Origin of the sequence: Oscillatoria nigro-viridis PCC 7112 (assembly GCF_000317475.1) — a bacterium.
Lineage (GTDB): Bacteria > Cyanobacteriota > Cyanobacteriia > Cyanobacteriales > Microcoleaceae > Microcoleus > Microcoleus nigroviridis.
This window is the reverse complement of record NC_019729.1, coordinates 6,857,943-6,915,613: the sequence shown is the minus strand read 5'-3', so window position 1 is coordinate 6,915,613 and position 57,671 is coordinate 6,857,943. Positions and strand designations below refer to the sequence as shown.

General features: G+C 47.4%; 36 protein-coding genes (2 of these 36 cut by a window edge). 17 read left to right on the top strand and 19 right to left on the bottom strand.

Features of this window, described 5'->3' with window-relative positions:
- The 3 genes from OSC7112_RS28665 to OSC7112_RS28655 form a co-directional block, all read left to right on the top strand.
- On the top strand, nucleotides 1-1,645 hold the 3' portion of the coding sequence (locus OSC7112_RS28665) for a phosphoketolase family protein (protein WP_015179181.1). The gene continues 569 nt to the left of window position 1, outside the view; the window shows 1,645 of its 2,214 coding nt (coding positions 570-2,214); its start codon lies off the left edge, out of view; it ends in the stop codon at nucleotides 1,643-1,645.
- A gap of 79 nt (nucleotides 1,646-1,724) precedes the next feature.
- Nucleotides 1,725-2,321 carry a Uma2 family endonuclease gene (locus tag OSC7112_RS28660; protein WP_041623605.1) on the top strand — a complete coding sequence of 199 codons (597 nt, stop codon included), beginning with the start codon at nucleotides 1,725-1,727 and terminating at the stop codon, nucleotides 2,319-2,321.
- A 101-nt stretch (nucleotides 2,322-2,422) separates the two neighbouring features.
- Nucleotides 2,423-3,025, top strand: a complete 603-nt coding sequence (locus tag OSC7112_RS28655) for a Uma2 family endonuclease (RefSeq protein ID WP_015179179.1) — start codon at nucleotides 2,423-2,425, stop codon at nucleotides 3,023-3,025.
- Between the two features lie 593 nt (nucleotides 3,026-3,618).
- On the opposite strand, the gene OSC7112_RS28645 is transcribed toward OSC7112_RS28655, so the two are convergent.
- The 3 genes from OSC7112_RS28645 to OSC7112_RS28635 all read right to left on the bottom strand — a co-directional run bounded on the left by OSC7112_RS28645 (nucleotide 3,619) and on the right by OSC7112_RS28635 (nucleotide 8,425).
- Nucleotides 3,619-4,440 carry a class I SAM-dependent methyltransferase gene (locus OSC7112_RS28645; protein ID WP_015179178.1) on the bottom strand — a complete coding sequence of 274 codons (822 nt, stop codon included), beginning with the start codon at nucleotides 4,438-4,440 and terminating at the stop codon, nucleotides 3,619-3,621.
- A gap of 13 nt (nucleotides 4,441-4,453) precedes the next feature.
- Complete coding sequence (locus OSC7112_RS28640) at nucleotides 4,454-6,412, bottom strand: cation:proton antiporter (protein WP_015179177.1); 1,959 nt, start codon at nucleotides 6,410-6,412, stop codon at nucleotides 4,454-4,456.
- 732 nt (nucleotides 6,413-7,144) lie between these two features.
- Entirely contained in the window at nucleotides 7,145-8,425 is a 1,281-nt protein-coding gene (locus tag OSC7112_RS28635; RefSeq protein ID WP_015179176.1) for a GH25 family lysozyme, read from the bottom strand.
- 114 nt (nucleotides 8,426-8,539) lie between these two features.
- Between OSC7112_RS28635 and OSC7112_RS28630 the strand changes: the two genes are divergently transcribed.
- The 3 genes from OSC7112_RS28630 to OSC7112_RS34830 all read left to right on the top strand — a co-directional run bounded on the left by OSC7112_RS28630 (nucleotide 8,540) and on the right by OSC7112_RS34830 (nucleotide 11,692).
- Entirely contained in the window at nucleotides 8,540-9,034 is a 495-nt protein-coding gene (locus tag OSC7112_RS28630; protein WP_015179175.1) for a DUF427 domain-containing protein, read from the top strand.
- 490 nt (nucleotides 9,035-9,524) lie between these two features.
- Nucleotides 9,525-10,694, top strand: a complete 1,170-nt coding sequence (locus OSC7112_RS28625; RefSeq protein ID WP_015179174.1) for a GGDEF domain-containing protein — start codon at nucleotides 9,525-9,527, stop codon at nucleotides 10,692-10,694.
- Between the two features lie 29 nt (nucleotides 10,695-10,723).
- Nucleotides 10,724-11,692: a hypothetical protein gene (locus tag OSC7112_RS34830; protein ID WP_015179173.1), complete on the top strand. Its 969-nt coding sequence runs from the start codon at nucleotides 10,724-10,726 to the stop codon at nucleotides 11,690-11,692.
- A 201-nt stretch (nucleotides 11,693-11,893) separates the two neighbouring features.
- On the opposite strand, the gene OSC7112_RS28615 is transcribed toward OSC7112_RS34830, so the two are convergent.
- Complete coding sequence (locus tag OSC7112_RS28615) at nucleotides 11,894-12,910, bottom strand: methyltransferase domain-containing protein (protein ID WP_015179172.1); 1,017 nt, start codon at nucleotides 12,908-12,910, stop codon at nucleotides 11,894-11,896.
- Nucleotides 12,911-13,804: 894 nt separating this feature from the next.
- Here OSC7112_RS28615 and trxB point away from each other — a divergent pair.
- The 4 genes from trxB to OSC7112_RS41345 all read left to right on the top strand — a co-directional run bounded on the left by trxB (nucleotide 13,805) and on the right by OSC7112_RS41345 (nucleotide 17,494).
- On the top strand, nucleotides 13,805-15,175 hold the full coding sequence (trxB, locus tag OSC7112_RS28610) for a thioredoxin-disulfide reductase (RefSeq protein WP_015179170.1): 1,371 nt from the start codon (nucleotides 13,805-13,807) through the stop codon (nucleotides 15,173-15,175).
- Between the two features lie 264 nt (nucleotides 15,176-15,439).
- Entirely contained in the window at nucleotides 15,440-16,327 is an 888-nt protein-coding gene (locus tag OSC7112_RS28605) for an ABC transporter permease (protein WP_015179169.1), read from the top strand.
- Between the two features lie 542 nt (nucleotides 16,328-16,869).
- A complete protein-coding gene (locus OSC7112_RS41985; protein WP_263053563.1) occupies nucleotides 16,870-17,001 on the top strand; it encodes a hypothetical protein in 132 nt (43 codons plus the stop codon).
- Nucleotides 17,002-17,329: 328 nt separating this feature from the next.
- Nucleotides 17,330-17,494: a hypothetical protein gene (locus OSC7112_RS41345; RefSeq protein ID WP_223300711.1), complete on the top strand. Its 165-nt coding sequence runs from the start codon at nucleotides 17,330-17,332 to the stop codon at nucleotides 17,492-17,494.
- A gap of 500 nt (nucleotides 17,495-17,994) precedes the next feature.
- Here the strand turns inward: OSC7112_RS41345 and OSC7112_RS40295 are convergent, their stop codons facing one another.
- The gene (locus OSC7112_RS40295; RefSeq protein ID WP_190274288.1) at nucleotides 17,995-18,132 is read right to left on the bottom strand and encodes a hypothetical protein; all 138 of its coding nucleotides are present in this window, start codon (nucleotides 18,130-18,132) and stop codon (nucleotides 17,995-17,997) included.
- A 48-nt stretch (nucleotides 18,133-18,180) separates the two neighbouring features.
- Here OSC7112_RS40295 and rpoD point away from each other — a divergent pair, with 48 nt between their 5' ends.
- Complete coding sequence (gene rpoD, locus OSC7112_RS28595; protein WP_015179167.1) at nucleotides 18,181-19,347, top strand: RNA polymerase sigma factor RpoD; 1,167 nt, start codon at nucleotides 18,181-18,183, stop codon at nucleotides 19,345-19,347.
- 214 nt (nucleotides 19,348-19,561) lie between these two features.
- On the opposite strand, the gene OSC7112_RS28590 is transcribed toward rpoD, so the two are convergent.
- From OSC7112_RS28590 to OSC7112_RS28580, 3 genes are all read right to left on the bottom strand, one after another.
- The gene (locus tag OSC7112_RS28590) at nucleotides 19,562-19,714 is read right to left on the bottom strand and encodes a CAB/ELIP/HLIP family chlorophyll-binding protein (protein ID WP_015179166.1); all 153 of its coding nucleotides are present in this window, start codon (nucleotides 19,712-19,714) and stop codon (nucleotides 19,562-19,564) included.
- Nucleotides 19,715-19,840: 126 nt separating this feature from the next.
- Nucleotides 19,841-21,106, bottom strand: coding sequence for an ABC transporter ATP-binding protein (locus OSC7112_RS28585; protein WP_397319613.1), 1,266 nt, complete (start codon nucleotides 21,104-21,106; stop codon nucleotides 19,841-19,843).
- Nucleotides 21,107-21,559: 453 nt separating this feature from the next.
- On the bottom strand, nucleotides 21,560-24,112 hold the full coding sequence (locus OSC7112_RS28580; protein ID WP_015179164.1) for a DNA gyrase/topoisomerase IV subunit A: 2,553 nt from the start codon (nucleotides 24,110-24,112) through the stop codon (nucleotides 21,560-21,562).
- Nucleotides 24,113-25,601: 1,489 nt separating this feature from the next.
- On the opposite strand from OSC7112_RS28580, the gene OSC7112_RS28575 reads away from it, so the two are divergent.
- Nucleotides 25,602-25,997: a response regulator gene (locus tag OSC7112_RS28575; RefSeq protein ID WP_006632892.1), complete on the top strand. Its 396-nt coding sequence runs from the start codon at nucleotides 25,602-25,604 to the stop codon at nucleotides 25,995-25,997.
- Between the two features lie 323 nt (nucleotides 25,998-26,320).
- Here the strand turns inward: OSC7112_RS28575 and OSC7112_RS28570 are convergent, their stop codons facing one another.
- The 7 genes from OSC7112_RS28570 to rpsT all read right to left on the bottom strand — a co-directional run bounded on the left by OSC7112_RS28570 (nucleotide 26,321) and on the right by rpsT (nucleotide 39,533).
- Nucleotides 26,321-30,448 (bottom strand): DNA-directed RNA polymerase subunit beta'', encoded by a 4,128-nt coding sequence (locus tag OSC7112_RS28570; RefSeq protein ID WP_015179161.1) that lies wholly within the window; start codon nucleotides 30,446-30,448, stop codon nucleotides 26,321-26,323.
- Nucleotides 30,449-30,908: 460 nt separating this feature from the next.
- Nucleotides 30,909-32,783, bottom strand: a complete 1,875-nt coding sequence (locus OSC7112_RS28565) for a DNA-directed RNA polymerase subunit gamma (protein ID WP_015179160.1) — start codon at nucleotides 32,781-32,783, stop codon at nucleotides 30,909-30,911.
- Nucleotides 32,784-32,860: 77 nt separating this feature from the next.
- Entirely contained in the window at nucleotides 32,861-33,958 is a 1,098-nt protein-coding gene (locus OSC7112_RS28560; RefSeq protein ID WP_015179159.1) for an HNH endonuclease, read from the bottom strand.
- A gap of 148 nt (nucleotides 33,959-34,106) precedes the next feature.
- Nucleotides 34,107-37,493, bottom strand: coding sequence for a DNA-directed RNA polymerase subunit beta (rpoB, locus tag OSC7112_RS28555; RefSeq protein ID WP_015179158.1), 3,387 nt, complete (start codon nucleotides 37,491-37,493; stop codon nucleotides 34,107-34,109).
- A 226-nt stretch (nucleotides 37,494-37,719) separates the two neighbouring features.
- Nucleotides 37,720-37,968 carry a hypothetical protein gene (locus tag OSC7112_RS38720; RefSeq protein WP_150111621.1) on the bottom strand — a complete coding sequence of 83 codons (249 nt, stop codon included), beginning with the start codon at nucleotides 37,966-37,968 and terminating at the stop codon, nucleotides 37,720-37,722.
- Nucleotides 37,969-38,081: 113 nt separating this feature from the next.
- Entirely contained in the window at nucleotides 38,082-38,861 is a 780-nt protein-coding gene (locus OSC7112_RS28545) for a TatD family hydrolase (RefSeq protein WP_015179156.1), read from the bottom strand.
- Nucleotides 38,862-39,233: 372 nt separating this feature from the next.
- A complete protein-coding gene (rpsT, locus tag OSC7112_RS28540; protein WP_015179155.1) occupies nucleotides 39,234-39,533 on the bottom strand; it encodes a 30S ribosomal protein S20 in 300 nt (99 codons plus the stop codon).
- A gap of 887 nt (nucleotides 39,534-40,420) precedes the next feature.
- Here rpsT and hisD point away from each other — a divergent pair.
- The 3 genes from hisD (at nucleotide 40,421) to OSC7112_RS28525 (ending at nucleotide 46,000) form a co-directional block, all read left to right on the top strand.
- Complete coding sequence (hisD, locus tag OSC7112_RS28535; protein ID WP_015179154.1) at nucleotides 40,421-41,734, top strand: histidinol dehydrogenase; 1,314 nt, start codon at nucleotides 40,421-40,423, stop codon at nucleotides 41,732-41,734.
- Nucleotides 41,735-42,058: 324 nt separating this feature from the next.
- On the top strand, nucleotides 42,059-42,487 hold the full coding sequence (locus tag OSC7112_RS28530) for a universal stress protein (protein WP_015179152.1): 429 nt from the start codon (nucleotides 42,059-42,061) through the stop codon (nucleotides 42,485-42,487).
- A gap of 477 nt (nucleotides 42,488-42,964) precedes the next feature.
- Nucleotides 42,965-46,000 carry a tetratricopeptide repeat protein gene (locus OSC7112_RS28525; protein ID WP_015179151.1) on the top strand — a complete coding sequence of 1,012 codons (3,036 nt, stop codon included), beginning with the start codon at nucleotides 42,965-42,967 and terminating at the stop codon, nucleotides 45,998-46,000.
- A 110-nt stretch (nucleotides 46,001-46,110) separates the two neighbouring features.
- Here the strand turns inward: OSC7112_RS28525 and OSC7112_RS28520 are convergent, their stop codons facing one another.
- From OSC7112_RS28520 to OSC7112_RS28510, 3 genes are all read right to left on the bottom strand, one after another.
- Nucleotides 46,111-47,385, bottom strand: coding sequence for an ATP-grasp domain-containing protein (locus tag OSC7112_RS28520; protein ID WP_041623596.1), 1,275 nt, complete (start codon nucleotides 47,383-47,385; stop codon nucleotides 46,111-46,113).
- Nucleotides 47,386-47,410: 25 nt separating this feature from the next.
- Entirely contained in the window at nucleotides 47,411-47,785 is a 375-nt protein-coding gene (locus tag OSC7112_RS28515; protein WP_015179149.1) for an isoaspartyl peptidase/L-asparaginase, read from the bottom strand.
- A 609-nt stretch (nucleotides 47,786-48,394) separates the two neighbouring features.
- Nucleotides 48,395-49,027, bottom strand: a complete 633-nt coding sequence (locus OSC7112_RS28510; RefSeq protein WP_015179148.1) for an alpha-ketoglutarate-dependent dioxygenase AlkB family protein — start codon at nucleotides 49,025-49,027, stop codon at nucleotides 48,395-48,397.
- Nucleotides 49,028-49,345: 318 nt separating this feature from the next.
- Here OSC7112_RS28510 and OSC7112_RS28505 point away from each other — a divergent pair, with 318 nt between their 5' ends.
- Nucleotides 49,346-49,618, top strand: coding sequence for a hypothetical protein (locus tag OSC7112_RS28505; RefSeq protein WP_015179147.1), 273 nt, complete (start codon nucleotides 49,346-49,348; stop codon nucleotides 49,616-49,618).
- Here OSC7112_RS28505 and OSC7112_RS28500 read toward each other — a convergent pair.
- Nucleotides 49,590-55,382, bottom strand: coding sequence for an AAA family ATPase (locus OSC7112_RS28500; RefSeq protein ID WP_015179146.1), 5,793 nt, complete (start codon nucleotides 55,380-55,382; stop codon nucleotides 49,590-49,592). The two genes, OSC7112_RS28505 and OSC7112_RS28500, sit on opposite strands and share 29 nt — an antisense overlap.
- Nucleotides 55,383-55,947: 565 nt before the next feature.
- Here OSC7112_RS28500 and OSC7112_RS34825 point away from each other — a divergent pair.
- Nucleotides 55,948-57,671, top strand: the start of a protein-coding gene (locus OSC7112_RS34825; RefSeq protein ID WP_015179145.1) for a CHAT domain-containing protein. It continues 2,113 nt past the right edge of the window; the window shows 1,724 of its 3,837 coding nt (coding positions 1-1,724); its start codon is at nucleotides 55,948-55,950; the stop codon falls past the right edge of the window.

Genomic DNA, 57,671 nt, shown 5'->3' with positions numbered 1-57,671 from the left:
CGAACCCTATCCGATGAGCAGCATGGCGCATTTCCACACAGCTTATCCAAGCGTTACTAACTTTTTGCCTGTGTTGGTTTGGAACGGATATTCTCAGGAACATCACAGCATGGTTTCGACTAAAACTAATGCTGAAATGATTGCTTATTGGCAAGGCAACGGTTTTGAAGAAGTTATCTTAGTTGATGCTAAGGAATTTGACGATAAAAATCAACCGGAAGATTATGTTGACAGCACTGCTTTTTCGCTCGAACAGCGCATGGCATTTACCAAAGCTGTTTTACAAGGAGTTGACAAAGCGGCAAAATCTGCTCTCGGCGGCAAATTAACTGCGTTTATTATCAAACAGTTGAAAGGTGCCGGCGTCCACGCGCGCGGTGCAAAATCTCACAATCTTTATCCGAAAGATACGCTGGATGCTCCGCACATTATCAGTGCTTTAAAAGAGCGCGCTTTGACTGCTGCTGCTTGGGAGTTGGTGCGGACAAATGCTGAACGTGCGGGCGGCGGGCCGGCGGCGAAAACAGTTGTTACTGAGTTTACCTTGCCGCTGGCAGATTTAGGCGAATTGCCTTTAGAAGAATTTGCAGTTGGGGGAGAAGCGAAGATTTCGACAACAGCAATGGGGCGTTTGGTAGGGAAAGTCGGCGAGCGCGATCGTACTTTTATTGTCACTAATGCTGACGGCAATGAAGCATCGGCAATTGCCAATATCAACCAAGCTCTCAAGATTATTCACCCGACGAAAGATGACCTGTACAATCAATCGCCAAACGGTCAAGTTTACGAACCTTTGAGCGAAGATGCTTGCGCCGGTTTAGCTGTAGGTTTATCGCTATTTGGAGCGCGGAGTTTGTGGTGTTCCTACGAATCTTTTGCCATCAACGGTTTACCAATTTGGCAAACTGTAACCCAAGCAATGGCAGAATTGCGCCGTCCAACTCCGGCAACTGTCACCTTATTTACAGCGGGTGCATTGGAACAAGGCCGCAACGGTTGGACGCACCAACGGCCGGAAATCGAGGCTTATTTTGCGGCGATGATGCGGAACGGAAATGTGTTTCCTTTGTTTCCACCGGATGCTAACAGCATTCAAGCTTGTTACGAGTGGGCTTTGACTGCTAAAAATAAGGGAGTTGTGATTACTGCAAGCAAGTCGCCGCTGCCAATTCGCACTACTTTTGAACAGACTCGCCAAGCTTTGCAAGACGGTGCAACAGTGCTGCACGAAATAGCAGGAGATAAGACAGTTGTGTTTGCAGTTGTCGGCGACATGACGTTAATGCCAGTGTTTGAAGCGGCGGCATTTTTGGAAACAGAAGGGATTGGAGTGCGGATTGTTTCTGTTGTGAATCCCCGGCGTTTGTATCGTGCTAGCGATGTTGCTTGGGATACTTGTTCCGAAGCTGACGGCGGCTTTTTGAGCGATGAGAAATTTGCCGAATTGTTTGGCTCAGATGCCTTGATTGGCGTGACAGGCGGTGCTTCTGGGATGTTGGAACCTGTGATGCTCCGCAGCAATTGCAAGCGGGATACTTTCGCTTGGAAGCGGGGGGAAACTACTGCTAGTGCTGGTCAGTTGATGGCGTTTAATGGGTTGACTGCTGAGGCGTTGACGAAAAGGGCGATCGAGCTAGTTCATTAAGTTAGAATGTGAGTGAATGCCCCTGCCTGGTTGGTGCTGGGTAGGGGCTAGTAATATTTAAAATAGGATGGTGATACCTGTGACTGCACAACTTTTAGAAGAAATAGGTACGCTTGCAGAACAGCGATTGATTCTCCCCGGTTATTATACTTGGGAGCAATTTGAGGCGATCGCATCTTTGATGGCCGACTCTCCCGGTTTGCGGATAACTTATCTTGATGGGTGGATCGAGTTTATGACAGTGGGCGAAGAACACGAAAGCTTTAAAAAAGCGATCGCTATATTACTGGAAGCATACTTTTTTGAACTCGGAATTGAATTTTTTCCTGTAGGGAGTGCAACTCGCAGAGACCGGGCAAGAGATGTATCATTTGAACCAGACGAGTCTTATTATATAGGTTCCAGAAAAGAGCATCCCGATTTAGCCGTGGAAGTAACGATTACTAGCGGTAGCACAAATAAACTAGCTAAATATCTGCGACTTCGCATTGCTGAAGTTTGGTTTTGGGAAAATAATCAGTTGGCTGTCTATCGGCTGCGCGAGGATGATTACGAGCAAGTTTCCAGAAGTGAGTTTTTGCCGGAGTTGGATTTAGCATTGTTGGTACGCTGCGTTTTAATGCCTTCAATAATTGAGGCAAGGACGGAGTTTATTCAGGGAATTCGGTCGCAATAATATCGACTTTGTTCGCTAAGTTTTGAATGCGATTTCATGCTGTCCTTACCAGGGTTATACCAGATAAGGGCTAGCAATATTAAAATAAAATGGCTATACCTATGACAGCACAAGTTTTAGAAGAAACAGTTACGCTTCTTGCCGAACAGCGATTGATTCTCCCCGGTTATTATAGTTGGGAGCAATTTGAGGCGATCGCATCTTTGATGGCAGACTCTCCGGGTTTGCGGATAACTTATCTTGATGGGTGGATCGAGTTTATGACACTGGGCGAAGAACATGAGACCATCAGTTGTCTTCTTAACTTTTTGCTACAACTCTACTTTTGTGAAATGGGAATTGAATATATTCCTGTAGGGAGTGCAACTCGCAGAGACCGGGCAAGAGATGTATCATTTGAACCAGACGAGTCTTATTATATAGGTTCCAGAAAAGAGCATCCCGATTTAGCCGTGGAAGTAACGATTACTAGCGGTAGCACAAATAAACTAGCTAAATATCTGCGACTTGGCATTCCTGAAGTTTGGTTTTGGGAAAATAATCAGTTGGCTGTCTATCGGCTGCGCCAGGATGATTACGAGCAAGTTTCAAGAAGTGAGTTTTTGCCGGAGTTGGATTTAGCATTGTTGGTACGCTGCGTTTTAATGCCTTCAAGGATTGAGGCAAGGACGGAGTTTCTTAATGGGGTTCGGCAAGTGGGTTGAATGCTGAGGAGTTGGTAAAAAGTGCGATCGTCTATGAGGGCTTAGCTAAAGGCTTGATTGGTTAAGCTAAAATGTGACAGACAATCATTGGCTCTCACAAACAACCTTTGCGCGATCGGCCCCAACGATTTGTTAGAATTGTAGGTGTAAAGTTACTAAGCTCAGAAATCTGAAAATTTATAGCTTTGATATTAAATCTGTTAGGATATGAATTATTGTTATCTCTCCGATCTTCATCTCCGTGAATCAGCGTCAATACTTTGTCATCTGCGATTAATAAATTCTCTTTTTTTAACCGCAGATGATGGCAGATAAACACAGATTAACGCAGATGAATTATCTCAATTCCCGTTGCACCGTCCGTGAGTGTTGACTGTGGACTAGATTTGACGCCCGACGATGCTACCGGATTTGATATGATACGATTCTAGAGCTATTCGTGCAGCTTTAAACTAAAGCTGAGTGGATAATTTATTCTGAAGTTTTTCCTGGTTGGCTGTTAAATAATTTTGCTTTGTTAGCTGGCAATTTAGCGAGAGTGCTAGAGGTTTTGCGGCGGAACATCAAAGTTTTGTGATAAATTTGTCTGAATTTTATTCATTTTTTTCCCCGCAAGCCATTAGCCAAAAACTCATCATCAATCGTCTATCGCCCGCAGCTACAAACTCATCCCGCGAAACCAGATAGCTGGCTATTTCCGACTCTGAAATCAACCCCTGTTTGACCATCTGCAAAATGGGCCCGGAGTCAAGTAAAGGTTGGAACGCTTCAATTCCTCTTATATCGCTGTGGCTGACAACGGCTTCTAAATCAACGCTAACAAACCCAGCTTCTTTGAGAATGCGGCAGAGATTTCGCCCGACGGATAAATTACCGCCCCGCGATGCCATTACCTGCTTGAATTTCTCCCTGACAATCTCGACTGACAAAGGTGGATTTGTCAGCCAAAACAGATCCGCATCGCTATCGATAATCACCAGTTTGCCGCCCGGTTTCAAGATGCGGAATATTTCTCTAGCTGCTGCGACGGGCTCTGGGAGGTGAACGAACAGCAAACGGGCGATCGCAAAATCGAAAGTGTTAGCCGCCAAACCAGTATCCGCAACCGATGCTTGGATGCGATTTACTCGATCGCCCCCTTTGTCCTGCAAATACGCTACTGCTTTTTCGTGCAGTACCGGGTCAATTTCTAACGCTGTTACCGAACTGTTTGGCAGCACTTCTAACAGTTTTTCGGTAAAAAATCCCGGCCCGCTACCCGCTTCCAAAACATTCATCCCGTCGGCTAAACCGAACCACTTTAAAGTGCGCGCTTCCTTTTCCCAACTGAGGAGAACTTGAGCTTTTAACCGCTGGATTTCTGCTTCAAGTTCCAGATTGTACGTGTTTGCTTGATACGATCCTTCTGCGGTCATAAAATCATTCCTCTTACCGCGAAACTGGTGGCTGCAAAACTTTAGCATCCTTTGCTATTTCCATTTCCTCCACAACCGGCTCTAAAACCGGAGGAGGAATCGGCACTTCTTCAACTACCTGATGTTTTTCCAAAGTCAAACGAGACTGAGACGAACCCGACAATCTTTTCAACAATTTCGGTGTCGGATCGTACAGCAAATAAATAATTCGATCGCCTGCTTGCCAAATCTGAGTCGCCGACACTACTTGCAAGTACCCTTGCCTTTCCAGCAGCAGCGGCGCTAACTCCCCGGCTTGAACCAAAGCTTGCAAGTGAGCAATTTGAAACTGCAATCCCTGAGTTTTTAACTCAGTTTCCCCCAATTTTACTTCGCCGTCGCTCAAATATTCGTTCCAATCCTTCAGCGACAAATCGGAGACAAAAGCTTGATTGATTTTACTCTGATTTGCAGGCGTATTTGCTTGCGGATCTTTGGGAAATATTGCCAAAACTCTCGGCGGTGCAAACTCCTCGGCTGCTCGCTGAGCTAACACTAAGTTTACCTCGCCGTTGTTAGTCATTGCCAAAAAAGTTCCCATTGACTCTAGTCCGGCTTCTTCTAAAACGCTGTGGTCGAGAGCACTGCTCAAAAACACCCGCAAACCCTCTCGTTCTGCTTGTTCGCAAGCTTCGGGATTTGTGTCGATAATTGCCACAGATTCTCCGCGTTCTTGAAACAAGCGAGCAATTAATCTGCTCAAAGGATTTGACCCGACAATTGCAGCACCGGTTGCCGATTTTGAGGTGATGCCCAACAGTTGAGCGATCCGTCCGGCCGTCAGTCCCTGGACGAAAACTGTCATAATAATTGTTAGGAAAACTAAGGCTTTAATCGAGTCGCCGCCGTTGATTCCCCGCTGGGTGAGCAAAATTGCAAATAAAGATGCGATCGACGCTGAGACAATTCCCCTCGGCGCTACCCAACACACAAATAATTTCTGCTGCCAATTCAGTCCGCTGTTCCAAGTACACAACCAAACATTGATCGGCCGGACTATCCACATTAAAGCTAAAACTGTAAACAAACTTCCCCAACCGAGGGCGACCACACTAGCGAGGGATAAATCGGCCGCCAGCAGCACGAACAGCACGGAAATAGCCAGGACTGTGAGTTGACCTTTAAACCTTCTCAGCAGCCTTTCTTCCGGGACAGCAGCGGCTCTGAGGACGATGCCGGATACCACAGTTGCCATCAGTCCCGATTCGCTGCGGATTTCTTCTGCTAAGCCGAAAAATCCCCACAAACTGGCTAAAACTACTAAGTTTTTGAGGTCTTCTGAGAGAAATTGCGATCGCTTGAGAATGAATCCCAGCAGCCAACCTCCCGCAACCCCGATGACTGCGCCAACGAAGAGTCGCACGATTAAATCTCGGAACAAAACCAGCAAATCAGTATTGCCGTTCAAAATAATATTCAGCACCAATACTGCCAGAATTGCCCCGACTGGATCGATTAAAACGCCTTCTGCTTCTAGCAAGGCGGCAACTTTTTTGTCAACGGATACTTGTTTTAGCAAAGGGCCGATTACTGTCGGGCCCGTGACGACTACTAGAGAAGCATACAGAAATGCGATCGACCAGGGAAATTCCCCCAACCAGTGTGCGGCCATTCCGCCCCCTATTAGGGTAATTAAAGTGCCTACGGTAACTAAATTGCGGATGCTGCCGGAAAGTTTGCCCAAATCTCGCAATTCCAAATTCAAGCCGCCTTCAAACAGAATTAAAGCTACGCAAAGGGATACCATAACTTCCAAACCGCTGCCCAGCAGATTGGGGTGCAGCACTCCGAAGCAGTCTGGGCCGGCTAAAATGCCAAACAACAGCAAAAAGACGATCGCCGGAACTTTCAGATAGGCGGCGAGAACTTGAGCGCTGATGCCACAGATGACGGTCATGACCATCAACAGGGTGATGTTAAAGGGGATTTCCATAGATATAATTGTTACAGGCTGCCCGCTGAGTTTTAAATGTTCGATCGCGGGTAATTGGAGTGCAGGCGCTATTTTGGGCTCAGCTTACCAACTCGGCACGGCCCTGGATTTTTCCCAATAAGATTCAAAAACTTTGATAGTCGCTATAACTTTATCAGATAATTCTCTTGGCGTCAAAGATGGGAGTAAGCTGTAGCTCAGCGATAAATTATCTGTTATGTTCGAGAGTCCGATGGGGATGCGGGCACAGAGGGAGAGGGTTTGACGAATTTCGATCGGGAGTCAATCTCACATCTCAAATAGCAAGATTTGCCAGCTTTCCCATTATAGAGCCTTTCAACTTCCAGATTCATCTGTAGAGTCAATCGATTGCGCGATTTTAGATTTGAGATTTGAGATTTGAGAATTGAAGCATTGACTTGCGCGAGATAAATTCGGCGGCTCCTTTATCGGATACAGGTTTTTTATTTATGGACGGATGAATCCGGGAGCTTGTATCCTGGATGCTTTATTGTCAATCTCCAATCAAAAAGCTCGCATCTCAAATCGATCGCCCCCAGACTCATCTTTAGAGTAGAGTTTCCATCTAAAAAGCTCTAAAATCCCAAGATTCATCTGTAGAGTCAATCTCAAATCTCAAATCTAATCGATCGCCCCCAGACTCATCTTGAGAGTCGAGTTCCCATCTCAAATCTCAAATCGCAAGATTCATCTTTAGACTCCATCTATAATCTATAATCGAGTGGCATTCTGCCACCTGCGAAAAAACTCCGATAGAATGGCCGGGGAAATTCGCCCTTCCAGCCAATCTAAAGCCTGGTTTTGCTGGGGTGCGGCCCGATAAAATTTGCACGCATCTATCAGCCGAATCGGAGAATTAGTGACAGTAGATTGAGAGCGCCATTTTTGTGCAAACTCGGTAATAATAGCCGGAGAAATTTGTTTTTGCAGCCAATCTAAAGCTTGGTCTTGTTGTGCTAAACCGCGATAAAATTTGCCCACATCTATTAATCGCAAATTACTGTCTTGAGGTAAGGAAGTTGCCCGCCATTTTTGAGCAAAGTCCGCTAAAACAGAGGTAGGAACCTGACTTTGCAGCCAAATTAAGGCAGTATCTTGGCTAGCCTTAGCTTGATAAGACGAGAATACCTGAGTCAGCCGCACGTCTGATATGGGAGGGGGAGTTGGAGTGGGAGTCGGCTGCGGGGTGGGTGTCGGCGCTGGAGGGGGGACAACTACTTTGGGAGATTTTCGCATCAAAGCGGTCCAGGTTTTGAGGCTAGCAGTGCCGTCTGGATTGAGACCTTGAGATTTCTGAAACGAGATGAGCGCCGCTGTGGTGGTGGCTCCAAATTTACCATCCATCGCGCCTTGATAGAAACCTTTAATTCTTAATTCCTTCTGGATGTCTGCAACTTTATAACTTACGGCGCCTTCTCGGACGCTTTCATAAATATTGGTGTCTACATTGCCCGATACGCCGGACACGCTGCCGGTATCGCTGTACTGCCAAAAAGTCCAAGTTTTCCAGCCGCCGGGAACCCAGGGTTCCTCAGCAGTGGTATAGTGAGCAATCCACAGTGGGTAATCGGCAAACCGTGTTGTCCCCAGGTTGTCCCAGAAACCGGGGTAAGTGTAGATAATCGGCCGCATCAAGGTAGCTTTTTCGACTGCTTCTAACCAAATTGCGGCTCGATCGCAAAATTGATCCGCACTCAAACCGCCTGTAGTTTCTAAATCCAAGACTGGCGGCAAATCCCCCGCTTCGAGTTTTACAGTTTTCAAGAACAAATCTATTTGTCCTTGAATGCTGCTTGCAGGTTGAAAAAAGTGGTAAGCACCGCGTTGAATCCCGGCCGCTTTCATTGCCGCCCAATTGCGGGCGAAAGTTTGGGCAACGAAGGTTGCACCCTCGGTCGATTTGACAAAACTGAAGGTAATACCTTCCCGGGCAACGGCTTGCCAATTGACATTGGGCTGGTAGTCGGAAACGTCTATACCGCGAATACTCATATTACCAAGAGTTGAGAAAAGCTGGTTTGCTCTGAAGCAGCGACTCGATTAAGGGTACATTAAATTGTAATGCTAAGTCGCTAAGTGTTTTTTTTTTCAGTGGAGACTGTGCAAATGAACTTCGATCGAATAGAGCCCGGCCCAGGTCAAGAGTCTGTTTGGGATTACCCGCGTCCCCCTCGGCTTGAGGAATCGACCAAACACGTACAGATAATTTTTAATGGAGTGACGATCGCCGACACGCGCCGTCCTCAGCGGGTATTGGAGACCAGTCACCCTCCTGCCTACTATATCTGCCCCGAGGACATCAAAATGGAATATTTGCACAAAACTTTACGGGGTTCTTGGTGCGAGTGGAAGGGACAAGCCGGTTACTACACTGTGACGGTAGAGTCGAAAGAAGTAGTAAATGCTGCTTGGTTTTATCCCAATCCCAATCAGGTTTTTGCAGCTATTAAAGATTATGTGGCTTTTTATCCGAGCAAGATGGATGCCTGTTATGTGGACGGGGAATTAGTGCAATCTCAACCAGGGGATTTTTACGGCGGCTGGATTACCAAAGATATTGTCGGCCCGTTTAAGGGAGGGCCAGGAACTTGGGGCTGGTGAGGGAATGTTGAGTGGTGAGTTTTGAGTTGAAAACAGCGGCAGAGACTATGTTTTTTTACGCAAAACCTCGTTACAACCTCGACCCCGGTTTAAAAACCAGGTTTCTTGAGTTTGTGTGCACCGTCAATCGATTTTAGATTTTAGATTTTAGATTTTAGATTGAAGCATTCACCCCAGGGATAAATTCGGGGGCTGGTTTATCGGATACACGTTTTTTATTTTTCCACGGATGACTAAGGGGGATTGTATCCTGGATGCTTTCAGTCAATGAGTTGAGCAATGGCTCCGAAATCTGTTTTTTTACGCCGTCAAAAGCCCGCAGTAAAAAATGGAGTAAAAAATCGAGAATAATTCAATAAATCTGTAATTTAGTGAGCATGAATCAATGCAATGCAGCTACGGCAAAAAACGCAGCAGCTTCTTCCATTATTTAAAAATAGTGTAGTAAAGAATACAACCAATGGTAACAAATAAATACTAATATAAGTTAATGGTTGACACTAGCTTTGTTGCTGCTTTATTATTTATTCGGATCTGCGCTGTGTCTGTTGAATTTATTGAGCCGTCTAACTCGCCAGAAAACTCAATCAAAAATTTATCTTTAGAGTCTACTCTTAAGGATCTGGATCTATTCAATTTTCAGGTTGACTCCTCATATCTTGCCAAAGAAGTAGCCCGGTTTTTTCAAGCTCACCCGCTGCTTCCGGGAGTTATCTTGACCCTAAATGGGGAATTTTTAGGGATGATATCGCGTCGGCGATTTATGGAACGCATGAGCCGCCCTTACGGAGTAGATATATTTGCTTGCAGACCGATTATAGCCTTGTATCAAATAGCTCAAACCGATATTTTGATTTTACCAGGAGTAGCCTTAATTGTCATGGCAGCTCAGCGCTCCGTGCAGCGACCGCCGGAACTGCTTTACGAGCCCATTGTCGTGCAGTTAGAACCTCAAGTTTACCGACTTTTAGACGTGCATCAACTCTGGGTAGCTTTATCCCAAATTCACCAACAAGCTACTTGGTCTATGAGCGAACTTTATTACAACTTATCGCTCACGCAATCCGAGTTAGAAGCAGCTAATTCTCAATTAAAAGCAGCTAATTCCGAATTGTATCGCCTTGCCAACTTAGATGGCTTAACTCAGATTGCCAACCGCCACTGTTTTAACGAATACTTAGAGAAAAAATGGCAAGAATTGGGAGAAGCAGCAGCAGAACTATCTTTGATTTTATGCGATGTTGACTTTTTTAAGAAATACAACGATACTTACGGACATCAGGCGGGAGATGCTTGCTTGCAACAGGTAGCCCAAGCTATTTTGGCAGCCGTAAATTACTCAACAGGCGAAGTTTCGGGCGAGACTCTGGTAGCCCGTTACGGAGGCGAAGAATTTGCAGTAATTTTGCCTCGGACTTCGCCTGAAATAGCTGTCTGGATTGCAGAGAAAATTCGAGTGTGGATCAAAGAACTAGAAATGGAACACATTAATTCGGAGGTGTGTTCTCTCGTGACGCTGAGTTTGGGGGTAGCGAGTACGTTTCCTCAATCGTCCGCAGCACAAAAAAACTTGATTGCAGCGGCAGACCGCGCGCTTTATCAAGCTAAAGACAAAGGGCGCGATCGAGTAATTTTAGATGCTATAAAATTAGATAAGTAGAAAAGGTTAAGTTCAGGAACTTTTGGCTTATGGAATTGCAGGAATGGCAAAAATTGAGCGAAGAACAAAAAAATCGCTACTCACAGGAATTAGCAGCACATCTGCCACAGTCAGTAATTTTTAAAGGTTTGCGATTTTACCCTGATGGCGGCCCCGAACTCTCTATTGCCATTTTTGAGTATGAAGGAGCTTTATTTTCTCTGATGCCAGGGGGTGAGGTTCAAATTGGATGCGAAGCCGGCAACTTTCGCCCGACAGACGAGCAAATCGAATCATTTCAACGTAGTGCTGAAGAATTCGGGTTCGATCGAGATATCTACTCTTACGTACAAAGCGTCACTACACCGCCTCGCAAGGTGATTGTCCCCCCGCTGATGGTAGAAACTAAACCGACAATAATTGGTCTTGAACTCATCAGTTTGGAAGAACTTAAAATTCAGAATTTATTAAAAAACAACCCAGACTGTCGGGCTGCTAGAATTGTGAATTGCTCTGACTTGAAACCAGATAGTAGCTATGGATTTAAAAGATGTCAAGATGGCTCGATCGAGGCTTGGCAAATTCTGCGCAAGACTTACGAAGACATCCAAGCTGAGTTAGCCTCCGAAGGACTGCGTTTGTTAACTTTCGACGAATGGGAGTATGCCTGCGGTGCGGGAAGCACAACTCTATTTCGCTGGGGAGACTTCTGTCCGGACGATTGCTATCCGGGCGATTGCTATCCAGACGATATATCTGACTGGAAACTCCACTTGCAGCCCAATCTTTTCGGACTTCATATCGCGCAAGATCCCTACGATAGGGAGATAATTAGCAAAAAACTATATTTTCGAGGCGGAGACGGTGGGTGTACGATTTGCGGTGGCTCTGGATTTTTTCTTGGCTGGTTAACTTTAGCAACTGCTTACGGGGAGGCTGATGCACTTAGGTATTTCGATGAAGACCTTAAAAACATTAGTGGCAATATCATGCGTCGCGTAATTCCATTGCCCTACTGAAAAAACCAACTCGATCTCGTTTCTGTTACAATTTTTTCAGGTACAGCGGTATACTGCGTCGCTACCGAATAATATCATGTCCGGTCAAGGAACTGCAATCAAATTAGTTCGTAGTGCAGGCGAGATTTCTCTGAATGTGCGGACTAAAGTCCTCACTACAAACCGTTTTTACAATCTTCCCACCCAGCAGATTCTCTCTTTCTACACAGTCTCGCACCAAGCACGTTCTGCCGTCCAATGTCTGTCTGAAGATTCGTAAATCCTCAACCCATCCAACCCGGCATTTTGGATCATCTCCTCAACTTCATCCAGCGTAAATGCTGCTTGCAACGAATCGCTGAATAACTGTTTCTGATGCGGGTTGCAATCTCCCGCATACAGGTTGACTAAATTATCCCTGATTTCCGTTTTTTCCGGCCGGAGCAAATCCCGCAAAAAAATTGCTCCCTGCGGCTTCAACACCCGCTTGACTTCCTGCAAAAACGGCAGCGGATCGGGCAAATGGTGGATAATGCTGTTGGAAATCACCATGTCAAAATAACTGTCTGGATACGGCATGGCCTTAGCATCGATTAATTCGAGATTGATTTGCGATCGCGCGCCCGCCTTTTCCACATTTTGGGCCCCGACTTTCAGCATATTTGGCGACAAATCGATGCAAGTCAATTTCCACTCAGGCCGCAATTCACAAAGGACGATCGGAATTCTCGCCGTACCCGTCCCCGCATCCAAAACGTTTCCAAAAACCGGCCCCAACGCCGCAGCACTCTGAGCAAAAGCAGCATTAACCTCAGTAAAGTCCATCGAATCGTATTCGATCGCCTCTTCCAAGGAATCCATCACTTCCGGTTCCAAAACTCGCTGCATAAAATTTATCTCGTTCTCTGGCATTTCCATATAGGGGTTCAGTTTCGCCTGCAAAAGCTCGACTAACTCGGGTTCCATGTATTCGTAATTGTCCGGGATTTGCAGGCAAATAACTTTCTTGCCTTCGAGACTTTCGGGAAATTTGCTGCGAAGTCGATCGCCGTGCTTCTTCTCCATCACAAATATCAAATCCGCCCAGCCGACAAGACCCTCAGTTACTCTAATTCTTGCACCTTTTTCCGTTCCAGCCGATCGCACGCTGTAGCCGCTAACCTTCTGGCATATTTTCTCGGCAGTCAAACTCCTCCACTTATTCTGACTGCACACAAACAATATCTTGATTTTATCCATTCAGACACAATTACAAAATTCTATGTTTATCGTGGCACGGGCGTCCCGCCTGTGCTTCCGAAGCGGTTAAAAATTTCCTTAATTCTATGTTTATCGTGGCACGGGCGTCCCGTATGTTTATCGTGGCACGGGCGTCCCGCCTGTGCTTCCAAAGCGGTTAAAAATTTCCTTAATTCTATGTTGATCGTGGCACGGGCGTACCGTATGTTTATCGTGGCACGGGCGTCCCGCCTGTGCTTCCAAAGCGGTTAAAAATTTCCTTAATTCTATGTTTATCGTGGCACGGGCGTCCCGCCTGTGCTTCCGAAGCGGTTAAAAATTTCCTTAATTCTATGTTTATCGTGGCACGGGCGTCCCGCCTGTGCTTCCGAAGCGGTTAAAAATTTCCTTCTAAATTTCCCCCGATCGCACTTCTATACCACAACTACTGTATTTTGTCAAATTCGCCAAAATCTCCTTTACAATTCTTAAACCATAAAATGCGGATTTTGCATAAACAATTGTACTTATTACATTTGAAGAGTTTGCTAATTTGATGAATTAAGTAGGTTTCAGCGTCCAAAAGTCAAATTAGTCATAATGCCCCTGGATTGTGAAAATCCTACCACAAGCCTCAAAGCAAGTAAATAGGTAAAATAATTGAGAATGAAGTCAATAATTTTGCTCGTCTTTAGATTGTCTTAAGATTTGAGGGGTCAAAATAGATCGAACATTTAAAACTAAATCGACTTTTAGATTGTTTTTGCTTATTAAAGTAACTGGAATTGCCCCGAAGACTGATCGACCCTCAAAAATAGATACAGATGCTCGATCGCACAATGGCATCAAACCAAACTCGATCGAACTCTGCTAGAATTAATAAAACGAAGTCGTTATGAGTTTAAGTAAATAGCTATGACCGAACAAACCGTAGAAAACCTAGTAATTATCGGCTCAGGCCCAGCAGGCTACACAGCAGCAATCTACGCCGGGAGAGCAAACCTGAAACCCATAGTCTTTGAAGGCTACCAAACGGGAGGCATCCCCGGCGGTCAACTGATGACCACCACAGAAGTCGAAAACTTCCCCGGCTTTCCCGAAGGCATCACCGGGCCGGAACTCATGGATCGGATGAAAGCTCAAGCAGTGCGCTGGGGTGCCGAACTATACACAGAAGATGTAATTTCGGTGGATTTGACCCAGCGTCCGTTTACAGTGCGATCGGAAGACCGAGAAATCAAAACCCACACCATAGTAATCGCTACAGGCGCGACGGCGAAAAGGCTGGGGCTGCCTAGCGAACACGTATTTTGGAGTCACGGCATTTCTGCCTGTGCGATTTGCGACGGCGCTACCCCACTTTTTAAAGGAGTAGATTTAGCTGTAATCGGCGCGGGCGACACCGCAGCGGAAGAATCTATTTATTTAACAAAATACGGCTCTCACGTACATATGCTGGTGCGGCGCGATCGGATGCGCGCCAGCAAAGCCATGCAAGACCGAGTGCTGAGCAACCCCAAAATTACCGTGCACTGGAACACCGAAGCAGTGGATGTCTTGGGCGAACCGGGGGGCAAAATGGACGGGGTGAGAATTAGAAATATCCAGACCGGCGCCGAAAGCGATTTGCCGGTGAAAGGATTGTTTTACGCGATCGGTCACACTCCCAACACTCAACTGTTCCAAGGTCAGCTAGAACTCGACGAAGTAGGCTATATCGCCACCAAACACGGTTCGGTAGAAACCAGCGTCGAGGGAGTTTACGCCGTCGGCGACGTGCAAGACCACGAGTTTCGCCAAGCCGTCACTGCGGCCGGCAGCGGCTGTATGGGGGCGATGCTGGCAGAACGTTGGCTGTCGTCGAACGATTTAACGCAGGAATTCCATCAAACTGAGGAATCCGAGCAACCCGCAGCAGCGCCGGAAGCTCAAAAAGTACGCAAAACCAGCGAGAACTTTGATATCAAAGACACGCGCCACGAAGGAGGTTATGCTTTGCGGAAGTTGTTCCACGATAGCGATCGACTGATTGTGGTCAAATATGCCTCTCCGAGTTGCGGGCCTTGCCACAGCCTCAAGCCGATTTTGAGCAAAGTAGTAGATGAGTTCGAGGGCAAAATCCACTACGTGGAAATTGACATCGAAGAAGATCCAGAAATTGCTGAAAATGCTGGCGTGATCGGTACGCCGACGATTCAGTATTTCAAAGACAAAGATTTGGTGGCTGAGCTCAAAGGAGTTAAGCCGAAAAGCCAGTATCGCGAGTTAATTGCCAGTAATTTGTAGGACAATCGATCGATTTTAGATTTGAGGTTCGCCAAGGGAGATTTAATCTAAACTCGACTTGCCTCCCGCCTGCCAAAAACACGGTTTCTCCCCTGTACGAAATTAACGCGCAGGGAAGAAATCGTTTTTTTTAGCCGCATCCCTCGAAAAAACCTGGTTTCTCGCGAGTGTTTGGCGGATAAGGGAAAGAATTTTTGATTGTTCCCGGTTTTTTAGCCTGAGTCCTACTAAAATCGAAAAGTCTCATATTGGTCGATCGTCATTATGGCTCAAAGCCGCCTCCGACTGCCGCGATTTCTCAACAACATTGCCTCACCGTCAAGCCTGTCAATGAAAATGATGTGGGCAGGTTTGACAATAACTGCCGTGTTTGTATTGGTAGCCACCTTGTCTCCAGCTATGCAAGCTTGGGGATGGCTGCAAAATCCTACCGATGCTTTGATTAACCCCATTCACGAACCGCCGTCGGCGAATTATTGGTTCGGTACTACCCGCAGCGGCTACGATGTGTTTTCCCGCACGCTGTTTGCTTCTCGGGCGGCTTGGCAAGTGGTAATTTTAGCCACTGCTTTGAGTTTGTTTATCGGTGTGCCGCTGGGTTTGGTTAGCGGTTATTTGGGCGGCAAGCTCGATCGAGTGCTGTTATTTTTAATGGATACAATTTATACTTTGCCGGGGCTGCTACTTTCTTTGACGCTAGCGTTTGTAGTGGGAAAAGGAGTTTTGAATGCTGCGATCGCCCTGAGCATTTCCTACATCCCTCAATACTACCGCGTAGTCAGGAATCACACCGTCAGCGTCAAAACCGAATTATTTGTCGAAGCTGCGCGAGCAATGGGTGCTGACACTTGGACAGTGCTTTCGCGCTACCTGTTTCTGAATGTGATTCAGAGCGTACCGGTGCTGTTTGCGCTCAACGCTGCCGATGCAATTTTAACATTAGGAGGTTTGGGATTTCTCGGATTAGGACTTCCCGAAGCAACTCCCGAATGGGGACACGACTTGCGTTTAGCTTTAGATGCGCTACCTACTGGCATTTGGTGGACGGCTTTGTTTCCCGGTTTGGCTATGACTTTAATGGTGGTGGGACTGTCTTTGGTAGGGGAAGGATTAAACGAGTTTGTCAACCCTCGCCTGCGGAATCAGCAGTAATTTGTCTCGCGGTTAAATTAAGTTCGCAGTCAGGACTTTAGTGCTGATTCAGCAATATCAAAAAAAGTGAAGTCCTGACTGCAAACACGCGCTATAAAGAGATGATTGTATTGACCCGATTAATTACTCAATCTTTCTCTCAAGAAGGTTAATTCTTTCTAGTAAACCTTCGTTGGGTTGTCAATATAGACACGTCGCGGAAATTTTTCTGGATAGCTTGATCTCCTAAAGGTCAAGCCACATAATTTAAACCAGAGTAGAAGATAAAGTGATGCTCTGTGCTTTCTGATGACACGCTGTAAATAATAACAACATTTTGAGCATCGCACCAGGCTCCTACCGTTCTATTTCTTGAAGCGCATCCTGCAGCTTATGCCTTCTCTAACCATAGCAAGCACATCGCTAACTGGGTAAATTTTTATTCCCTGGCAGAGTTATCATCTGCAGGAAGTTGCAGCAGCGCCCGCTGTGGCTTTTTTTTCGTCTGCTTGAAATTATCCAGACAATTCGGGAATGCTACCTAAAATTAATTAAAGGGCTTTATGGAATCTTTACGCTGTCACGAGATATTTAAAGGAATCGTGAAGTTATACTTCTGGGAGATGGCGAATTGTGCTGTTTGTGAGAAAAACGTGCGATCGCGCAAGTGGGAACCGAAAGCCAAAAAATTTTAGAGAAGTCCGCAGCCGACAGTTGCGCGACGGGTTAACTCTCAGTAGAATTTATCCTAGTGGTTTTTGCCACTGACGCGACAAACTCGTGTCGAACTGCTTAAATAAGAATGTGACGTTAAGAACTTAATGTGATTTAACGTTAAAATTAAAGCCAATTTCTGAGATTTGAGCTAACTTAACAATGAAAGCCCCTGTTGCACTACTCAACCCGCAACGCTTCATTTGGGGTCAGAGTCGGTCTCTAATCCAGAGTTGCCGGCTTAAAACTAAAGCTACGAGCTTTATTCAATCGCAGATTGCGTATGATTCAATTCAGGGAAACAGGGTAATGATGGGTGTATCTACACGGATTGTATTGGTTCCAATTTGGGCAACTCAAAAATTGTCTGCTAACTGTCTGGCCAACTACGCCGCAGCCGTTCACCCAGATATACGCAGAAAACAGCGCCGTTCGATCGTGCCAAAGTTTTTGCGGGCAGTTCTCAGGATTTAGCAGAGCCGGACTTGAGTTAGTATTGTCAAGCTAAGCTGACAGAGTTTTCCTAGTTCTTTGCCAACAATGGAAAACAACTTCCATTTTTTGTGAGAAAGGCTACAATCGGAAAGGTCTTTGCAAGATCCGATTCTCCCCGTTTGGTGCTTCAACCCTCTGCTGTTGCATTTGAGACAGCAGACGTACATCCAAGGTGGCGAAAATTGGCCGTGCAACTGTCATGTCTGACAACCAGAGTGAAAGCAAGGCGAATCAAAAGTTCGACACCTCGAATACAAAAGTTAGACGGTTCCGTGCAGGAAAACTTGTACGGGTAAAAGCTCGAAGTACCGAGTAAAAAAGCCAGTATTTTTGGAAGTGCGATCGATCGCACTTCATGGTTTGCTTCTGTGGGCCAGGTATTGCAGATGATGTGGTAACTCGCTCAGAAAGAAAAAGCCGCCAGCTTAATTTAAGGTCGCGATGTTAAAATCTGCGATCGATTGAATGCGCTGCCTGCTTCAAGCCGGAACTCGAACTTTGACTCGTAAAACAGGTGCAGTTTCGGCAACAGATTCAGCTAGCAGACCGAAAATCCCACTATTTTTTCCTGCGGGAATGTCAATACTGGCTAACTTGTCTAAACTACAAACAGACACTATTCCACTGTTATTTATTCTTTAATTCAGGAGCATGAGGAAGACGGCATGATCCAGGCTAACACCGTACTCAAAACCACAATTACACCGGAAATGGAAACAATCGAGTTGCTTCGCGGCGCCGAAAGCGTTCTACCTGAGAGTGAGTTGGAACTCTTTATCGACGAAGAAGACGATCGAGAAGAATTCTTAGACTCTCAATCTGAGGACGACCCTAAATCTGGCAAAGGCGCAAAAGCCCGCCGTCGGGCTCAGGCAAAGAAAAAGCATTATACTGAAGACTCTATTCGTCTTTACCTGCAAGAAATCGGTCGGATTCGACTGCTGCGAGCTGACGAAGAGATTGAACTAGCGCGCAAGATAGCAGATTTGCTGGAATTAGAGCGAGTTCGAGAACAACTGCTCGAAGAGTATAACCGCGAACCCAAAGACAGCGAATGGGCGAATGCTGTAGAGATGGCACTTCCTGCATTCCGTCACCGACTCCACGTCGGCCGTCGGGCCAAGGAAAAAATGGTGCAATCAAACCTGCGTTTGGTGGTGTCGATCGCCAAAAAATACATGAATCGCGGTTTGTCTTTCCAAGATTTGATTCAGGAAGGCTCTTTGGGTCTGATCCGGGCCGCTGAAAAATTCGATCACGAAAAAGGCTACAAGTTTTCTACCTACGCAACTTGGTGGATACGTCAAGCCATCACCCGGGCAATCGCCGACCAATCCCGGACTATCCGCCTGCCGGTTCACCTTTACGAAACCATCTCGCGGATCAAAAAAACTACCAAACTCCTGTCTCAGGAAATGGGTCGCAAGCCTACGGAAGAAGAAATTGCTACGCGCATGGAGATGACGATCGAGAAGTTGCGATTCATTGCTAAGTCCGCACAGTTGCCCATCTCTTTAGAAACTCCGATCGGCAAAGAAGAAGACTCGCGTCTGGGAGACTTTATTGAATCTGACGGGGAAACGCCAGAAGATCAAGTCTCGAAAAACTTGCTCAGGGAAGACTTGGAAAGCGTTTTGGATACTCTCAGCCCCCGAGAACGGGATGTACTGCGGCTGCGCTACGGCTTAGATGACGGACGGATGAAGACCTTGGAGGAAATTGGTCAAATCTTTAACGTCACCCGCGAGCGGATTCGCCAAATCGAGGCTAAAGCCCTGCGGAAGTTGCGCCATCCCAACCGCAACAGCATCTTAAAAGAATATATCCGCTAGAGTAATTTGCTAGCATCACCCAAAAGAGTGATTAGCACTCTTTTTTTTGGGGGGGAGACCCCCCGCCTCAGTTTGAGCTATAGCTGTTACAGTTTATGCTCCTAACTGCACGGAGCAAGTGGTTATTTGCTGCTCAAATTGCGCTGCCAAGATTTAGGGAGTCCGTTACGGAACTCCCAAGCTTTGCAGTGTCACAAAAGTCTTAACTAGAAAATTACATCACGCCCCAAAAGTGAAGCAGCCCTTGACCGGAGACCAATTCGATGATGACAGCGGCAGAAAAACCAATCATCGCCAAACGACCGTTCCAATTTTCGGCTCCCTCGCTGAAGCCCCAGTTCCAAGCGTTGCGTTTTTGTTCTTGCATAGTGCGAACTCCTTTCGTTAACTTTTGTAAGGCTTATATAAATTAATATAACAATGACTTGAAAAAAGTGCAAAGTTGTGACACTAGGGATAGGTGACAGCGGTCGATCGACCTTGATGATTTTGCCTAACGAGGAAAAATAGCCAACTCGGTATCGGGGTCGAACAAGTGAATCTTGTCATGGGCAATGGCCAGCCAAAGCTCCTCGCCAACTCGGATCGATCGCTCAGGAGGAACCCGCACTTGCATCCGCACCGCCGGAGCATCCGTCAAACAAACCCCCAAATAAGTTTCGTGTCCCAAAGCCTCTACAATTTCCACTTGTACCGAAAGATTTTTGGTAGCAGGAGGGTTAATGCTCAGATGTTCCGGCCGAATGCCCAAAATTAGCCCTCGCCCGTCATATTGTTGTAGACTTTTTGCCCAAATATCGGGTAAAGTAAAGCGAAATTGCGGGTGAGAAATCAACAGCGGGGCACTAAACTCAACCGACAAAAAATTCATCGGCGGAGAACCGATAAACTCAGCAACAAACAAATTAGCCGGCTTGTTGTAAAGCTCTAGAGGTTGAGCTACTTGCTGAATCTGGCCGACCTTCATAATAGCAATCCGATCGCCCATAGTCATCGCCTCAGTTTGGTCGTGAGTTACATAAATAGTTGTAGTTCCCAACTGTCGCTGCAACTGCACAATTTGCGATCGAGTTTCCGCCCTCAATTTCGCATCCAGATTCGATAGCGGTTCGTCCATCAAAAAAACTTCAGGATTCCTAGCCATCGCCCTACCCAAAGCTACCCGCTGCTTTTGCCCTCCCGAAAGTTGTTTCGGCAAGCGATTTAAAAGAGATTCTATTTGCAATAATTCAGCTACCTCTCGGACTCGTTTGCCTACAGCCTTTTCCCGTTCTGACAAATAGCGCAAACCGGGAGGTAACTTGCGAGTCGCTCCTCCTAAAAAGTCCTCAAACAAAGGATAAAGTAGAGGATTTTTTAAATAATTAGAAGCTAAATAATTAATAACCTCTTCTACCTTATTTCTAATTTTTTCTATCTTCTGGATGCTTCCTTCTTCTCCTTGTATCTTCCCCCTTCTCCCTTCTCCTTTCTTCCCTCTTCCTTCTTCCTGCTGCCTTCTTTCTGCTTCCTGCTTCCTTCTTCCTTCTTCTTTCTCCCTTTCCGAGCGGCGCAATCCAAAGGCGAGATTATCGTAAACTGTTAAGTGAGGATAGAGAGCATAATTTTGAAATACCATAGCGATATCTCGGTCTTTAGGAGGCAAATCGTTAAGGAGCCGATCGCCAACCCAAATATTGCCGGCCGTCAAAACTTCCAAACCGGCGATCGATCGCAGCAAAGTGCTTTTTCCGCAGCCAGAAGGCCCCACCAGCACCATGAATTCCCCGTCTTCGACCGTCAGGTTAATGCGCCGCAAAACGCTGTTAGACGCAGGGCGATCGGCCACAGGCGAGACATTTTCTGCGACGGTGTTTGCTTCTTTTTCCTGTTCTCCTTGGCGGAGCGGAAAACTTTTGTAGATATTTTCTAATACAACTTGCGCCATCAAACAATTTTAGATTTTAGATTTTAGATTTTAGATTGGGGAATTGGCCCGCGCAGGGCATGGGGCATGGGGCATGGGTAATTTAGATATTCAAGGAAGGAGGAAGTTCGGGAACGAGCAGTGTACAGGATTTAAATGATTTAACGGAGGGATGTTGAAGTCAGAAGTCAGAGGTCACAAATCAGATTAATGCCCTCTTTGGCCGATGCCCTCTTTGGCCGATGCCCTCTTTGGCCGATGCCCTCTTTGGCCGATGCCCCATGCCCCATGCCCCATGCCCAATGACTATTGACTGCTGATAACTTTGATGATTTTTTCACCCGGACTGAGGTCAAAAACTCGATCGCCCGCAGCATCTTTCCCCCAAAAAGCTATAGCATCAATAGCCGATCGCAGCAAGCGCCCAGAATTAGTAAAAAGTTTAACATCCGTACCCGGAACAGCCGGCAGCAAGCCAACCAAAGCATCTTTAGGCTCTGAGAAACGAAAAGCTTGAGTGCCAATTTCGCCACGGTTAGTAAGTCTCACAGAACCCGCAGGCATTCGTTTTGCCCAACCCAACTCAGAAATTAGCACCAGACTGTCTTCCGGGTCGAGAGTGATACAACCCACCAACTGTTCCTGCTTCCGCAACCTGGTTACTTGAGATCCCTGGGCGCTGCGGCCCATTGGCGGCAGTTGTTCGTCATCAATCTCAAACCGGAGGACTCGGCCTCCTGAAGTTGCGATCGCCACTTGCTCGCCGACTTTACCCAGACTCGCACAGCGCAGCCGATCGTCCTCCTTGAGTTTAACAACAGTAACGCCGCGATTAGTCAAATCAGCAAATTCCTGCATCGGCAAGCGCTTAATTTTCCCTTGCTGAGTCAGAGTTACTAAATCTGCCGCTTCCGAATTTTCCGGCAAAATAAAGTGTGCGACTGTGATTTCCGACAAAGCGCGACCGGCACTTTCTTTAGTAGCACTCGGCGACAACAAACTAACGATCGGCGTTCCCCGGTCTTTGGCGCTACTACTAGGAATATCGGCCACTTTCAGCGGGTAAGCTTTGCCGTTAGGAGTTAAGACCACCAAAGTGCGATCGGTTTTCGTGAGATCGGCCGTCACAATAAAATCTTCATTTTTTTCTAAAGCTGAAACCGATTTTTCGCGACTTTTCGAGCGTGGCTTTTCCCCAGCCGGCAAGCGCCGCACGTACTGCTTGTGCGAAAATTCAACAATAGTTTCCTCGGCCTCTAGAACGGGCAATAAGTTAGGCTGAATCGTTGCCGGCGACAACTGCTTCACCGCAGAATTTTTCTTACCAGAAAATTGTGGTTCGGCGTTGGCTGCGCGTCCGGTTCCATTGGCGAATTTAGTGCGGCGGGGGTCAGCGTACTTGCGTTTGAGCCCTCGAAATTCCTTCTTTAAAGCCTTCAAAAGTTCGCGCCTGTCGCTCAACAACCGCTGCAATTCTTGAATATTAGCCGTCAACTCATCAAACTCAGACTGCAAATTTTGCCTTTCCAAACCAGTCAGCCTACGCATAGGCATCGCCAAAATCGCATCAGCTTGACTTTCGCTCAAATTGAGGCGAACTTGTAAAGTTTGCTTAGCAGTAGAGCCGTCAGGAGAATTTCTGAGAATGTCGATCGCTGTATCGAGATTTGTCAAAGCCAACATTAAGCCTTGGACAATATGACAGCGGCGTTCTGCAGCTTGCAACTCGTAATTGTAGCGGCGGGTAAGAGTCACTTCCCGGAAATCCAGAAATTCCTGCAACAATTGTCTGAGCGTCAACTGTCGCGGTTGACCGTTGACAATTGCCAGCAAAATCGCGCCAAAATTTGTTTGCAGGTCAGTTTGTTGATAAAGACGAGCCAGAACCGCTTCTGGGGTAAATTCCCGCTTGAGTTCAACCACAACTCGAATGCCTTCGCGATCGCTCTCGTCACGCAAATCAGAAATACCGTCGAGGCGGCCAGCATTAACCAACTCCGCCACCTTTTCAATCCAAGCCGCCTTATTTACCTGAAACGGAAACTCCGTCACCACGATCGCCGTTTTAGTGCGTACCTTGCGATTACCTGGCACCTCTTCCACCCCGGCCACACCCCTGACCGCAATGCTGCCTCGACCCTTAGTGTAGGCGTCAACAATGCCCTCTGTAGCGACGATTTCCCCTCCGGTTGGAAAATCCGGGCCCGGAATCAGTTCTATCAACTTCTCGTCCGATAGTTCCGGGTTTTCAATCAAAGCAATTAAACCGTCTACCACCTCCCCCAAATTGTGCGGCGGGATATTAGTTGCCATCCCCACAGCAATGCCAGCACAGCCGTTGAGTAACAAAAACGGCAACTGAGCAGGCAGCGCCGTCGGTTCCTGCTGCGAACTGTCAAAGTTACCAGTAAAATCAACAGTTGCCTCGCCGACTTGGGTGAGCATAGCTTCGTGGGCGATCGGTGCTAGCCTCGTTTCCGTATAGCGCATCGCAGCCGCCGGATCGTTGTCCACCGAACCGAAATTGCCGTGACCCGCCAGTAAAGGATAGCGGCTCGAAAACTCCTGAACCATGCGTACCAGAGCGTCGTAAACCGATTGGTCGCCGTGGGGGTGATATTTTCCCAAAACATCTCCCACTACCCGGGCGCACTTACGGTAAGGTCGGTCTGGCGTCAGACCTAGTTCGTGCATCGCATATAAAATTCGACGGTGAACTGGTTTTAAACCGTCGCGGACATCAGGCAAAGCTCGCCCGACGATCACACTCATGGCATATTCGAGGTACGATTGCTGCATCTCGGCGTGCAGAGGCGTAGAAATTACTTGCCCGGAAAGTAGGTTGAGTTGTTTAGCCATGAGTCCTTGTGTCCGTTAATTCCTGAGTGAAAACAGCCTCTGTCAAGAATGCCGAGGTTGCCTGTCTCGATTGAAAAGCCTTTGCCGCAGGCGAACCGAAAGTTCGACCCAACCGCCCAGTAGAAGAATAAAAATAAACTTAACTTGTGAAAGCAGAATCAGAGTCCCGAAGACGGGCAACACTTGCCTCTTACTCTCCACTCTTACCCTAACCTCTATGTTGCCGACCTTTGCGCCTACCTGTCTATTTACCTTCTGCCGTGAGAAGGTTGATTCACAGGAGAACACGGAATGCCAGAAACTCAAAACGCAGTGAGGCTGTAGCTCTTCCTAGAAAAGCGTCACGAGGGACTTGAGTCCCCGTCAATCTATGATAGAATTTAATTGCAATTAGGAATAACCATCTACACGAAGAAATATTTTATTCAGGAGAAACCCCCGATCGATCTCGTCTCAGCACAGCCGTAGCGTCGATCGAGCAGCAATGGTTGAAGATCGAGCTTACCGTATTTTGGCAAGCGTGATGGACTCCGAAAGTATTAAAAAAGAAAAGTAAGCGGAATTGGAATATCTCTGGTACTGGTACTTGTTCTAATCGTGTAGAGGCGACTGGACTATGAGCGAACTCCCAGTTTTGGGCTTATTCAACCATAGAGCGTTGCCGTGGCTCGCTGAGAGTCTCAAAAATGCCGATATTGATAATTCATCAGTCAAAAGCTCTCCTGGCCATATCTCCTAGTCTGACATCCCCTTGATGAACGGAAGCGTCGATATTTTCAGCCGTTTTGATGGGTTAAAACTGAGAATTAGGCATCTCCAACAATCCCCGCTAGATTCGCTACTCCCAATGCGTTGGCGACGGGAGTATGTGAATAAACATGGCTTGATTCTAATGAGGAAGAAGGAAAATAACGATCGCACATTCCCGAATCTAATACCAGTTCAAAAAATAATGCAACTGTAGGCCCGTGTTCCAAACTGATATCCAGTCAATCAGTTCCCATCTAAAATCTAAAATCTAAAATCTAAAATCTAAAATCTAAAATGGTAGAAGCCGGAGGCTTGACCGAAAGAGAGGATACTATAAGTCCTGGGCGCACGGGTAGTCAGAAACCGGGTTTTTTCATAGCAATAGTTTGTTATAGCCCGCTGAAACGAGCAAAAACCGCGTTGCGAGGCGTCGTCCATCCGTCCAGGATTGTACTAGAAACCTGCTACCTGAGAATCTTGAGACTCTCACCAGTGCCAGGTCTAGTTATAAAAAACAACTAAACTGTCTGTGTGTAGTAGTCTAAATGATGGTACTGGATGCTTCTAGGCATCTGTAAACCCTCTCACAGCTAGTGGCTCAAGGATATACATACGGGTTTTGCAGGGTTCCCGGCTGATGGCGCTAAAAACTCTGCATTTTTGACGGGGAATTTAGTCCCCGTGTCGTGTTCCTCTTTGGACTAAAGTCACAAAGTTTCTATAATTCCCATATTTATTTATGAAAACCGTTCTGATTGTAGAGGACGATTTGGTTAATGCTCGGGTTTTTTCCAAAATTCTGACTAAGCGGGGCGGCTTAGCCGTGAAACACACGGAAAATGTTGAAGAGGTGATGCAGATTGCTGCCAACGGCGAAGCTGATTTGATTTTAATGGATGTGTCTCTTTCGCGCAGCGTGTACCAGGGCAAATCAGTTGACGGCATCAAGATTACTCAACTGCTCAAAGCTGACCCGCAAACGGCATCGCTGCCGATTATTTTGGTGACTGCTCACGCGATGGCCGGTGATAAAGAAACATTTCTGGATCAAAGCGGTGCCGACGGTTACATCTCTAAACCTGTGGTAGACCATCAAGAGTTTGTTAATCAAATCAAGGCTTTGCTGCCTGATTGAGTGAACTATAAATGCAGAAGGAATAAGAAGGAAGAAGGAAGAAGGAAGAAGGAAGAAGGAAGAAATAATTGTTTGTTTGAACCAACAAACAATTAAGACTCTCTTATTTACAAAGTTTTTTTGAACTCTGAATCTTCCTTCTTCCTTCTTCATTTCGATGTCCCATCGCATCAGGCTATGAGGAAAGGACTTGTAATTTGTGAGAAAAAATTTGAGATTTTTATGACGAGTGAAATCGGAGCGTGCGTTGCGGCGAGGAAGCAATTTCTCCGAGCGCGATCGCAACGCTGTTCGCTCATTCATGCAATCTCAAAACACTCTTATTAGTCTTCGTCCTCATCGAAGTCGAAACCGATATCATCATCGTCCACATCCGGTCCCAAGGCATCATCCTCAGTCTCGGCGACAAAATCGTCCTCATCAACCTCCACTTCCTCAAAATCCTCATCAGGCTCGAGATCGGACCCGCGCCCGATCTCAAAACCGCTCTCGATCGTATAAGCGCGGCGAGCCGATCGGTCATCGAGCACCACATCTTCTTGTAAATCGTGGATGTCGTCATCAAACACGGCACCGTCAAAACCGGCATCCTGAACCCCAGCATCCTCATAGGCATTGAACCCAGTACCCGCAGGAATCAGGCGGCCGATGATGACATTTTCCTTGAGTCCCCGCAGCCAGTCAGACTTGCCTTCGATCGCGGCCTCAGTCAACACCCGCGTAGTCTCCTGGAAGGAAGCAGCGGAAATAAAGCTGTCGGTATTCAGCGAAGCCTTAGTAATCCCCAGCAGCACCGGAGTATAATCCGCCGGCGCTCCGCCAGTAATCGACATCGCCTCGTTCACCTGCTCCACCTGCCGCAGTTCTACCAACTCGCCGGGGAGCATGGTAGTATCGCCGCCGTCTTCCATCCTGACTTTGTTGGTCATCTGGCGGACGATTACCTCGATGTGCTTGTCGGAAATATCGACGCCCTGGGACTGGTAAACCGACTGCACCTCGTTCACCAAAAACGTCTGCACCTGTTGGAAACTCTCCAAGGCGGCCTCAAAAGTAGACTGCCGCTCCTTGAGCACGTGGAAGAACACTTCCAGAATTTCGTGGGGGTTGGCGGGCCCGTCGGTCAAAGCTTCGGCGACGCCTACGCGCTGTCCGTCGGAAACGATCGGGTTTTGACCGGGCAACAAAGGATATTCCTCAATTCGGCCGTCATCCTCAATCACTGCAAGTTCGACAACATCGTCATCCGCAACCACGCGAGCCGTCCCCGGGCGCTTGGCTAAAATACAAGCTTCCTTCGGCTTGCGCCCTTCGAGAAGTTCCTCAATCCGGGGCAAACCCTGAATGATATCTCCGGTTTTTGCCCGCTCAAACACCAGAATCACCAAGTTGTCGCCCCGCTGCACCAAGTCGCCGTCGTCTACGTGCAGCACCGCACCGGCGGAAACCCGGTAAGGACGGGCCACTCTGAGCAAGAGTTTCGCGGGTTCTGTCTCGGAGGCGGGTACAACCTTCACAACTTGGCCGGATTCTTCGAGAACAACTCCCGGAGCTATTTGGGTACCGGCCACCAGCAGTTGACCCGGACTGACATCGGGCGTAACCGCCACGCTTATCGAAATAGAATCGGCATCTCGCATCACCAACAGCCGGCGCACCGGTTCGCCGTGTCCCTCGCGGATGCCGCGAACGATACCCGCTTCTTTGCAGAGAATCTCGGTGCGGGCGACTACTGCTCCGGGCGCGATCGACTGCCCGTCTTCGACCAACAGCCGCGTGTGAGTGCTGCCCTGAGTGGGGTCGGCAGATACGTCCCGCCGAATCACCAGCGATTCCAAAATCACTAACTGCAAGCGGAAAGTCTTGGAAGTTCGATCGGTCCCATCGGCCAGGGGCACCGCCAACTCTTGCGACGCACTAACGTCTTCAGGCGAACCCCAAGCCGGGCCAGAGCCGTCGGCCCCAAAAGCCGCAGCATCCTCCTCGTCCGGCAGCAGCTCGATATCCGCCGCCAGTTGCGGAGCTCCCGAACCGATTTCCAAAATAAGCTGAGTCCGCAGCAGTTCCAATCCCTCGACGGATTTGACGCGCTCCCCATCTTTATAAGGGAGTCGCTGCACCGCTTTCAAAGAGATCGACTCGTTGAGCGCCGTCTGAGAAGGTACGGGCGGCTTGTCCGGAACTGGGAATTCCACCACAGGCCGCAGCAGCAAAGCGGGGCCTTCGGGAGTTTCGATATACTCGGCATAGCCCAACTCTTCGGCAATCAAGCCGGGGGAAATTTCTTGACCGGGGTTGACGATTTGACCTTCCCCGAAGGTGAGCGGGGGGCGGTCAACTACGTGGAGGGTGCCGGGTTTGATGACAATTTCCCGGAGGATGTCGTTTTTCTGAGTGATTTCGACTGCTCCGCTGGTTTGGCAGAAAATATCTTTAACGACTTCTGTACCGGCCTCGACGTACTGGCCGTCTTCGACCAGCAGCAGGGAAATATCTTTGTTCACTTCGTGGCACTCTTCGGGTATCCAGAGCAGAGTGCCGCCTTTGACGACTTCGTAGCCGAGTTTGGCTTTGCCGCGCTTGTGGACTTCTACTCCGCCGTACTTGACGATGCCGCCTGTGGCGGTGCGGTAGCTGTCGTCGAGCAGTTCGGCGACGACTTCCCCGTTGATGACTTTGCTCCCGGGGGCGGTCTTGAGGGAAAACCGCTGCTTGGAAGATGTTTCGATCGTGTAGTGGTCGCGGCCGCCTGCGCTTTCGGCCCGCACGACTGCTTGGTCGAGCAGGACTTGGGCGGTGATAATTTCGATTTCTCTGGGGTCGGCGATGCGGACTACGCCGCCGTGTTCGGAGATGAGTTTGGTTTCGGCAATGACGCTTTCGGCCGGAATGCGGTCGCCGTTTTTCACTGCCGGTTCGGCGGCTGGGGGCAAGTTGTAGACTTCTCCCGAGAGAATCCAAATCAGCCCGCCTTTGCTGGCCGTGCGGGTGGTGTTCCCTTGGCGGTCGGTTTTTTCTTCGGGGACCAAATCGGCAAATTTGGCTTCTCCGGCTAAGTCGGAGGCTACGTCTGTGGTGACTTTTTCGGTTGTTTTGCGGGCGGCGCGACCGACGATGGGCACTTCTGCCAAAACTTGACCGGGAACGGCGCGCTGTCCGTCTTTGACCATCAGAGTGGAACCCTGGACGATCGCCAATTCGATTTTCAGTTTTTGATTTTTGGCGCCGGATTTCCCTTCTTCAAATCCGTCGCCCTCAAATACGAGTTTGCCGTTGTTTTCTGCCACCAGTGCTTCTTCGCCGTGTCTGGTGCGGAAGGAGCGAGTACGCAAGTTCTTGAATTTCACTACGCCCGGGAAGGGGGCGCGTTCTTGTTTGGCGACTTCTCCGGTGAATACGCCGCCGGTGTGGAAGGTACGCATGGTGAGCTGGGTTCCGGGTTCTCCGATCGACTGAGCTGCAATAATCCCGATCGCTTCTCCCATGTCCACCATTTTCAAGTGGGCGAGACTCCAGCCGTAGCAGTGCTGGCAAACCGATCGGGTTGATTCGCAAGTCAGGGGCGATCGCAAATACACTTCTGCCACTCCTGAAGAGCCGATTTCCCCGGCCAATTCCTCGGTAATTGGCTGGTTGCGGACGGCTTTTTCGCTGCCGTAAGTCACGATTTCCCCGGTTTTGGGGTGGACTGCATCTCGGGCCAAAACGCGCCCCAGCAGCCTGTCCTTGAGGGGGATCAGGACTGTTGCTCCGTCGGTCATCGGCCGAACTCGAATTCCCCGCTGGGTGCCGCAGTCCACTTCGCGCACGATTACGTCTTGGGACACGTCCACCAAACGGCGGGTCAAATAGCCGGAGTCTGCGGTGCGTAGGGCTGTATCTACCAAGCCTTTGCGAGCTCCGTAGGAAGAGATGATGTATTCGGTGACGGTGAGTCCTTCGCGGAAGTTGGTTTTGATGGGCAAGTCGATGATTTCTCCTTGGGGGTCGGCCATCAATCCGCGCATTCCGACTAGCTGCCGCACTTGAGAAATGTTTCCCCGCGCGCCGGAGAATGCCATCATGTAGACCGAGTTCAGGGGGTCTGTGGCTCGGAAGTTTTTGACTACTTCGTCTTTGAGGTCTTCTGAGGTGCTGTTCCAGGTGTCGATTACTTTTTGGAAGCGTTCGACTTCGGTGATTTCGCCTCTGGTGTATTTTTGTTCGGTGATGCGGATTTCTTCTTCGGCGGCATCTAGGAGCGATCGTTTTGACGGGGGCACTTGCAAGTCGTCTACGCTAATCGAAACTCCCGCTCGCGTCGCAAAGCGGAAACCCAAGTCTTTGAGTTTATCGGCCATTTGCGCTGTACGGGCCGTTCCGTAGTGCATGAAAGACCAAGAGATTAATTTTTTGAGCTGACCTTTGTCAACAACTCGATTGCGAAAAACAATTTCCTTATTTTCTGTCATTTTTCTGAGTAGTGGTAATTGGTAATTGGTAACTTTTACTCCCGTTCGACTTCGGTTCCCCGCCAGCGTTGCCGAAGGGTTCAGGAACCGCGCAGCCGCAGTATCGGTAATTGGTAATTGGTAATTGGTAATTGATAAGTAGATCTGCGGGAAAAAACAAGAAGCATTTTGTAGGGGTGGGTTTAGCGTATAAGGAAGAGAGCTAAGCTAGGAGATGAATGCACTCACCTGCTCTTCCCCTAAGAAAGTTTATTTTCACCTACCTACTTAATTGGTAATTGGTAACTTTTACTGCCCTTCGACTTCGATCGGGAACTGCGTAGCCGAAGTATCGGTAAGTAGTAACGGGTAATTTTTCCGGCTTCAATCACTATTATTTGTTAGCGATTATTGGTCAGTTATTACCCATTACCTCTTACCCATTACCTCTTACCCATTACCTCTTACCCATTACCCATTTCTAATTGTTAATTACCGATTCGATGGTTTGGTGATAGATAATCCTGCCCGGAGTAGTGCGAATAAATTGATTGAGCACCTTGCCCTCTCCGTCTTCCCGAACCCGGCGGAACTTGTATTCTTTGGTCACTATACCGTCGGTAGAGCGTTCCACCTTCAGCGGTTCTCCTTCAGGTTCTGTGTTTTCTATGGCGCCTTGAAACCTCACCCACACATAAGAGTGCAAGTCAACGATTCCTTGTTCGTAAGCTACAACCGCGTCGGTAAGGTTGGAGAAATAGTGACCGGCTCCTTTTTGAGCGTCAGGATTTTCGGCTGTCAAGTAATAGCAACCGAGCACCATATCTTGAGAAGGAGTAACGATCGGTCTTCCGGTTGCAGGCGACATAATGTTGTTAGAAGCCAGCATCAGCAAGCGCGCTTCCGCCTGAGATTCCAGAGACAAAGGCACGTGCACGGCCATTTGGTCGCCGTCAAAGTCAGCGTTAAAAGCCGGACAGACTAGCGGGTGAAGCTGAATCGCCCTCCCGTCCACCAAAATCGGCTCAAAGGCTTGAATCCCCAAACGGTGGAGGGTCGGCGCCCGGTTCAGCATCACCGGGTGTCCTTCAATCACCTCCTGAAGCACGTCCCAAACGCTGGGATCGTTGCGCTGGATGAGTTTTTTGGCAGCTTTGATGTTGTTGACCAATCCTTGGCGGATCAAGCGGTGGATGACGAAAGGCTGGAAAAGTTCGATCGCCATTTCCCTCGGCAAACCGCACTGGTGAATTTTCAGTTTCGGCCCCACCACAATCACCGAACGCCCGGAGTAGTCAACCCGTTTCCCCAGCAAGTTTTGCCGGAAGCGGCCTTGTTTCCCTTCAATGATGTCCGACAGCGACTTCAGCGGGCGGTTGTTTGCCCCCACCACCGTGCGGCCCCGGCGACCGTTGTCAATCAGCGCATCCACAGCTTCTTGCAGCATCCGCTTTTCGTTGCGGATGATAATCTCCGGCGCCAGAATTTCTTGCAGTCTCGCCAAGCGGTTGTTGCGGTTGATTACTCTCCGATAGAGGTCGTTGAGGTCGCTCGTTGCAAAACGCCCGCCGTCTAGCTGCACCATCGGCCGCAAGTCCGGGGGAATCACCGGAATCACATTGAGCACCATCCAATCGGGTTGAGAGCCCGTAGCGATGAAGTTGTCAATTACCCGCAAGCGTTTAATTAACTTTGCCCGTTTTTGACCTTTAGCATTAGCAATATCTTCCCGCAGCTTTTCCGCTTCACTTTCTAGCGGAATATTTTGCAGCAAAACTTGCAAAGCTTCAGCACCTATGCCTACTTCTACGCCCGTCAGCGTGGAATCTTCGCTGTAAAGTTCGTCTTCTATTTCCAGCCAAGCATCTTCCGTGAGCAATTGCTTGTATTGAAGTTTTTCGGCATTACCGGGATTGAGGACAACATAGGCGTTGAAATAAACGATTTGTTCGACATCTCGCAGGGGCATATCTAATAGAATTGCCATGTAACTCGGGATGCCTTTGAGATACCAAACGTGAGCTACTGGAGCTGCTAATTTGATAAAGCCCATCCGATGCCGGCGGACGCGAGATTCAGTGACTTCAACACCGCATCTTTCGCAAACAATGCCTCTATGGCGAACTCGTTTGTACTTCCCACAATGACATTCCCAATCTTTTGCCGGCCCAAAAATGCGCTCGCAAAACAAGCCATCCATTTCAGGTTTTAGCGTGCGATAATTTATGGTCTCCGGTTTTGTCACTTCTCCAGTTATCTGACCGTTGGGTAAAGTTCTCTCTCCCCACTGTCGAATTCTTTCTGGTGAAGCTAACCCGATCTTGACGTAATCAAAGCGTTGTTCTATTTTAGCCATTTTCACTCCAATTGATGATTTACACTAGATTATTTGTGGTAATTTATCTTTTTTGTTGGCTTGTTTTGCGGCTTAAATCAATTGAATTCTCCTCTATATGTGACATTCCTTTTGATATCAGAAATGATATTTCTGGATACCCCAAATTCCTGAGCAATTGTAGCAATGGATTCTCCGGCTTGAATTCGTTCTCGGATCTCAATAGCTTGAGCAAAAGTTAGCTTGCGTTCGAGATGTCCACCCATGCAGGGAACTGGAACCTCTTGACCTGCTTCCTTCCAAGTGACGTGATATTTAATATCGTGTATGGTTTTGCGGCCGACACTGTATTCCTGTGCTACATCCTTCATCCTCTCTCCTGCTGCTAGCTTTAGCCGAATTTCTCGCACCTTTTCCCAGTCTAATTTGGCATTGGAAAGGGGATGACTTTTGCCTTGGGTGCGTCCTTTCTTAGAAGCATCTAATAAATTTTGAGTGCGAGTTCCACCCCAAAGATGTTCTGGATTAATACAACTGGGATTATCGCAGGTATGACAAGCATCCATCGAAGTCGGAACTTCACATCCTAATTTCTCTGCTAAAACAGCACGAGTAACTGATTGGGATTTCCCATTTTTAAAGTACCTGCCATAACCACCTTGACCATCCTTTGCACCTTGAAAAATTATGCAGCCGCTGTCTTGAATTTCTCCTACAAAACCGGGGGGAACTGTAGTGAAGTTATGGGGAATTTTTGCCTGAAGTATCTTAGTAATAGTGTCATACTGTACGCCATACTCTTTTATTAGGTGGCTTTTGGTGGTTCCAGCTAAATATTGACGCTGAATTTCCCGCAGTTGTTCGATCGATAGTTTACCAATACCGGGAATACTTTTGCGTCTGGGAGTTTTGCGATCGCGGCCGATCATATGCTGCGTATTCTCAGCCGCAGTTCCAGCTACGAGATGTGCTGGGTTGATGCAGCTTGGATTGTCGCAGATGTGGCAAGCAAAATAACCGGAATCTATAAATCCTGGTATTTTTGATTCGAGCACTAATCGGTGGACTAATACCGTTTTGCCCTCAATCCACTTGCGCCCGTAACCATTTTTCAGCTTGCTCCCTTGCCAGTTAATACAGCCTGTCGCCCGGTCAAATTCTCCTTCTATTCCTGGGACAACTGTTACAATATTCATGTCAGCGTCTCTCCTGTTTAGAGCGTTGATTAGCCTCACCAGTGTTCGTACCACTGCTGAGGCATTTTTATTTGAGATTGTCGATTAAAGATTAAAGAATTGAATGCTGTCAAAAAATCTTTAATCTTTAATCTTTAATCTTTAATGCCTAATCCTCGTCCAGTTCGTCACGAGAAAGCGATTCGTAAGTAGGCCGGGAGGGCGATCGCTTGCCCCCAGCATCTGCCATCAAATCCACCTCAACGTGCTCGCTGCCCTCGTCGGACGTATTCACCTTGTGCACGGCAATATCCAAGCACAAAGATTGCAACTCCCGCATCAGCACCTTGAAAGATTCCGGCGTACCGGGGCGCGGAATAGCTTTGCCTTTAACAATGGCATTCAGCGCTTCATTCCGCCCCTGCATATCGTCCGACTTCACAGTCAGCAACTCTTGCAAAGTATAAGCTGCGCCGAACGCTTCCAGAGCCCAGACTTCCATTTCTCCGAACCGCTGACCTCCCTGCTGCGCTTTGCCGCCGAGAGGCTGCTGCGTTACCAGCGAGTAAGGGCCTGTGCTGCGGGCGTGGATCTTATCGTCTACCAAGTGCACCAGCTTCAGCATATAGGCGATGCCGACTGTGATCGGGCGATCGAACGGTTCGCCAGTTCTGCCATCGTAGACAATAGTCTTGCCGGGGTGATTTTCGTTAAACACCCAAGGCTTGCCGGTTTTTTCCCTGGCTTCTTGCAGCTTGCCGTGTACGGTTTCCCGCGACTTTTCAGATCCGTGCATTTCATCAAAAGGCACCATCTTGAACCGCATCGAGAGATTTTCGCCGGCCCATCCCAGCAAGCACTCAAAAATCTGACCTACGTTCATCCGCGACGGTACCCCCAAGGGATTGAGCACTATGTCAACCGGAGTCCCGTCGGGCAAATAAGGCATATCCTCCATCGGCAGAATCCGGGAGACAATACCCTTATTTCCGTGGCGGCCGGCCATTTTGTCGCCGACTTGAATTTTGCGCTTTTGAGCCACGTAGACGCGGACGACCATGTTGGCGCCGGGGGGCAGTTCGTCGCCCTGTTCGCGGGTAAACACCCGCACGTCTACCACGCGGCCTTTTTCGCCGTTAGGGACGCGGAGGGAATTGTCTCGCACGTCGCGGGCTTTTTCGCCGAAGATTGCCCTCAGCAGTTTTTCTTCCGGCGGTTGGTCGGATTCGCCTTTGGGGGTGACTTTGCCGACTAGGATGTCGCTGGCTTCTACCCAGGCACCTTTGCGGATAATGCCCTGTTCGTCTAGCTGGCGCAGCGCGTCTTCGCCGACGTTAGGAATTTCGCGGGTGATTTCTTCGGGGCCGAGTTTAGTTTGGCGGGCTTCGATTTCGTATTTTTCAATGTGGATCGATGTGTAGATATCTTCGTACACCAAACGCTCGCTAATTAGCATGGCGTCTTCGTAGTTGTAGCCTTCCCAAGGCATATAAGCTACGAGGATGTTGTGACCCAGAGCGAGTTCTGCCCCTTCGGTGGAGGAACCGTCGGCGAGAACTTGACCTGCTACGACTCGATCGCCCTCATAAATCAGCGGACGCTGGTTTAAACAAGTATCTTGGTTAGAACGCTGATATTTTTGCAGTTCGTGTTCGATGCAGCCTGCATATTTTTGCTTCCAAACCGATGGCTGTTTGACTTTGAGATCGTCGTATTCCTTAATCAGGAAATGTTCTTCGCTGGAATTAGATTCGGCATCTACAGGCAGGGGTTTGACAATAATCCGGGTAGCGTCGATGTAAATTACCTCGCCGTCGATCCGGGAAACCACAACCATTCCGGAATCTCGCGCCGCCTGAGCTTCTAAGCCCGTACCGACTAGGGGCCGTTCTGGTTTCAGCAGCGGCACAGCTTGCCGCTGCATATTCGATCCCATCAGAGCTCGGTTGGCGTCGTCGTGTTCCAGGAACGGAATCAGCGATGTCGCGACGGAGACGATTTGCACCGGCGAAATCGCCATGTAGTCCACCTGCATCGGCGTAGTCGTCGTAAATTCTTGGCGGTAGCGGACGGCTACGGTTTCGCCCAAGAGGTTGTTGTTTTCGTCGAGGCTGATGTCTCCGGGGGCGACGCGCAAATCGTCTTCTTCGTCGGCTGTCATGTAAACGGGGGCTTTGTCGCGCAGCACCCGTCCTTTTTCTACTGGATAAAAAGGAGTTTCAATGAAGCCGTAGGGGTTTACTCGGGCGTGGGTTGCCAAGGAACCGATCAGACCGGCGTTGGGGCCTTCTGGTGTTTCGATCGGGCAAATCCGGCCGTAGTGGGACGGGTGAATGTCCCGCACCGCAAACCCGGCGCGCTCGCGAGTCAGACCTCCAGGGCCCAAGGCGGAAAGCCGGCGCTTGTGAGTCAGTTCTGCCAGGGGGTTGGTTTGATCCATGAACTGCGATAGCTGGGAGGAACCGAAGAATTCCTTGATTGCTGCTACCAGCGGTTTGGGGTTGACCAGAGAAGCGGGGCTGAGGGAGTCGGCATCCGAGACGGTCATCCGTTCGCGGATGATCCGTTCTAAGCGGTTGAGGCCGACCCGCACTTGGTTTTGCAGCAGTTCTCCGACACTGCGGACGCGACGGTTGCCTAAGTGGTCGATGTCGTCGGTGGAGCCGATGTCGAATTCGAGGTTAATTAAGTAGTCGATCGCCGTCAAGATATCTTGCGATGTCAGCACCCGCATGGTATCGGGGACTGTCAAGCGCAATTTTTTGTTGAGTTTGTAGCGGCCGACTCGGCCCAAATCGTAGCGTTTGGGGTCGAAAAAGCGCGAGTTGAGGAGCTGTTCGCCGCCCGCCACGGTGGGGGGTTCGCCTGGACGGAGTTTGCGGTAGAGTTCCATCAAAGCTTCTTCTTCGCCGAATTGTCCTTCTTTCTCGATCGTTTTTTGGAAGTATTCCGGGTGGCGGAGTGAGTCGTAGATTTCGCCGTCTGTGAGTCCGAGGGCTTTGAGCAGCACCTGGGCTGAGAGCTTGCGGGTTTTGTCGATTCTGACCCAGACTAAATCGTTTTTGTCTGTTTCAAATTTCAGCCAAGCACCGCGGTTGGGGATCAGACTGGCGTTGTAGGAACGGCGACCGTTTTTGTCGGTTTCCGATTTGTAGTACACGCCTGGGGAACGCACGATTTGGTTGACAATCACCCGTTCTGCGCCGTTGATAATGAAAGTGCCGCGCTCGGTCATCAACGGCAAATCGCCGATGAAGACTTCTTGTTCTTTGATTTCCCCTGTTTCTTTGTTAATCAGGCGGGTGGGTACGTACATTTGCACCGAGTAGGTGCTGTCCCTGCGCTTGGCTTCGTCCACATCGTATTTGGGGCGCTTGAGTTTGAAGTCTTTGCCCATGAAGTGAAGTTCCAGCTTGCCCGTGTAGTCTGTAATCGGGGAGAAGCTGTCGAGTTCTTCGATCAGCCCGGCTTCTAGGAACCAGCGAAAACTTGCCCGCTGGATTTCGATCAGGTCGGGCAAGGTGAAGGCGAATTCTGTGTAATCTTTAGTGGTCATGGGGGTCCTTTTTCCGCAGTGGCTCTAGCTTTTTACATGGCGCCAAGGCTTGGCGTTTTTACCTTGTTGCGTTTTTTTGATGGATTGTGTGAGATAATTTATATGATGTTTTCGATCGCCTGCCAACTGCTGCAACGGTTATTATTGCTGGTGGCTCGCATTATTTTTGTGCGGATTTTAGTTTCGATCGAGATGCTTTTAGCTCTGATCTCGCGGTATCCCGGGGTTAACTCCCTACACTTTTGACTCCTAAAATTGACTTGACAGCTATTGCCAAATTGCTGAGGTTCCAAGTTGCTTCTGATGTGTAAGTTTGAGGTATTGCCTGAAGTTTTGACCGCTCCCGAAGGTTAGCGTACTCGCGTTGTGTTGGCCTCAAGCGGGCGACATCGCAGTCGCGGATACTCAGCCAACGCCCGATCGGTCGGTTCTTTTTATTATAGGACGCAAATCCGATCGCAGCAGGCAACGCCAAAAGAATCTCCTATAAAGGATGAATCCGGTTTTTCTGGCAGGATAGAAATGGGATTTTCCCGATCGCTGGCTCCTAAATCGACCTGTTTTCCTGGTTTCTGTGCTCTGCTATAACTAAACTGAAAAGCCGAATAGCTGACAGGCATTTTTGGTTGTCTGCTGGGACAAAGTTAAGAGAGAAACTCCTCTCAATTTAGCAACTTGCTCGGCTACGTAGTAGACATAGGCTGGTTCGTTGCGTTTTCCCCGCTGGGGTACGGGGGCGAGAAAAGGGCAATCTGTCTCGACCAGGATGCGATCGCTATTTACCATACAAGCTGATTCTTGTATTTGCAAGGCTTTTTTAAAGGTGACTGTTCCGCTAAAACTGATGTAGAAACCTAGGTCTAAAAACCACTGGGTTTCTTCGGGCGTGCCTCCCCAGCAGTGCATGACCCCGCGCACTGGCCCGCGTGTTTGCCAAAAGTTCCTCAGCATTTCGGCCATTGGGGCGGCGGCGTCGCGACAGTGGATAATGACTGGTTTGTCAAGTTCCTGGGCGATTGCAAGCTGTGCCTCAAACACTTTAAACTGGTGTTCTCGATCGTCAGCTTTATAAAAGTCCAGTCCGGTTTCGCCGATCGCCACTACCCTAGAGTCCGAACTTGCTAATTCCCTAATCTGGCTTGCAGTCTCGTCTTTCCACTTGTCCGCATCTAGGGGGTGGAGTCCAACCGCAAAGGACACTTCTGCAAACTGGTTGGCGATTGCTTGAATGCCGGCAAACTCTTCTGGCTCTACACAAGAATGAACCAGCCGAACTACACCAGCTTCGCGCCAGCGTTCTCGAATGGCTTCTAACTCAGATTTGTAGATTTCAAAGTTGATATGAACGTGAGTGTCGATGAGCTGCATGGGGGAAGCAGATTAGAGGTGATACGGGAGAGTCCTGGTGGGATAGGGCGAGGGGGGAGTGAGAGAGTCTGGGAGTGGCAGTGGGAGAGAGTGTGCGGGAAAAATCTTCCGTCTTCTTTCTTCCTTCTTCCTTCTTCACGCTTGACAATCAAGCATCCAGGATACCCGCCACGTGATTCATTCCGAAAGCAGACTCAGGATCCAGAAATAAAAAACCTGTATCCGATGAAACTTGCCGAACGTATTTATCTCGCGCAAGTCAATGCTTCAATCGAAAATCGAAAATCGAAAATCGAAAATCGATTGACTTCTTCCCTCAACATCCATCCCTTCAATCTTGTACACTGCTTCGTTGCCGAACTTTCTGCTGCCTTAAGATGCTACCGATACTTCGTGCGGCTTGAGGGTTCTTGCCAAGCGGGACTTTTTGCGAGCGCCGTTGTTGCGGTGGAGTACACCTTTTTTGACAGCTTTGTCAATTTTGCTGTAAGCCTCAGACATTCGCTGCTGGACTTCTTGCATTAATTCCGGGCTCGGAGCTGCGGCGTACTTCTCTACGGCAGCGAAATACTTCTTCATCAAAGTTTTGACCGCTGACTTGTAAGATTTGTTGTACAAGCGGTTACGTTCGGCGATTTTGACTCGTTTGACGGCGGACTTAATATTTGCCATAGTTCAGTTGCTGGAAGTAGGTATTCATTGATACACCCTAGTCTCAAGACAGTCCCAAGACACGGGGATTTTGAAGGACAACCTTTTCGGGACCGATCCGCAAAAAGCTTGATTTTTTTATGGCGGAGTGAGACAGCCACTCTCCATTCGCTCAGATTGAGCTGAGTCTGTGGCTACTTTTTGGCGACGCCCGCGCAATAATTTTTTATTGACTCATTTAACTGCCTGTTTTTTACCCCTGACAATACCCACAGGTATGACACGGGTGTTACCGAGGCGTTTTGCGGTGTTTCCACCGTCACGAGTTAAAGTCACGGTTTGTTGCGCGCAATTTTCAAGTATACAATAATTTGGCGTTTTTTTATAAAAAAATTATCAGGTGTTGGAAAAACTAATATAGCACCTATTCTGCTTAAAATCCAATTCTCGGAAAAATCCAAGTTAAGCTATAACAAAGAATACGGGTGATTTGGGCTTCGGCAAGAAGCACTTACCGAAGGTAGAAGGTAAAAAGCTGAAGGTAGAAGGTAGAAGACAGCCGGATCTGAAGGTAGAAGCTAGAAGGCAGAACCAAAATTCTCCCGCTCGAACACTCTCCCTCTCGGATATTATCGGGGTAGGACACTCTCCCCCTCTGCGTTCCAACCCTCTCCCTCCGCACCCGGTTCTTTGGCGGGCAATTCAAGAGAGAAGATTGTGACTTGTCCTCAGTGTGGCAAAATCCTCGACAGAGATTTCAACGCTGCACTGAAGCCTTGGAAAATTCCGCGACAATCGCGGTTTAAGCTTGTGGACTGGTGGTAGCCTACTTCTCTAGGATATCCCCACAAAAATCCCCAATTGTCAAGCAAATGTTAGTGAATTTATAGACGGCATTCCTAATCTCCATGCTGCGAATCATTACTCAGTGGGTTGAGGCACAAGCTGAACTGCGACGGATCTGCGATCGCACCCATGACGAACTTGTCGTTCACAAAGAAGCCACCGTGCGGGAGGTGCTGCAAGCTGTAAGGCGCAAAGGCGATCAGGCTGTGCTGCACTACACTGCTGAATTTGACCGCATAACCCTAAATGTGGAAGATGTACGGGTGAGTGGCGCCGAATTGGATGCTGCTTACCAGCAGGTGTCGAAAGAATTATTAAATGCCATCCGCACAGCTTGCAAACAGGTAGAGGCGTTTCACCGACAGCGCGTACCCAAATCTTGGGTGCAGTTTGGCGATGACGAGATTGTTTTGGGCAAGCGCTACACGCCGGTCGATCGAGCGGGAATCTACATTCCTGGCGGTCAGGCGTCCTATCCGAGCTCGGTGATCATGAATGCGATTCCTGCGAAGGTCGCCAAGGTGCCGAGACTGGTGATGTGTACTCCCCCCGGACAAGAGAAGAAAATGAATCCTGCGGTGCTGGTAGCGGCTCAGGAAGCGGGAGTTGATGAGATTTATCGGGTCGGCGGGGCGCAGGCGATCGCGGCTTTGGCCTACGGTACGGAAACTATTCCGAAGGTGGATTTAATTACTGGGCCGGGGAATATTTACGTCACCCTGGCTAAAAAACTGGTTTACGGGAGTGTGGGGATCGATTCTCTGGCTGGCCCGTCGGAAGTGCTGATTATTGCCGATGGTTCGGCGAATCCTGTGCACGTGGCTGCGGATATGTTGGCTCAAGCTGAGCACGATTCGATGGCGTCGGCAATTTTGCTGACGGCGGATTCGGTGCTGGCTAGGAAGGTTGTGGCTGAAGTAGACAGACAGTTGGCAAATCACCCGCGCCGAACTTTAACAGAAAAGGCGATCGTCAACTATGGTTTAGTCGTAGTAGTTGACTCGCTCAAAGCGGCGGCGGAACTCTCTAACGAGTTTGCGCCCGAACACTTGGAATTGCAAGTTGCAGATCCCTGGGCTTTGCTCGACCAAATTCGCCACGCTGGGGCGATTTTCTTGGGCTGCTCGACGCCGGAAGCTGTAGGTGATTATTTGGCTGGCCCGAATCACACTTTGCCGACTTCTGGGGCTCCGCGCTATGCGTCGCCGCTGGGTGTCGAAACTTTTATCAAGCATTCGAGTTTGATTCAATATTCGCCTGCTGCACTTAAGAAGGTGAGTAGGGCGATTAATGTTTTAGCCGAAGCAGAGGGGCTTCCTTCTCACGCGGATTCGGTGCGGCTGCGGACTGAAAATGAGGGAAAGGGTGAGTTTTAGATGGTAAATTTGAGATTGGCGATCGGCAAAATACATAGGTAGTCAAAAGCGAGTGAAATGCAATGAAAGGAAGCAATTCTCTTGCGATTATGGTAGCTTTACATTCTGTGACAAGCGATCCAGTTTATTTGCACCTACCTACTTACGCACTGCGGGCTTAAGAAACCCGGTTTCTTCAAGAATCTTGCTTAAATGACGCAATTATGTTAAGAAACCGGGTTTTTGGGTAGGTAATAATGATGTTGGTGGGGAGCGCGAAATTGTGGAAATTAGGCGACAATCAACGAAAAATTTAAAGTCTAAATATCTGAAATTTAAAGGTGCATGGTATTGAATACTGTTTTGGTAGCGATCGACAATTCAGAGTTAGCGACTCAGGTACTGCAAGTTGTAGGACACTTTCACCTAGAACCGACGGCAAAGGTGATTCTAGTTCATGTTGTCAGTTATGGTACGTCGGATTTTGACGAGGTTGTCGATCGACCTCACGCTCAGGGAGATGAAATTGCTTACCGAGAGGTAGAGAAGTTGCTGCAATCTTATCAGGAAAAGTTGCCTTGCCAGAGCGAATTGGAGATTGTTTCGGGACAACCTGCAGAAGAAATTGTTCGTTTGGCTCATATTTATAAGGCCGATTTAATTGCGATCGGCTGTCGGGGTTTAACCGGTTTAAAGCGGATTTTGGAGGGATCGGTGAGTGCGGAAGTTGTGGCTGAGGCTCCTTGTTCCGTGTTGGTGGTGCGCGCTAAGTAAGGGGAATTGAACCGCAGGGATGGACAGGCGAGACGCCTGTTCCAGGGAGATTTACAGTAGTTAAAACTTGTAGGGTGGGTCAGCCAAGAGTTATTGAATTTGCAGATAATATAACGCGAGCTGACGCACCTAAATATAAATTTTTGTTTATTGAGAATGTTAATTGTTGTATAGATTTAAGACTCGTTTTGAAACAGCCGTTATGCTGTCAGCAGGATAAATGTTTGATGGGACAGTGGCTTGAGTCTCTGGAAGACACATGAGCGATCGTCTGGTAGATGTCGATCGCCTGTTAGGTATGTCTCGCAAAATCAACATCGATCTCATAAAAGGGTTGTGTAGTAATGTCGGGCAATAGTCCTACACTCTTTTTTGGTCAATATAGTTTTATATTTTTACACACTCAGATACAATTCGGTATAGTCTGTCAAACCGTTAAAAAAGCAATTCCATTAAATTTTAGTAACTGCAAAGGCTATGACTAAAAAACCGCATCGCTTGATTCCACAAATTCTGGCTGCTGGTTTGACCCTGTTTGGGGTGGCCGCTTGTTCCCCTGTCTATTTCAGTCAAGGACTTGCTCGCGCAAATCAAGGAGATTTCAAGGGTGATGTAGCTGATTATAATCCGAATATCGACTTTAATGCCAGCAATGCTATTGCGTATCGTTGGAGTGATATCCAATATAAACCAGAGAAAAAAGAAGACTGGAGTACAGACGACTATTATAAATTAGGCTTTTTTATCCTGTTTGCGGGGCTGGCTGGTTTAGCTGTCTATTACAAACTAGCTCCTACATTCGCTGATGCCTACAACAATCGGGGTTTAGCCAAGTATAAACTAGGAAAAATAGAAGAGGCACTCTCTGATTATAATCAGGCGATCGAGCTTAATCCCAAACTAGCTTCTGCCTACTTAAATAGGGGTTTAACCAAGTCTAGCCTAGGAAAAAAAGAAGAGGCGTTATCCGATTATAATCAGGCGATAGACCTCGATCCAAAACGAGCTGCTGCCTACGTGGGTCGAGCTTTAGTCAAGCATGAACTAGGAAAAAAAGAAGAGGCACTATCCGATTATACGAAGGCGATAGACCTCGATTCAAAACTAGATGTTGCCTACGTCGGTCGTGGTTTAGTCAAGTCTGAGCTAGAGGAAAAAGCAGAGGCAATAGCAGATTATACGAAGGCGATAGAGCTAAATCCCAAAGATGTTGGTGCTTACAAAAATCGGGGTTTAGCAAAGTTTAGTTTAGGAAGAATAGAAGAGGCGCTGGCAGATTATAATCAGGCAATAGATCTCGATCCCAACGATGCTGATGCTTACAACAATCGGGGTAAGGTTAAGTATGAACTAGGCGAAAAAGAAGAGGCGCGGGCAGATTTTGTTAAAGCGAACAACCTGAATCCCAAATTAGCTGTTGCCTACTACACTCAGGGTTTAGCCAAGTATCGTGAAGGAAAAATAGAAGAGGCAATCGCAAATTATAATCAGGCGATCGACTTGAATCCAAACTATGCTGATGCCTACCACAATCGTGGCTTAGCCAAGTATAACCTAGAAAAAAGAGAAGAGGCAATCGCAGATTATAATCAGGCGATCGACTTGAATCCAAAATTAGCTGCTGGTTACAACAATAGAGGTTTAGCCAAGTCTCGCCTAGGAAGAATAGAAGAGGCGTTGGCAGATTATAATCAGGCGATCGAACTCGATGCTAACGATGCAGATGCTTACAATAATAGAGGTAATGTGAAGTATGAACTAGGGGCAAAACAAGAGGCGCGGGCAGATTTTGTTAAAGCTAATGACCTGAATCCAAAATTAGCTTTTGTCTACTTTAAGAGGGGTGTAGGTAAGTCTGAATTGGCGGAAAAAGCAGAGGCGCTGGCAGCTTTTTCTAATGCGGTTAATCTGAATCCAAAATTAGCTGTTGCCTACTTATTGCGGGGTAATATCAAGGGTGAGATTGGCAATCAAGAAGAGGCGCTGGCAGATTATAATCAGGCGATTCACCTAGATCCAAAATTATCTGCGGCCTACGTCAATCGGGGTATTGTCAAATCTGCCCTAGGGCACAAAGCAGAGGCGCTCGCAGATTATAATCAGGCGATCCACCTCGAACCAAAATTTTCTGCGGCCTACGTCAATCGGGGTATGGTCAAGTCTGACCTTGGGCAAAAAGCAGAGGCAATCTCCGATTATAATCAAGCGATCGAGCTCAATCCCAAATTAGCTCTTGCCTATGTCAATCGGGGCGCTGCCAAGTCTGAGCTTGGGCACAAAGCAGAGGCGATCTCCGATTATAATCAGGCGCTCGACCTCGATCCCAAATTAGCTGTTGCCTATGCCAATCGGGGTAGTGCCAAGTATGAGCTTGGGCAAAAAGCAGAGGCGATATCCGATTATAATCAGGCGATCGACCTCGATCCCAAATTAGCTATTGCCTACGTCGAGCGGGGCTATGTCAAGTACGATCTTGGAGAAAAAGAAGAGGCGATATCCGATTATAATCAGGCGATCGAGCTAAACCCCAATTATGCTGATGCCTACTACACTAGGGGTTTAGCTAACTCTGCCCTAGGAAAAACAGAAGACCCTCTCGCAGATCGTACTCAGGCGATCGAGCTTAACCCCAACTATTCTGATGCTTACTACACTCGGAGTGTAGCTAACTCTGCCCTAGAAACAGCAGAAGAAATACTCGTAGATTATACTCAGGCGCTCGACCTTAATTACAACAGTGCTAATGCCTACTTCCGTCGAGGTAGTTCCAAGTCTGACGTAGAGAAAAAAGCAGAGGCGATCGCAGATTATAATCAGGCGATCGAACTCAATCCCAAAGATGCTGTTGCCTACAACAATCGGGGTTTAGCAAAGTATAATTTAGGAGAAAATGAAGAAGCGCTCGCAGATTATAATCAGGCGATTCACCTTAATTCTTGCTATGCTGATGCCTACAACAATCGTGGTTTAGCTAAGTCTTTCCTAGGGCAAACAGAAGAAGCAATCGCAGATTATAATCAGGCGCTCGACCTTAATTCTTGCTATGCTGATGCCTACTTAAATCGGGGCTTAGCCAAGTCTGCCCTAGGGCAAAAAGCAGAGGCAATCGCAGATTATAATCAGGCGATTGACATCGATCCAAAACTAGCTGTTGCCTACAATAATCGCGGTAATACCAAGTCTGCTCTAGGTGAAAAAACAGAGGCGATCGCAGATTATACTAAGGCGATAGAGCTTAATTACTACAATCCTCATCCCTACTACAATCGGGGTTTGACTAAGTATAATCTAGGGGAACAAGAAGCAGCGATCGCAGATTATAGTAAGGTAATCGAGCTTAGTTACTATAATGCTCATGCCTACTACAATCGTGGTTTAGCCAAGTCTGACCTAGGACAAAAAGCAGAGGCGATCGCCGATTATCAAAAAGCCGCTGACTTGTACAAGTACCAAGGAAATACAAGTGATTACCAAGAGGCTATTAACAAAATTCAAGAATTATCAGCAGAGTAGCGACTTAGAGATTATTTTGAGAAACCGACCGAGGAGATTTTGCCTTTGGGGAATATTTATCCAGCCGATTTAATTGAACCGCATAAACGCTGCAATCGGTAGAGTAGATATTAACCCAATTGCTGCAATCCCTTACCGTGCAAATTCTGCTTGATGTGCTGCATTTCCTTGATATCCTCACCCGCAACTATCCCGTAAATTTCCGTGTAGATTTTCCCGTATTTAACCTTCTCTAAAGCCGACAGGATTATCAAGTCCTTGCGATCGAGTTCTGGTTTCAGGGTGACAAGAATCGATTCCAAAGTCCCGTCCATTCGCCAGTTACTGGAATATTGAGCCACCTCCTTTCCCAGCCCCAGTAAGGTGTGGCGCTGCAAGCAAAGCGGAGTCGAGCCATTAACTCGGAAATTGGCATCAATGGCATACAACTGTCCTTCAGAGTCTTCCAGCACGTCGAAGCCAATAACGCCGAAATAACCCTGTTGGTGAGCATATTTACCAATAGCGGCAATCATCTCAAAAAACCTACTCATGTCGGTTTCGCGGTAGTGAATCAGTCCCCCTAAATAGCTGCCCTCTGGAGTGACAAGTTGGCTGGTAGTGCCGATGAGCCTGATATTTCCCGTTTTGCTTACATAAAACTGCACGCAGTAGTTCTGCACTTGATTCTTGACGAATTCCGAGACAATAATCGTATCGAGCAACTTAATATCGAGATATTTCCTCACTTCCTGCAAGCAGTAGTTCAGATCGCTGGCGCTTTTGATAATATAAGTGCCTTCTCCAGAAAGTCCGTGGGATGTTTTAATCAAGTAGGGGAATTGCTCTGGTAACTGAATGCTTTCGAGATTGACTTCGTGCAGATTGTAGCTTTGGTATTTCGGACATTGCACCCCTAATTCTGCTAGCGTTGTTTTGCTGAGCAAGTGATAGTGGATGTCGGGATGGACGGCGTGTTTTTCAGGTTTGAGATTGTCGAAGGGAAATAGAGTCAGGAGTTTGTCAAAGCGATCGCTGCCGCTGAGTTCGTCGAGATAAGTCGAGCAATCTATCATCTCCATACTGCTGTTGCTGAAGCCCAAATGCTCCCGCCAATAGTCAATCAGCGAGTTCGGCGGCTGATTAATTACAATCCCTGGGATGGCATCGCCTAACACAGCCAGATTTTTCCAAGGTTCCTTCTGACCAATCTTGTCGAAAGAAGTTTTGGTGGCTTCACTGCTGCCATCTTGAATAAAGTATTTTTTCCTGTTGGGGTAAGCAGCCCAACTGGCAGTTGCAGGGTAATTTAGGATGAACGCATAACGTGCATCTGTGATGTCTGGAGCAAACAAATCGGAAAGAGAATTGCATTGAAAGTAAGGAAAGTCGTAGGTTGAGTTCATAAAAATATCCAAGTCTAGTTTGAATTCAACTGTTTTCCCGGCCACTAATTAGCTCGATGAACATGGGTTTTTTATCCATAATCTTTCGCGCCACAGAGATGGGATGGCGCACGCCTTGAACATTGGCGATCGCTCCCCAAGCTAATGAACCGCCTTCCACGATCGCTGCGTCTAGCTCTACTTCTCCCTGGTTGTTGATAACCGATCCAAAGCCTGCGTTAAATGTCTGGTCAGTTTCCAGAACCCGGATAGCTGCCTCAACGGCTTCTGCTGCTGTAACCCCGCTTGCGAGCACTGCCCAACCCGCTTCTGCTGCTGCGGTACAGCCTGCATTGTTGGCTGCAACCTTCTCTTCTGAGATGGTTTTTGCTCCACCGCGAACAATCATGCTCAATACCATAAATTTCCTTTTTTTATTTTAAAAACTACTTAAGTATTTATTCTATCAATCAATTTTTAAGTAGTTTTTGATACCTCATATTTTTATATATTACCTGTGTTTTATTTGGGGTTGTTCTATCTTCAGAGATAATTATTTTTGTCGATGTTTGTGTTCCTTTAGACCTAGCTATTCACGAATTATTAATACATATTGACCAAAATTATATCAATAGTGTGAGGCAATTTGGCGGGGATTTAGTTAAAAAATTGAAAGATTTAGGGAGTAAAGAGGGGGTAAAACTTAAGGCGATGCACTACACCTTAACAGGCAAAATAGCTAAACCTGAAGAATGAGACTTTGAGAGAAAATAAGTGCGATCGGTATTCACATCACTCTGAGCCTTTCTGCTGACCCGGCCAAAACCCGCGCAGCCGCAACAAACTAGCCATTTTACCAAACTCAGCCTTAGCGATCGAACGGGAGTGCGATCGCTAATTCGGCGGTACTGTTATTGCTGTGCAAAAAGCGCTATTTTTACTGTTAACAAAAGTTGCAATCTTTTATTATTAAAACCGCCAGTAAAGGCAGATTAACGCCTAGGAAAATTACAAATTACCATGAATTCATTTAGCTTACTTTCCTGAAAGTAAGGTTAATTCTTGGTTCAGTAACTTTGGCTGCTTTCGGGATTTGGTGTTGCCAAAAATGCTGGGTTACTCCTTTCATCAGCAGGAAGCTTCCAGGAGTTAATTGAATTTCTAATTTCATTTCTTTTTGGTATTTGTGCCTGAGCATAAAACGACGAGTAGCCCCAAAACTTACAGAACCGATTGCTGGGTTTTCACCAAGTTCTGATTCATCATCACTGTGCCAAGCTACACTATCTTTGCCGTCGCGATATAGATTAAGCAACACGCTGTTAAACACTGTACCTGCTATTGCTTCTATTTTAGATTTGATGGTTATGAGTGTAGGTGTCCATAGATTAGGCTCCATTTTTATTTGGGAGTAAGTGTAAGATTTACCTGCATCTCCGTACCATGCGCTAAGTCGCGGTATAGCGACTTGCTTGCCAAAAAGCAGGGCCACCTCTTGCTTCCAATTAATAGTGCCGTACAATTCCGCAAATATCTGGTTGCTCTCAATGTTATTGAAGAAGTCGCGGTACATGATTATTTCGGCATCAGGCAGAGATAATTGCTGACCATGCTTCTGGCTTTCTGCTTTCGGGTCTTCCCACAATGAAAGTTGAGTGTACATAAATCTGCTCGCTGATTACCTTTTACTGAAATTGATAAATATACAGTTGTTTACACAAGCACTGCCCAGCTTTACCATTAATCATGTAAAGCTAATTTTAGCATTTTAACAATACAAGGATAATTACTTTTTGTAACTGACATAAATTTTTATGTGTTCACCAACCAAATCTTGAATCGTGATTTAAGATGAGGCTGGCGTCAATTAGCTATAGCAATCCTAAATCATTTGTGAATTTCTTACTCCCTCCCCAAGGCATCGGGGAGGGCTGGGGTGGGGTAAAAAAATTACGATTCATTTAGGATTACTATATGTACTATGAATTGCTTTCAAATAATTAAATCTGTTCTTGATGAAGCTTATGTCCAAATTCCAGGAGATGAAGCTGAAAAGGATGAGGTAATTAATGACGCCCTAGAATACCTGCGAGGAGAATATTCTCAACTATGGCAGGAATGTAACATAAATTGTAGCGACCCGATGTTGACGGGGTTGTCACCCCGTCACATGAAAACGATCTCCCCCTCCAACAATGTAGCGATCGAGCTTTGGACTTTTATGATTAATCTAAATCGTGTGGCGTGTCTTTGATTTTTGTGCGATTTCTTAGAGTAGACTGACAGCGTTCCCAGTAAATTTTAGCGACGGCATCGCCCGGATTCTCACGCCAACAGTTGGCAAACAGCCGCCCCGCCTCAGCTAACTTCCCTTCCGAGTAAATTTCCAAAGCTTCGGCAAACAATTGCAGCGTCGCTAACTTGCCCGCTTTAATTTCTGGCGTGTCGGCATCAAACACCTCATAAATCGTCACAGCTTCAGATTTCCCCTTGACTTTTACCGTGTCCAGGGTGCGGATTGCGTACTGAGATGGATTTTTTAGGCGCGAATAAGTTGGCTGGGTGATTAACAGCGACACCCCATAATTTTTCGTCAAACTTTCCACACGAGAAGCTAAATTCACCGCATCGCTGATTACCGTCCCGTCCATGCGATTTTGACCGCCCACCGTTCCCAGCATCAAAGTTCCAGTATTGATGCCAATCCCAATCTGAATCGGCGCACAGCCAAAATTAGCGCGATGTTGATTGTATTCAACTAGGCGGTGCAGCATAGCAATTCCCGCTTTCACGGCACGATCAGCCTCGCCGCTAAACAGCGCCATAATCGCATCGCCAATATATTTATCAATAAACCCGTGATTTTCATTAATGACGGGTTCCATGCGAGAAAGATAGGAATTGATAAATTTGAAATTATCCTCCGGCGTCATAGTTTCCGAAAGCGTAGTAAAATCGCGAATATCGGAAAACAGCACCGACATTTCTAACTGCACTTGGTCGCCCAATTCGACATCGACAATGCTTAATTTTTCTAAAAAATGGAGGAATTGATTGGGAACGAAACGCTCGTAAGCTTTGTTGAGTTGGAACAATTCATCGGTAAATCTGATGCGCTCAGTTTCGGCTTTTTTACGCTCCGTGATATCTTGAAAGGCTACAATTGCATAAGAAATATTGTCCTTTTCATCATAGATGGGCGTACCCCAAGCCTCGATCGGAATAATTTCGTTGCCTTGGTGGATTTCCATATCATCTACAGTGGCACTTTCGCCCCTCAACGCCCGCACAGCAGGCAATTCTGCCGAGGGATATTCCTGCTCTGTTCCCGCTTGATAGAGTTGATAAACCTCTGGTATTTGCTCGCTGGTGACTTCAGGAATAACTCCTTTACCCAATAATTGAATAGCAGCGCGATTACTATAGTAAGGTTTGCCAGAAGCATCCAGCACTGACACCCCGACTGGAATTGCTTCTAAAAATTGAGTGAGTCTGTTCTCACTTTCGCGGACTTCTGTATAGAGTTTAGAATTTTGAATCGAGATAGCTGCCTGTCCAGATAACACTTTTAATAGTTCCACTCTTTCTGGGGTAAAAGCTCCGGCGGTCAAATTGTTTTCTAGATAAACAATACTGACGATTTGAGATTGGTAAATCAGCGGCACGCATAAAATTGATTTAGGCTGATTTTTTTGGATGTAGGGGTCGTTGGTAAATTGTCCCGATCGGGTAGCATCATCTAGTACCACGCTTTCTTGAGTGCGGGCGACATAATTAACAATTGCGGAGGAAAGTTCTTGACAATATTCAACGGGGATTGACTGCAAGATGGTCATTTGTTCTGAGTTTATGGCTCCTTCAGCTTCAATTAACAGTTTTCCCTGACTTGATAAAATTAGATATCCTATTTCCGCCCCCGCATTCTCAATCAAAATTTTCATCAAGTTAGAGAGTAATTTATCCAGCAAGATTTCGCCAGAAATTGCGGTAGTTGCTTTCATTACTGTGGTTATATCTAAGTTATTAGCCAAACCAGTGGTCGTTACGGTTGCGGTGGTTTTAGTGTTGTTTCTTCCCGCTTGAATAGGTTTTAATAAGTGGGGGGATCGCGTTTCTAAATCTTTTACCTTAGCAGTGGCTCCCCATTGGATATAACAATAATACGCCTCAATCATGTAGAGTTGGGCAAATTTTTCTTTATCCCATTCTAGGTAAAATTTGGCTGCTAGTTCATTAGCTAATGCTTCTTCGTTGAGAAATTGATTTTCTTTAGCGAGGGAGATGGCCCGCTCGTACAAATCTATTGCTTCTGCTTTATTGCCCAAAACACGTTGCCGTTCAGCCTCCACCAAATACCATTTATGCAGATAATTCATGGGAGCATTTTGCGCCCACTGTTTCAGCGTAGTTTGATGAATTTCCACCTCAGCAAGAATTTGAGCTTGCTCAATTTCTGGGCGGGTGGGAAAAAGTGCCAGGTGCGTCAGGGCGGCATAGAAATGGAAAATGGGAACAAAAGCTAATCCCGATACAGCTATTAAATACTGTTTGCCTTGGGCAAGGTAGTCAAGAGCGGCGGTGTAATTACTAAAGGAGTAAGCAAGCAGCAGTTTATAAATGTAGGCAACAGCGATAGCACTGAGGTTATTGTCCTGATGCTGCTTAGGAATCATCACCGTTTCATCGTAGGCAGTTCCTATTAAACAACCCGACCGAATACGGGTTTCCCTCAAATTCCACACCGTCTGCTGGATTATATCCAAAAAATCCTGAGCCGGATATTGCTTCACCTGAGCCAAGACAGCCCTGTAACCGACGATTTCAGGTTCCCAAATATCCAGTTCGATCCCACTGAAAAATTTGTTACTAAAGTAATGACATATGTTGTAGCCAGCGCCTACAAAGTCGCCGGTTTCCATGCCCAACCTATAGCCTTCTTTCAGCGTCGGTATCGTTGCCAAAATAGCTTCTTGGCGATGCTGAATCCAACCACCAAACAACAGCAGAATTATAGACTTGAATTCGAGCACATTGAACCTATCGAGCAATGAGAGTGCCAATTGCCCAAAGCCATAGCCCGTTTCCACCTCTTGTAAAAAGGCACAGAACACCATCCCGTGCATCGCATAACCCACCGTCGATGCGGGCGCATTCCCAAAGGATAGCGATAAACTCACCATCGTGGAGCTAAGGAGTGGTAGTAAACCGGACTTTCCCATGAAAATCGGTCCCGGTAACATTCCTAACATTTGCATAGCTGCCTGAGTCTGGGAATTCGTCATCACAGGTAGGTCAACCAGTTCCTCAATTTGTCTGCCCTGAAGTTGACTCTTCAGGGTTTGTAGCGCTTTACTAATCAAAGCTTCGTCAGGTTCAGTTGGGAATTCAACCCCCAGTTGTAAGAGTGCATTTCTGCCCACTGCGATCGCCTCCAACATCTTGCCCTGGGCTGTCTGGGCGGCGATTGAAATTTCGTAAATTTTAACTCGATCTAAAATCGTCTTAGCTTCTTGCAACACCAGCGCTGCTTTGTGTTCCATGCCTTCAATGTCAGCATTCAAATAGGCGGCTTCAGCGGCAGCAATATAGAGATTCAGGGTCAACTCATACTGACTTTGCCAGCAGTTGGCTGTCAGTAGCTCAATCCCTGTTTGCAGATAGACCATGGCGGCTGCGTAGGCGGTAGAACTTCTTGCCTTACCTCCCGCTTCTAAGTTGAGTTTTGCTAAGGCTTCTCGTTCGCTTAATTGATTGATTAACTCAATTGCTTGATTCAAATGCCCCACAATATCAAAGAGTTTTTCTTCTCTTTCAATATCCGAGGAATTTTGTAGCAGTAACCGTCCAATTTTGAGATGAGTGGCTTGTTTTTGGTCGTCGGGAATCAATGAATAAGCCGCTTGCTGGACGCGATCGTGCAAAAACTTATAAGTTGGATTAGCAACAGACTGATGCGGGGATTGAGCATCTGCTTGAATGAAGTTATAGCCTTCTGCACTGACTAAAATGACTCCTTCAAGCAAAGCTTTCCATAGCACTGATGCCGTTGGTTCGGCTACTTCTTCGCTGACTAATGCTAATGTATCTAAATCAAACTGCCCCCCAATGCAAGCCGCCAATTTTAGAACATTCTGAGTTTCTTTCGGCAACTTCTGCAATTGCACCGCCATAAACTCCACCACATCCGAGGCCTCGGCAAATGTAACTCGAGCAATATCGCACTGCCACCCCCCTTGTACCCCCCTCTGTCCCCCCTTGGTAAGGGGCGATGAAAGGGGGGTGGGGGACACCGGGCGGTCAAAAATAATCAGCCCATCTTCATACAACGCCTTGAGGAATTGAGTTGAGAAAAAGGGATTACCTTTAGTTTTTTCATAAACCAATTCTGTCAAGGGTTGAGCAAAAGATAAATCGCAGATCAGCGTATCTGCTACCAACTGATTGAGATCTGCTAAACTCAACGGTTGCAGAGTAATAGTATTCACCGTGGCTCCCGACTTCACAATCTCATCCAGTGTCAACATAAAAGGATGAGATTGTGAGACTTCATTATCTCGATAAGCACCCAATACCAAGAGATGTCCCGTATCCTCCATCAACAGTTGTAGCAATTTTAAAGATGCGCCATCCGCCCACTGCAAATCATCCAAAAATATCACTAAGGGATGTTCGACAGTAGTCAATACTTGCACAAACTTTTGCATCAGCAGATTAAAGCGATTTTGGGCAGCCATACCGGATAATTCTAGTGCTAGAGGTTGAGCGCCAATGATGCGTTCTAACTCAGGAATCACCTCAATCAGCACTTGCCCGCTATCGCCCAATGCTGTCAGAATATTGGTCTTCCAGGTTTGTAATTGAGCGTCACTTTCTGATAATAGTTGCCCCATCAATTCCCGAAATGCTTGTACAAATGCACTGAAGGGAATATTGCGCCCAAATTGGTCGTATTTGCCTTTAATAAAATAGCCCCGCTGTCTGGCGATTGGCTTGTGGACTTCGTTCACTACTGCGGTTTTACCAATCCCAGAAAAGCCAGCTACCAAAATCATTTCGGCGCTACCTGTACTGACTCGTTCAAAGGCTGATAATAGATTAGAAACTTCAGTTTCCCTGCCGTAGAGTTTTTCGGGAATCAGGAAACGGTCGGTAAGATCCCGCGTGCCCAAGGCAAACGTCTCAATGTTAGCCGTTGCTTGCAATTGAAAAAGACAAGTTTCTAAATCCTGCTTGAGTCCCAAGGCAGTTTGATAGCGGTTTTCCGCATTCTTTGCCATCAATTTACTGACAATTTGCGAGACAATTAGGGGAATTACTGGCTCGATTTCGTGCGGGGGAACAGGCTGTCTGGCAATGTGGCAGTGAACTAGCTCTAAAGCATCTTCTGTATCAAAAGGAACTTGTCCTGTCAGCAACTCGTAGAAGGTAACGCCGAGGGAGTAAAAGTCTGTGCGGTAATCGAGAGCGCGGTTCATCCTGCCAGTTTGTTCCGGCGAGATGTAAGCAAGGGTTCCTTCCAGAATGCCGGGATTTTTCAGTATCGGTGTTTCTCTGATTAGCTGAGTGGAAATGCCAAAGTCAATAATTTTTAATTGTTCTGTTTCCGGGTTGTAAACAATATTGGAGGGGTTAATATCTTTGTGGATGATGTTAGCGCTGTGAATTTGCCCTAAAATTTCAGTGGTGGCGATCGCAATTTGCAGAAACTCCTTGAGACTAAACTTCCGCTCCTGCATCCAAACTTTCAAGGATTCGCCGCCAAAGTCCTCCACAAACATCACGAGGCTGTTTTGGTATTTTTGCAAGTCATAAACCCGCACGACTCCCGGCTCTTTTAGCTCTTGGGTGATGCGGTATTCAGTGCGGTAGCGCACCAATTCTTGAGGTGTGGGGTAGCTTTCTTTGAGCAGTTTGAGGATAATTGGCTTTTTATCTGCTTCCCGAATCGCCCGGTAAACCAGAGAGTTGACACTTTCGTAAAGAACCGCCACAACCGCAACGCCTGGAATCGAGAGCATATTGATTTTTAGTGTAAAAATTAAAGCTAAGTCAAAACGCACCAGCTTTGTGTATAGAATAGCGCGTTATAAAGGACAAAATGGGATTTGTTAACAAATGTTGAGTTTTTCGGGAACAGGCTGCAAATACTTTGTGGTAGCCCCGATTTCGATCGCCTAGTTTGTAGGGTGCATCAACAGTCGATCGCACTTTTGCTGTGATTTCCAGCCCACATGACGCAGCCTGGGGTGTGACACAGCATAATCACGCAGAAAACTCTATTTTAAAAGTAATAAATTATGGCTTTAAAACGTTTTTGATCGGTCAATCTACGGTATAAATCTCTAAATTATAGCTTTATTGCCCGCTAAAAATAAGTAAAAATCGATCGTGACATTTTAGGGTGCAGAATTTAGGTTTCAGGTATAGCAACCGCCCTGATGGTGACGACGTTCTTAATCGCTAAGTCTACGCCGCAGTTGACCGCACTGAGCAGCCAATACCTTAAAGTTATAATTGTCCGATACGTGCTCTGCCAGCCCAAAGCTAATGAAACTAGCCTTCTTTTCTATACAGGGTGCTGCAATGCTAGCGATCGCAGCCACTATTTTGAGTACAGCGGTGGTACAAGCACAACCCATTGTTCCCGCACCTAATGACACTGGCACTACTGTCACGCCTAGCGGCGATCGCTTGAATATTACAGGCGGCAAAACTTCTAGAGATGGAGCGAATCTTTTCCACAGTTTTCAACAGTTTGGGCTTAGCGAAGGGCAGATTGCTAATTTTATCTCTAATCCCGCCATTCGCAACATTCTGGGTCGGGTAGTAGGCGGCAATCCTTCTATTATTAACGGTTTAATTCAAGTAAGTGGCGGCAATTCCAACCTGTTTTTAATCAATCCTTCGGGCATTATTTTTGGCCCTAATGCTAGCTTGAATCTTCCGGCTGCTTTTACGGCTACTACTGCTACTAACATCGGTTTTGATTCCGGTTTGTTCAATGTGGCTGGAGCGAACGATTACAGTACGCTGATAGGAAATCCGAACACTTTTTACTTTAATCTCAGCCAACCGGGAAGTATTATTAATGCAGGTAATTTAGCTGTTTTGCCGGGACAAAGTATAACTTTAATTGGCGGTACTGTCATCAGCACTGGTTCCCTGAATGCTCCCCAAGGTAATATTATTGTCGCTGCTGTCCCCGGTAAAAATGCTATTCGGCTTAGTCAAGAAGGACATTTATTGAGTTTAGAAATTGGGGTTGTTGAAGGGGGATTTTTGGCACAGAATGGGCAATTGTCTCTGCCTTTGTCTCTTCCGCAATTGCTTGCGGGCGCAGGTGGGAACTCTGCTACTGGTATCTCCGTTAACGGTGCTGGAGAAGTGGTTTTGACGGCGGGTTTGAGGGTGGAAAGCGGGGATGTGGCGATCGCTAGTTCTACTGTTAACAGTCAGAATGCTACACTCTCGGCAGCACGTAATCTCACTTTGGTAGAAAGCCAGCTACTTACTGAGAACAATTTGTATCTGTTGGCTGGAGATACGGTGCGCGTGCGGGATGGCAGTTATCCCTTCAGGGCGATCGCAGGCGGCAATCTGACTATACAAGGTAATCAAAATATTGATATCTTGGCCCTAAATTACCCTAGCCCTGCATTCCAATCCTCCGGGGATATCACATTATTGAGCAATGGCACTGTTTCCGGTGATGCTCACTTCACTGCGGGAGGTAATGTAAGTATTCTCACATTGGCTGGCAGCGGCGGCAGTTTTGTGAGTTTGTACGACCCGATTATTAGCTCCGAGGGAGATGTGAGATTTGGGGATTATACTGGAACCTCACTTAAGGTAGAAGCAAAAGGCGCGATCGCGGCGGGAGATATTAGTATCACTGGGCCAGATACTACTTTGTCAGGTTCTGCCGATCCAGATGCGGCGGTGCTTTCAGGTAGTGCAGCTTTAATTCTGCGATCGGGCGTTTCGACTCTGGCGAATGCTGCGAATGTACCGCCCAATGTCACTGCAGGGGAGACGTTTTTTGCTTCTGGGGGTGTTGCTTCGGGCAATAGCATCGGAGTGGGAGCGATTTCGACAGCAGGCGGGCCTGTGATTTTGGAGTCGGGAGGGGACATTGCGCTGGATGCGATCGCCACTTCTGGGGGTAATATTACCCTCAATGCTGCTAGCGACATCGCCGTTACAGGCACTCTCCAGTCCACTGGCGGCAGTATTGACCTCACGGCTGGCAATCTTCTCACAGTCAGCGGCACTTTTACAGATAGTAACGGTGTAAATGCGAGCATTTC

Excerpts from the sequence above, each read along its gene's own strand:
- OSC7112_RS41345 (WP_223300711.1), top strand. The coding sequence starts at position 17,330 with ATGATGGGTGTATCTACACGGATTGTATTGGTTCCAATTTGGGCAACT.
- OSC7112_RS28545 (WP_015179156.1), bottom strand. The coding sequence starts at position 38,861 with ATGCAGCTCATCGACACTCACGTTCATATCAACTTTGAAATCTACAAA.
- rpsT (WP_015179155.1), bottom strand. The coding sequence starts at position 39,533 with ATGGCAAATATTAAGTCCGCCGTCAAACGAGTCAAAATCGCCGAACGT.
- rpoB (WP_015179158.1), bottom strand. The coding sequence starts at position 37,493 with ATGACCACTAAAGATTACACAGAATTCGCCTTCACCTTGCCCGACCTG.
- OSC7112_RS28630 (WP_015179175.1), top strand. The coding sequence starts at position 8,540 with ATGAACTTCGATCGAATAGAGCCCGGCCCAGGTCAAGAGTCTGTTTGG.
- OSC7112_RS28655 (WP_015179179.1), top strand. The coding sequence starts at position 2,423 with ATGACAGCACAAGTTTTAGAAGAAACAGTTACGCTTCTTGCCGAACAG.
- OSC7112_RS28635 (WP_015179176.1), bottom strand. The coding sequence starts at position 8,425 with ATGAGTATTCGCGGTATAGACGTTTCCGACTACCAGCCCAATGTCAAT.
- OSC7112_RS34830 (WP_015179173.1), top strand. The coding sequence starts at position 10,724 with ATGGAATTGCAGGAATGGCAAAAATTGAGCGAAGAACAAAAAAATCGC.
- OSC7112_RS28500 (WP_015179146.1), bottom strand. The coding sequence starts at position 55,382 with ATGCTCTCGATTCCAGGCGTTGCGGTTGTGGCGGTTCTTTACGAAAGT.
- OSC7112_RS28645 (WP_015179178.1), bottom strand. The coding sequence starts at position 4,440 with ATGACCGCAGAAGGATCGTATCAAGCAAACACGTACAATCTGGAACTT.
- OSC7112_RS28525 (WP_015179151.1), top strand. The coding sequence starts at position 42,965 with ATGACTAAAAAACCGCATCGCTTGATTCCACAAATTCTGGCTGCTGGT.
- OSC7112_RS28575 (WP_006632892.1), top strand. The coding sequence starts at position 25,602 with ATGAAAACCGTTCTGATTGTAGAGGACGATTTGGTTAATGCTCGGGTT.
- OSC7112_RS28570 (WP_015179161.1), bottom strand. The coding sequence starts at position 30,448 with ATGACAGAAAATAAGGAAATTGTTTTTCGCAATCGAGTTGTTGACAAA.
- hisD (WP_015179154.1), top strand. The coding sequence starts at position 40,421 with ATGCTGCGAATCATTACTCAGTGGGTTGAGGCACAAGCTGAACTGCGA.
- OSC7112_RS28515 (WP_015179149.1), bottom strand. The coding sequence starts at position 47,785 with ATGGTATTGAGCATGATTGTTCGCGGTGGAGCAAAAACCATCTCAGAA.
- OSC7112_RS28530 (WP_015179152.1), top strand. The coding sequence starts at position 42,059 with ATGGTATTGAATACTGTTTTGGTAGCGATCGACAATTCAGAGTTAGCG.
- trxB (WP_015179170.1), top strand. The coding sequence starts at position 13,805 with ATGACCGAACAAACCGTAGAAAACCTAGTAATTATCGGCTCAGGCCCA.
- OSC7112_RS28565 (WP_015179160.1), bottom strand. The coding sequence starts at position 32,783 with ATGGCTAAAATAGAACAACGCTTTGATTACGTCAAGATCGGGTTAGCT.
- OSC7112_RS28640 (WP_015179177.1), bottom strand. The coding sequence starts at position 6,412 with ATGGAAATCCCCTTTAACATCACCCTGTTGATGGTCATGACCGTCATC.
- OSC7112_RS28505 (WP_015179147.1), top strand. The coding sequence starts at position 49,346 with ATGAATTGCTTTCAAATAATTAAATCTGTTCTTGATGAAGCTTATGTC.
- OSC7112_RS28605 (WP_015179169.1), top strand. The coding sequence starts at position 15,440 with ATGGCTCAAAGCCGCCTCCGACTGCCGCGATTTCTCAACAACATTGCC.
- OSC7112_RS28585 (WP_397319613.1), bottom strand. The coding sequence starts at position 21,106 with ATGGTGCTGGTGGGGCCTTCTGGCTGCGGAAAAAGCACTTTGCTGCGA.
- OSC7112_RS28590 (WP_015179166.1), bottom strand. The coding sequence starts at position 19,714 with ATGCAAGAACAAAAACGCAACGCTTGGAACTGGGGCTTCAGCGAGGGA.
- OSC7112_RS28580 (WP_015179164.1), bottom strand. The coding sequence starts at position 24,112 with ATGGCTAAACAACTCAACCTACTTTCCGGGCAAGTAATTTCTACGCCT.
- OSC7112_RS28560 (WP_015179159.1), bottom strand. The coding sequence starts at position 33,958 with ATGAATATTGTAACAGTTGTCCCAGGAATAGAAGGAGAATTTGACCGG.
- OSC7112_RS41985 (WP_263053563.1), top strand. The coding sequence starts at position 16,870 with ATGGAATCTTTACGCTGTCACGAGATATTTAAAGGAATCGTGAAGTTA.
- OSC7112_RS28520 (WP_041623596.1), bottom strand. The coding sequence starts at position 47,385 with ATGAACTCAACCTACGACTTTCCTTACTTTCAATGCAATTCTCTTTCC.
- rpoD (WP_015179167.1), top strand. The coding sequence starts at position 18,181 with ATGATCCAGGCTAACACCGTACTCAAAACCACAATTACACCGGAAATG.
- OSC7112_RS28615 (WP_015179172.1), bottom strand. The coding sequence starts at position 12,910 with ATGGATAAAATCAAGATATTGTTTGTGTGCAGTCAGAATAAGTGGAGG.
- OSC7112_RS28510 (WP_015179148.1), bottom strand. The coding sequence starts at position 49,027 with ATGTACACTCAACTTTCATTGTGGGAAGACCCGAAAGCAGAAAGCCAG.
- OSC7112_RS28625 (WP_015179174.1), top strand. The coding sequence starts at position 9,525 with ATGGTTGACACTAGCTTTGTTGCTGCTTTATTATTTATTCGGATCTGC.